General features: G+C 35.0%; 48 protein-coding genes. 25 read left to right on the plus strand and 23 right to left on the minus strand.

All coding sequences use genetic code 11. From position 1 onward, the window contains the following. The 7 genes from J7604_RS06995 to J7604_RS07025 form a co-directional block, all read right to left on the minus strand. The coding region (locus J7604_RS06995; RefSeq protein ID WP_293893187.1) for a hypothetical protein at positions 1 to 769 on the minus strand (769 nt) is incomplete at its 3' end. A 35-nt stretch (positions 770 to 804) separates the two neighbouring features. After that, complete coding sequence (locus J7604_RS07000; RefSeq protein WP_293893190.1) at positions 805 to 1,605, minus strand: Abi-alpha family protein; 801 nt, start codon at positions 1,603 to 1,605, stop codon at positions 805 to 807. Positions 1,606 to 1,682: 77 nt separating this feature from the next. Beyond that, entirely contained in the window at positions 1,683 to 1,994 is a 312-nt protein-coding gene (locus J7604_RS07005; RefSeq protein WP_293893193.1) for a hypothetical protein, read from the minus strand. 2 nt (positions 1,995 to 1,996) lie between these two features. Continuing rightward, positions 1,997 to 2,533 (minus strand): hypothetical protein, encoded by a 537-nt coding sequence (locus J7604_RS07010; RefSeq protein WP_293893196.1) that lies wholly within the window; start codon positions 2,531 to 2,533, stop codon positions 1,997 to 1,999. A 56-nt stretch (positions 2,534 to 2,589) separates the two neighbouring features. Further along, the gene (locus J7604_RS07015) at positions 2,590 to 3,141 is read right to left on the minus strand and encodes a hypothetical protein (RefSeq protein WP_293893199.1); all 552 of its coding nucleotides are present in this window, start codon (positions 3,139 to 3,141) and stop codon (positions 2,590 to 2,592) included. Then, the gene (locus J7604_RS07020) at positions 3,123 to 3,509 is read right to left on the minus strand and encodes a hypothetical protein (protein WP_293893202.1); all 387 of its coding nucleotides are present in this window, start codon (positions 3,507 to 3,509) and stop codon (positions 3,123 to 3,125) included. The genes J7604_RS07015 and J7604_RS07020 overlap by 19 nt, the downstream gene beginning before the upstream one ends. Before the next feature lie 46 nt (positions 3,510 to 3,555). Then, positions 3,556 to 3,906: a helix-turn-helix transcriptional regulator gene (locus J7604_RS07025; protein ID WP_293893205.1), complete on the minus strand. Its 351-nt coding sequence runs from the start codon at positions 3,904 to 3,906 to the stop codon at positions 3,556 to 3,558. Positions 3,907 to 4,041: 135 nt separating this feature from the next. Here J7604_RS07025 and J7604_RS07030 point away from each other — a divergent pair, with 135 nt between their 5' ends. The 15 genes from J7604_RS07030 (at position 4,042) to J7604_RS07100 (ending at position 16,204) form a co-directional block, all read left to right on the plus strand. Then, positions 4,042 to 4,626 (plus strand): T9SS type A sorting domain-containing protein, encoded by a 585-nt coding sequence (locus tag J7604_RS07030; protein ID WP_293893208.1) that lies wholly within the window; start codon positions 4,042 to 4,044, stop codon positions 4,624 to 4,626. 4 nt (positions 4,627 to 4,630) lie between these two features. Next, on the plus strand, positions 4,631 to 5,212 hold the full coding sequence (locus tag J7604_RS07035; RefSeq protein ID WP_293893211.1) for a hypothetical protein: 582 nt from the start codon (positions 4,631 to 4,633) through the stop codon (positions 5,210 to 5,212). A 231-nt stretch (positions 5,213 to 5,443) separates the two neighbouring features. Then, positions 5,444 to 7,294, plus strand: coding sequence for a DUF4209 domain-containing protein (locus J7604_RS07040; protein WP_293893216.1), 1,851 nt, complete (start codon positions 5,444 to 5,446; stop codon positions 7,292 to 7,294). 207 nt (positions 7,295 to 7,501) lie between these two features. After that, positions 7,502 to 8,359 (plus strand): hypothetical protein, encoded by an 858-nt coding sequence (locus J7604_RS07045; protein WP_293893219.1) that lies wholly within the window; start codon positions 7,502 to 7,504, stop codon positions 8,357 to 8,359. A gap of 324 nt (positions 8,360 to 8,683) precedes the next feature. After that, positions 8,684 to 8,914, plus strand: coding sequence for a hypothetical protein (locus J7604_RS07050; RefSeq protein ID WP_293893222.1), 231 nt, complete (start codon positions 8,684 to 8,686; stop codon positions 8,912 to 8,914). A 209-nt stretch (positions 8,915 to 9,123) separates the two neighbouring features. Continuing rightward, complete coding sequence (locus J7604_RS07055; RefSeq protein WP_293893225.1) at positions 9,124 to 9,498, plus strand: hypothetical protein; 375 nt, start codon at positions 9,124 to 9,126, stop codon at positions 9,496 to 9,498. Positions 9,499 to 10,196: 698 nt separating this feature from the next. After that, positions 10,197 to 10,814: a M23 family metallopeptidase gene (locus J7604_RS07060; RefSeq protein WP_293893228.1), complete on the plus strand. Its 618-nt coding sequence runs from the start codon at positions 10,197 to 10,199 to the stop codon at positions 10,812 to 10,814. A gap of 32 nt (positions 10,815 to 10,846) precedes the next feature. Continuing rightward, complete coding sequence (locus J7604_RS07065) at positions 10,847 to 11,389, plus strand: hypothetical protein (protein WP_293893231.1); 543 nt, start codon at positions 10,847 to 10,849, stop codon at positions 11,387 to 11,389. Positions 11,390 to 11,485: 96 nt separating this feature from the next. Next, positions 11,486 to 11,917, plus strand: a complete 432-nt coding sequence (locus J7604_RS07070) for a hypothetical protein (protein ID WP_293893234.1) — start codon at positions 11,486 to 11,488, stop codon at positions 11,915 to 11,917. Positions 11,918 to 11,982: 65 nt separating this feature from the next. Then, on the plus strand, positions 11,983 to 12,537 hold the full coding sequence (locus J7604_RS07075; protein ID WP_293893237.1) for a GNAT family N-acetyltransferase: 555 nt from the start codon (positions 11,983 to 11,985) through the stop codon (positions 12,535 to 12,537). A gap of 5 nt (positions 12,538 to 12,542) precedes the next feature. Next, on the plus strand, positions 12,543 to 13,067 hold the full coding sequence (locus J7604_RS07080; RefSeq protein WP_293893240.1) for a hypothetical protein: 525 nt from the start codon (positions 12,543 to 12,545) through the stop codon (positions 13,065 to 13,067). Positions 13,068 to 13,168: 101 nt separating this feature from the next. After that, a complete protein-coding gene (locus J7604_RS07085; protein WP_293893243.1) occupies positions 13,169 to 13,612 on the plus strand; it encodes a DinB family protein in 444 nt (147 codons plus the stop codon). Positions 13,613 to 13,810: 198 nt separating this feature from the next. Beyond that, positions 13,811 to 14,209, plus strand: coding sequence for a hypothetical protein (locus J7604_RS07090; protein WP_293893246.1), 399 nt, complete (start codon positions 13,811 to 13,813; stop codon positions 14,207 to 14,209). Between the two features lie 181 nt (positions 14,210 to 14,390). Further along, positions 14,391 to 15,515 (plus strand): hypothetical protein, encoded by a 1,125-nt coding sequence (locus tag J7604_RS07095; RefSeq protein ID WP_293893249.1) that lies wholly within the window; start codon positions 14,391 to 14,393, stop codon positions 15,513 to 15,515. A 29-nt stretch (positions 15,516 to 15,544) separates the two neighbouring features. After that, positions 15,545 to 16,204 (plus strand): S41 family peptidase, encoded by a 660-nt coding sequence (locus J7604_RS07100; RefSeq protein ID WP_293893251.1) that lies wholly within the window; start codon positions 15,545 to 15,547, stop codon positions 16,202 to 16,204. Between the two features lie 107 nt (positions 16,205 to 16,311). Here J7604_RS07100 and J7604_RS07105 read toward each other — a convergent pair whose 3' ends face one another. Continuing rightward, positions 16,312 to 28,491, minus strand: coding sequence for a Ser-Thr-rich GPI-anchored membrane family protein (locus J7604_RS07105; protein ID WP_293893254.1), 12,180 nt, complete (start codon positions 28,489 to 28,491; stop codon positions 16,312 to 16,314). Positions 28,492 to 28,964: 473 nt separating this feature from the next. On the opposite strand from J7604_RS07105, the gene J7604_RS07110 reads away from it, so the two are divergent. Beyond that, on the plus strand, positions 28,965 to 29,834 hold the full coding sequence (locus J7604_RS07110; RefSeq protein WP_293893257.1) for a hypothetical protein: 870 nt from the start codon (positions 28,965 to 28,967) through the stop codon (positions 29,832 to 29,834). Between the two features lie 236 nt (positions 29,835 to 30,070). Here the strand turns inward: J7604_RS07110 and J7604_RS07115 are convergent, their stop codons facing one another. The 6 genes from J7604_RS07115 to J7604_RS07140 form a co-directional block, all read right to left on the minus strand. Beyond that, positions 30,071 to 31,216 carry a M12 family metallopeptidase gene (locus J7604_RS07115; protein ID WP_293893260.1) on the minus strand — a complete coding sequence of 382 codons (1,146 nt, stop codon included), beginning with the start codon at positions 31,214 to 31,216 and terminating at the stop codon, positions 30,071 to 30,073. Between the two features lie 239 nt (positions 31,217 to 31,455). After that, positions 31,456 to 33,135 carry a CotH kinase family protein gene (locus tag J7604_RS07120; RefSeq protein ID WP_293893263.1) on the minus strand — a complete coding sequence of 560 codons (1,680 nt, stop codon included), beginning with the start codon at positions 33,133 to 33,135 and terminating at the stop codon, positions 31,456 to 31,458. 130 nt (positions 33,136 to 33,265) lie between these two features. Then, on the minus strand, positions 33,266 to 34,201 hold the full coding sequence (locus J7604_RS07125) for an SdiA-regulated domain-containing protein (RefSeq protein ID WP_293893266.1): 936 nt from the start codon (positions 34,199 to 34,201) through the stop codon (positions 33,266 to 33,268). A 70-nt stretch (positions 34,202 to 34,271) separates the two neighbouring features. Next, the gene (locus tag J7604_RS07130; protein WP_028979851.1) at positions 34,272 to 34,493 is read right to left on the minus strand and encodes a YwbE family protein; all 222 of its coding nucleotides are present in this window, start codon (positions 34,491 to 34,493) and stop codon (positions 34,272 to 34,274) included. 248 nt (positions 34,494 to 34,741) lie between these two features. Then, positions 34,742 to 37,405 (minus strand): Ig-like domain-containing protein, encoded by a 2,664-nt coding sequence (locus J7604_RS07135; protein WP_293893273.1) that lies wholly within the window; start codon positions 37,403 to 37,405, stop codon positions 34,742 to 34,744. 267 nt (positions 37,406 to 37,672) lie between these two features. After that, positions 37,673 to 38,350 carry a DKNYY domain-containing protein gene (locus tag J7604_RS07140; protein ID WP_293893276.1) on the minus strand — a complete coding sequence of 226 codons (678 nt, stop codon included), beginning with the start codon at positions 38,348 to 38,350 and terminating at the stop codon, positions 37,673 to 37,675. Positions 38,351 to 38,706: 356 nt separating this feature from the next. Between J7604_RS07140 and J7604_RS07145 the strand changes: the two genes are divergently transcribed. Then, positions 38,707 to 40,767 carry a glycosyl hydrolase gene (locus J7604_RS07145; protein WP_293893279.1) on the plus strand — a complete coding sequence of 687 codons (2,061 nt, stop codon included), beginning with the start codon at positions 38,707 to 38,709 and terminating at the stop codon, positions 40,765 to 40,767. Positions 40,768 to 40,966: 199 nt separating this feature from the next. Next, complete coding sequence (locus J7604_RS07150; protein ID WP_293893283.1) at positions 40,967 to 41,356, plus strand: hypothetical protein; 390 nt, start codon at positions 40,967 to 40,969, stop codon at positions 41,354 to 41,356. 333 nt (positions 41,357 to 41,689) lie between these two features. On the opposite strand, the gene J7604_RS07155 is transcribed toward J7604_RS07150, so the two are convergent. The 3 genes from J7604_RS07155 to J7604_RS07165 all read right to left on the minus strand — a co-directional run bounded on the left by J7604_RS07155 (position 41,690) and on the right by J7604_RS07165 (position 43,811). Then, positions 41,690 to 42,199 carry a hypothetical protein gene (locus J7604_RS07155; RefSeq protein ID WP_293893286.1) on the minus strand — a complete coding sequence of 170 codons (510 nt, stop codon included), beginning with the start codon at positions 42,197 to 42,199 and terminating at the stop codon, positions 41,690 to 41,692. 390 nt (positions 42,200 to 42,589) lie between these two features. After that, a complete protein-coding gene (locus J7604_RS07160) occupies positions 42,590 to 43,141 on the minus strand; it encodes a DUF1287 domain-containing protein (protein ID WP_293893289.1) in 552 nt (183 codons plus the stop codon). 160 nt (positions 43,142 to 43,301) lie between these two features. Beyond that, positions 43,302 to 43,811: a hypothetical protein gene (locus tag J7604_RS07165; protein WP_293893292.1), complete on the minus strand. Its 510-nt coding sequence runs from the start codon at positions 43,809 to 43,811 to the stop codon at positions 43,302 to 43,304. A 143-nt stretch (positions 43,812 to 43,954) separates the two neighbouring features. On the opposite strand from J7604_RS07165, the gene J7604_RS07170 reads away from it, so the two are divergent. After that, positions 43,955 to 44,200: a hypothetical protein gene (locus J7604_RS07170; protein ID WP_293893295.1), complete on the plus strand. Its 246-nt coding sequence runs from the start codon at positions 43,955 to 43,957 to the stop codon at positions 44,198 to 44,200. Between the two features lie 114 nt (positions 44,201 to 44,314). Here the strand turns inward: J7604_RS07170 and J7604_RS07175 are convergent, their stop codons facing one another. Continuing rightward, positions 44,315 to 45,724, minus strand: a complete 1,410-nt coding sequence (locus J7604_RS07175; RefSeq protein WP_293893298.1) for a S41 family peptidase — start codon at positions 45,722 to 45,724, stop codon at positions 44,315 to 44,317. A gap of 136 nt (positions 45,725 to 45,860) precedes the next feature. Continuing rightward, positions 45,861 to 46,862 (minus strand): DUF4105 domain-containing protein, encoded by a 1,002-nt coding sequence (locus tag J7604_RS07180; RefSeq protein ID WP_293893301.1) that lies wholly within the window; start codon positions 46,860 to 46,862, stop codon positions 45,861 to 45,863. 336 nt (positions 46,863 to 47,198) lie between these two features. Between J7604_RS07180 and J7604_RS07185 the strand changes: the two genes are divergently transcribed. Genes J7604_RS07185 through J7604_RS07195 form a run of 3 tightly spaced genes read left to right on the plus strand, consistent with a single transcriptional unit; the run spans position 47,199 to position 49,228 of the window. Next, complete coding sequence (locus tag J7604_RS07185; protein ID WP_293893304.1) at positions 47,199 to 47,606, plus strand: Rrf2 family transcriptional regulator; 408 nt, start codon at positions 47,199 to 47,201, stop codon at positions 47,604 to 47,606. A gap of 60 nt (positions 47,607 to 47,666) precedes the next feature. Then, positions 47,667 to 48,320: an NAD(P)-dependent oxidoreductase gene (locus tag J7604_RS07190; protein WP_293893307.1), complete on the plus strand. Its 654-nt coding sequence runs from the start codon at positions 47,667 to 47,669 to the stop codon at positions 48,318 to 48,320. A gap of 47 nt (positions 48,321 to 48,367) precedes the next feature. Next, complete coding sequence (locus J7604_RS07195; protein ID WP_293893310.1) at positions 48,368 to 49,228, plus strand: alpha/beta hydrolase; 861 nt, start codon at positions 48,368 to 48,370, stop codon at positions 49,226 to 49,228. A gap of 46 nt (positions 49,229 to 49,274) precedes the next feature. Here J7604_RS07195 and J7604_RS07200 read toward each other — a convergent pair whose 3' ends face one another. Further along, positions 49,275 to 49,943, minus strand: a complete 669-nt coding sequence (locus J7604_RS07200; protein WP_293893313.1) for a hypothetical protein — start codon at positions 49,941 to 49,943, stop codon at positions 49,275 to 49,277. Positions 49,944 to 50,158: 215 nt separating this feature from the next. Between J7604_RS07200 and J7604_RS07205 the strand changes: the two genes are divergently transcribed. Further along, positions 50,159 to 51,565, plus strand: a complete 1,407-nt coding sequence (locus tag J7604_RS07205) for a T9SS type A sorting domain-containing protein (RefSeq protein ID WP_293893317.1) — start codon at positions 50,159 to 50,161, stop codon at positions 51,563 to 51,565. A 341-nt stretch (positions 51,566 to 51,906) separates the two neighbouring features. Beyond that, entirely contained in the window at positions 51,907 to 53,340 is a 1,434-nt protein-coding gene (locus J7604_RS07210; RefSeq protein ID WP_293893320.1) for a T9SS type A sorting domain-containing protein, read from the plus strand. 277 nt (positions 53,341 to 53,617) lie between these two features. Here the strand turns inward: J7604_RS07210 and J7604_RS07215 are convergent, their stop codons facing one another. From J7604_RS07215 to J7604_RS07225, 3 genes are all read right to left on the minus strand, one after another. Continuing rightward, on the minus strand, positions 53,618 to 54,565 hold the full coding sequence (locus J7604_RS07215; RefSeq protein ID WP_293893323.1) for an alpha/beta hydrolase: 948 nt from the start codon (positions 54,563 to 54,565) through the stop codon (positions 53,618 to 53,620). A 67-nt stretch (positions 54,566 to 54,632) separates the two neighbouring features. Next, positions 54,633 to 55,199 carry a Crp/Fnr family transcriptional regulator gene (locus tag J7604_RS07220; protein WP_293893326.1) on the minus strand — a complete coding sequence of 189 codons (567 nt, stop codon included), beginning with the start codon at positions 55,197 to 55,199 and terminating at the stop codon, positions 54,633 to 54,635. Positions 55,200 to 55,259: 60 nt separating this feature from the next. Beyond that, positions 55,260 to 56,708 (minus strand): hypothetical protein, encoded by a 1,449-nt coding sequence (locus J7604_RS07225; protein WP_293893329.1) that lies wholly within the window; start codon positions 56,706 to 56,708, stop codon positions 55,260 to 55,262. Positions 56,709 to 56,998: 290 nt separating this feature from the next. Here J7604_RS07225 and J7604_RS07230 point away from each other — a divergent pair, with 290 nt between their 5' ends. Next, positions 56,999 to 57,592 (plus strand): Crp/Fnr family transcriptional regulator, encoded by a 594-nt coding sequence (locus J7604_RS07230; RefSeq protein WP_293893332.1) that lies wholly within the window; start codon positions 56,999 to 57,001, stop codon positions 57,590 to 57,592. Positions 57,593 to 57,671 lie beyond the last annotated feature (79 nt).

Here is a 57,671-nt window from a genome sequence, read left to right on the forward strand (position 1 = left end):
ACTTTATATATTGATCATAAATAATCATTGTATCATGAAATTTATCTATCCACTCATCAAAAGACAATGATATTAATTGAGAAGCTGGATCCTTTTTAATATAATTATTCAATTGTATATAGCGAGATGATATTGAGTAATTAGAGTGAGCAATTGAATTTCTTACTTGTGTCAAATAAGCATTTTTAAAAGCCAAATAGATTGATGGTAGATCTTTTTCAATCCTATCTCGAATCTGCAACCTTATTATATCCTGTCTTGTACCTGTTGCACTTGAATCTCTATTACTTTCTGATAACTTAAAATACCAATCATAAGATTCAGATTTTACAAGCCTCACTAATTGATAAAATCTTTTAATAAATGAATCTGCTTCCCATATTTTTAAATATATTAACATTTCAAGTTGAATGGTTGTACCTTCCATTTTTTGAAATTCAAATATTTGCTGCCTCTTTTCAGGAGAAAAATTTAACATTTCTAAGTATTCAGAATGATTAAATTGTGCCAAATGGGTGGTTCTATATTGATGTATGAACTCATAATGGCAGGATTCAGAATGTCCTTCTTTATGCGGTCCTATAGTATAGGGACTTAGTTTTACTCCTAATGTAGTTGAATTCGCTATTTCTTCGTCATAGCAGCCATTTACCAATACTAAAAGTAAATCCCCAGAATGATGCTGTTTTTGAATTATCAAATTAAACAACTTGTCAAATTCCGGCTCTAATTGTTTGGCTTTTTTCTCTAAAATGTCTTTAAAAAGCATTGTTACAAAAAATATAAGTTACCTAATAAGCAATATTAAAGATAGTCGTCAGAATCATCTGTTGAAGTCGGATCATAGGCTAATGAAAAAAAGTCTCTGGCCAATCCATTATATCCTTGACATTTTACGTACAAAATAATTGCTAATGGCGATAATTTTAGTCCAACTTTTAAGCCTTGACTTTTATCTCCATCTTTGAAGAATCCAGATGCCAGTCCGAATCCAGTTTCTATAAGTTGGAGTGATTTCAAATGGTTAATTCCTACATTCAATTTCTCAAAGTTATCCGTTCCCACGATTTTAGAGAATTCTTCCGCAGATATAATTAAGCCTTCCTTAGTTTTAACTATACCTTCTGCTGTGGCTAACTTGGCTGAATTTACTGTAAAATAATTGAGTATTTTGACTTCAGTACTTGTTAGCTGATTTAGTATAGTGGTATAGATAATATTATCATCGTTCTCACTTTCTTTTTGACATGAAGAAGCAAGTAGTCCAGCCCACATATCCTGCAATTCAGTATTCTCCTGCCAAGAACCTTTATCTATGATATCCATTACAACTCGTGGGTGAGCTTTTAGCTGTAACTTATTATCTACAAATTCTAATTTACCTTTAGATTTTTCTATAATCTTAATGATATTATTCAATCTCCAAACTCTTATGTTGTCTGCAAAGTATAGTCCGAATTCCTCAGCAGCTGGTGAGCAAATTTTGGAGATAAATGAAAATGTACCTTTAATTGATTCTTCTGTGACTATTTTGAGTGCTTCTCCATAAGCAGCTGCACCAAAAATGTCACTTATTAAAGGTTTAGAATTATCGTTGTTTGACATATAATCATTAATAGTTTAAAAGGCATGTAATAAAAAAAATCAATAAGTAGCTTTAATGAATTAATGATATTATTACATTAAACTAATTCATTAGCGAATCCAGAAATTGCAGAAATGGAATCTCTGATGACATTTCTGATTTCAGCAGAGTCAATTTTATTCTTTCTTTTGTCGATTGCTTCCAAAGTTGTATATGCTTTTAAAAAGTTTTCCCTACTGGTATTAAGGAACATGCTATTTCTATCTTCATACGTATCCATAACCTTTTTACATGTATCAAAATGAAAAAGTAAATCGCTAAAGGTTTTATCCTTTTCTATCTTTTCTGTTAAGTTAAGTAGAAAATGTTTCTGATAAAAACCTATCTGTGTAAAAAGTGATGCTTGCATAATTATACGGATTTGACTGATTTTTTATGGTCGTTATATTTCTTAAGATATTTAGCGTTCAATTCTACCTTTTCATTATCCGAAAGAATTCCATTTGAAGCTTCACGTTTCGCACCTTCCCATTCCTGCATTAATAGGTATTGAGTTATGGTAATTAGTTCATCAATTTTATCCTTGGGATTTTTATCAAGTGATATACGAATTTCATCAATCAATTGAATGATTTTCGTATCCCAATTACTGTTCTCCGGAGTAAGATGTAGAATGATTAAATATTTTAGCTTATCAGCACTGGCAAGGATTTCAAACTTCTCTGTAGATAACTCTTTACTATTATCTTCCAGTTTTTTATATCGGTCAAACAGACCACAAAATTCGGCAATATTATTTCGCAAGCTTTGAATATATTGAATACGAGTAGCTGTTACGGAATTAACGTAAGTTGATTTCTTGTAATTTCTTCGATTGTCCCATATACTGAATAAACTTGCAGCTGCTGTAAGAATAACACTTATTAAAGTTATGCTTTCAATTGTCATAACGCTTATTATCAAATCGAAAAGTTATTTTAATATTCGTAAACTCTTTGGTTTTGTTACTCTTTGATATTCAAAACATGATTGATAAAATCTTCAATTCTAAATTCAACCTTTTCATCTTTTTCAAAAACTGTATAACTACCTTCAGGATATTCAGATACCCCTGCTATGACTTTTTCTTCTCCTTTATCAAAAATAACAATTTCATAAATCCTCTCAATTCCCATTTGTCTATGAGGATCTATGCTTGATAAATTTATATTAGCTTTTTTGTTCCGATGATTATATTTTACAGAAAATGGAGTTTCTTTCTTCTCTGCTAAGATTTTTTTTAAATAATTAATTGCTGCTTGTGAATTTGCAAAAACTTTATCTTCGGATAACCCTGGAAAATAAAGCCAATCGGAATCAGCTACAATAGAGATTTTACCAGTTATATTTATCTCTATTGTAATTTCAACATTCTTTCTTGTGACGATATCAATAAATGTAGCTTTGGATGAACTATTATTGATTGAATAGTTTTTCCAACTCCTCTTTTGTTCAAGTATAAAATTTGAAACTTCTCTTAAAGAAGTATTATAATCACTCATTTTTTTTCTAACCATATTTCTCCGGATTTACGGTCTTTTATTCTAAAACTGCCATTCTCTTCGATCTCTATTACATTACCTTTTGTTATTATTATATATCCACCAGATTTTCTCTTTTCGATATTATCATCGAAAGCTTTATACATACGATGACTTTTTATTTGTGCAGGATTAATTTCTTTTGGTATACCCGAATAATAATCTTCTACAATTTCAATAGTTTCTTGAATGAATTCCAAAGCTTCATCCCCGTTGGCGAAATTTTCAGCAGATTTTAATAATTCAAGATATATTTTAAGCCTTATTATTTTGTCATAATGAACAGAACAATCTCTTGGAGGAATTGGTGGAATTTTTATTTTGTTTAAATCTTCTAATTTCATTTAATCAATCATGGAAGGGGCTGAGACGCAAATTTTCAATATTCTATTATTTTTGGTTTAATTGTTCAGTGAGGTATTGAATTTTATCTTCCAAAAGTTTTATAGTCTTTTCATAAAGCTCACGTTCTTTTTCCGAGACGAATTGATAATTAACAGAGAAGCTTTTATCATGTGCATTTCCATAATTATTAAAAACATGTTTCTCATCAAAAGACACGACATCTTCGACTTTTAGCCCAAAAACATCAGCAATCTGCTCTAATCTTGAGAATGGTAAATCGACCTCATCACGCTCTATTTTACCATACCCCTGAACTGACATATTCAACTGACCCGCCAAAAACTCTTGAGTGAGATTTTTCAACTCTCTGATTTTCTTGATTTTAAACCCAATCATTGCTAAATATTTTGGGTAATTTATACAGAAAAATCCACATAAAAAAGAGCAAAAAACAACTGTCAGTATAGTATGCTTCTACTCGGCTTTAAGATTTAGTACTCAATATTGCAAATAACTAAACTTTTAAATCTTATGAAAAAATTACTTACTACATTCTCCTTAGTTTTTATCGCATTGGTCACATATGGACAAACATTAAACCCTGAGAAATTATCTTTTGGTTATAAGGCAGGTGAATCTAAAACATTCAGTGTGAACACTTGTTCCACTTGTCCATGGGTGGTTGTTTCAATACCAGAATGGGTGATCGTGGACAACGATGAACCAGTCATTGGGCCTGGCACAATAACAGTAACAACAATACAGGATAATCCTTCCATATTTGAAGCAAGACCGTCTTTCGTTATTATTCAATTAACAGCATTTGATGCATACTTGCCTATCGAACAAGCCCCGGCCCCAGAAGATGTATCCAGTATTTCAGATCAACAATTGACTAAGAATATTTCGATATTTCCAAATCCATCAAATGGTGTAGTAAACATCCAATCTGATACCGATGAAATATCAGTAAAAGTATTCAATCATTTGGGACAAATAATCAGAACTTACAAAAGCTCTTTAAACCATTCTTTTGATTTGCCTAAAGGATTCTACTTGATTGAGTCTACAAATAATTTAGGTTACATGTCAATCAGCAAAATAATTGTAGAATAAAATCATGCATGATAGTGGTAAGGATCTAATACAAGAGATATTGTTGAATGAAGAGTTTGATTGGGGCTTTGCTTTCATCAATTCTAATACTAAAAGGCCTTCTGGAGAAGTTTTATTTATGGTGTCACAGGATCTAAGGAAGCATACAAGTTCCCGGGCTTTTATATTAAAGTCCCGGGAAGCCTTCCATATTCTTGGACAAGTCCAGATTGACCGAAATGATGGTAATTATCTCATAGATTTCGAAAATCTCATTGAATACCAACAAACATGTAATCGAAATGGCATTTTGCGATCAATAGACATAGATAATCCATTCTATAACGTTGAATGGCACTTTACCATTCAACGTTCTTTGTGGTTCTCCATCATGAATGAACTGAAAACTATGACCATCCCGGTACTGCCTACTGGATTAGTTTATTCTGGTGAAGTTTCAAGAACAATGTGGGTAAAAAAAGAGCTTGATTACTTAACGTTCAAATGGACCGGAGATGACGAAAAGTTTGAAAAGGTAACGGACATCATGAACAACATTTTAAATATTGCCTTAAAAAATATTAATACTGCTTACTGGATCAATTAAATAGGGCCATAGTGTCATTTGGAGGGTCTTTAGCTGTTTTAAAAAGTTATTATCAATAATAAATTTCTGAATAATTTGCCTTAAAATTCCTTCCCTAAGTTAATTTTTAGCTTCCTTAAGTTTATTTTTTTATCACTAATTCCTCAAGTCTTTATGTTCAAGATTTTTTTTTATATTAGATATTATCAAGAATTATAGATCTCCTGAACTTAAAGGAAAAAGGGACAAGTTATGGAAGAGGAAGAAAATATTAATATAGAGCAATTCAAATCAATTGATGAATTATACTCATTTATCGAATCAAATATTACTAATGATGATTGCATTGATTTATGGGTAAAATACAGAGATAAAACGACTATAGAAGATGAGAAGTTAAAAGCCCAATGGGAAATTAATTGCTTATGTTTTGATGTAACAAGCGACAATTTGTTTCCAATGACTTATTCATTAGATAATGGCACTGAAAGAGCAAAAAAGTCTTCCGATCTGAATGATTTACAAATACAGATTATAGAATATGTAAAAGAGAGAGCGAGTGCTTGTAAACATACATTGCTTAAAGCGAAATTTAACCATATTTTATGGAAGTGTCCTCCAGGTGTAAAGAATAATAATTATGGCTTGATCGCCATTTCTAATTACATCGACTCAATTAAACTATATTGTGAATTATATAAAACCCATAAGGATAAAGAAACACCGTTTAAAATCTTAAAACAATATGAATTTTTAGTTAAGCTCAGTGAAGAAATAAGATCGGACAGAACTCCTTTAATGAACCTCACCAATTTCCTCCTATTTCAATACGATGAGTTTGAATTTTATGCTCGACATAATATTTTAAATACAATGATTGGCTCAAAACTATTTAAGCCAAAAGACTTTGAAAACACTTTGACCTTTTTTGATGAATTCCTTTTAACAAAGAAGGGGCCAAGTGATGACTTCCTTCTTACTAATCATTATTTACCCACCGCTCTTAACATTGCAATTAGAATTCAAGCAGATGTAAAAAAATGGCACAATGAAAAGGGCCTTGCTTATTTGAGACTGGCAGAAAACGAAATTAAAGAAGATAGATATTGGATCAAACAAAAGTTTCATCAGAATGCCATAGATTCTTTTAGCCGATCTGGAAATGAAGAATTGAAAAGCAAAGCAGAACAGCTATATGCCGATTTGAAACCTAAAGTAAAACTTAATAAGGTTAGAGTTCCGCTTAGTAACACGGATCAAAATTATTTAAAGGAATATCATGACCAGATAAGAAAAATGACGCAAGAAATTCTTAAAAAACAACCCAATGAAATATATAACATAATTTCATCGGGATATTTTTTTCCTAAAAAGAAAGACATCTTAAAGACCAAAGAAAATAAAGAAACATCATTTGGGGATTTTGCAACAATAATTAGTTTTGATAAGAATAAAAATATATCTAATAACTTAGGTGAAAAAGATGATATAGAAACTTATAGAATCTTTAGTTCATATGTTAACATTAGTTTATTACCCTACCTGCATAGTATCATAATTACAGGCATTAAATCTGGCATATTAACTCTTGAGAATTTCCTTCTTTATATTACTAAGCATTCTTGGATGGGTAAACCCTATAGCAAATATGATTTGGGTGGAAACGAAGAATGTATTAATTGGGTAGAACTGATAGCCCCTTCAATAGCAGATTTTTTCCGTCAAATTCAGAACTCAGATAATAATAATTATGAGCCGAATTTTATATTATGTATGGATAGCCTATCGCTTAAAATGGAAGGCCTATTTAGGGATTTTTGTGATCGAATCAATACACCAACAAGTGTTAGCAGACCCAAAGGAATGCAAGAGGCTTACATTCATGATATTTTGGAGTATGAAATACTAAAACAGTATTTCAATGAAGACGATCTTTTGTTCTTTAAATATCTATTTTCAAATACGGGAGGGTTAAATTTAAGAAATAATGTGGCTCATTGTTTTTACAAAAGCAAAGACTATGATATATCTAAAATGCTTTTACTACTTTCTGTTTTGCTCAGGTTAGCTAAATTTGATTATAAGACAGAGATGAAGAAATAACATTTAAATGTTTAGGCATCTACAATAAATATATTTCATTTAGATGCCTAAAGTGGAGAATTGACTAATATATTATTGTACTTTAATATCCTTAAGCCAAGGGTGATTTTTGATATATTGTATAAAAGAAACTATCAGGGTTTATAATAAATTACGTTAAATCGCTTTGATGTCTTAAGCTTCATTCCTGGATTAAGGCATAATTTTATGATGAAAATAATATTAACAATCTTATTGTTTATTTTTACTCTTCTAGGAGTAAGTGGACAAACACCAGTAACGGACCTATATGGATTCAGCCTTGGCCAATACAGAGAAACTGCAACTAATGAATTTGGAAAGCCCATAGAACAAGGAAAATTTAAAGATGGTTATGAATACGAAGTTTTTCTTTTAAATCCTGATTCAAGTTTGTATCTGGTTATTGAATATGCAGCAAACCATACAGATGTCATTTGGTCTATTCAAATCTCTGGAAGTAACGCGACAAAAGATATTGGATTTAAGGGATTAAGGCTTGGAGCTGATAAGAAGGAAGTTGAACGGGTAATAGGTAAGCCCGAAGCAAAGGAAAATATTGGAGAGTATGGAGAAAATTGGAATTATGAAAAAGCTAATTATTCTATAGAGATTTCTAAAAGCGGAAAACTTTCAAGTGCAAAAATTAAGAACAACTTTTTAGATAATAAACCTGACGTAAAGAAATTGCCCAAATTTGAAAATATTATATCTATAATGTCTTCATCAAATAATGCTGAAATCGCAAGTATTTTAGCTCCAGGTGTTGAGATCTATTATAAGGATAAAACGTGGTTTTTGGGCAAATCAATAAAAAATGAAATTAATACTGATTACTCAAAAGTATTTCAAACCATTCGAGAGATTAGTGATGGGTTAAATCAAATCAATACATCTGATATTAATTCTTATGAAGAGAATATGCGTCTGGCAATGGGACAAAATCCTAAACATGTTGTCAAAATTAAAACAGGGCATAAGATAAAGGAAATAGTATTTGATTATATAAATGGACAATATCTGATTTGGGAAATCAATGCAAAATAAAAGAATGGTCATAGTGGTGTCCTTTAATGACATATTTCTATATACTTTTACCTTTTCACTGATTTTTCTTACAAACGTGGTAAGTTTAATTTCGGAGGCTGAATTGATAATGTAACTATAGTTTTGGAAGGGGGTAAAACCAACTAAATTTCTTATTCGAGCAAGGAGCAGGCATGTGAATCCATACATAACGCTACTTTGACAATAAATATATTCTCTGGTGCCTATTTTATGAGCCCACTAAGAATTAAGTCTATGGGTGAACAAGATAAGATTTTATTTTCTCGCACGTTTAGTGATAAAATGTCATTAGACTGTTTCTATATGAAAAGTAGGAAAATATTATTTAGCCTTATTGGAATGTTGTTTTTGTTAAATTCATGCACCACAACTACTGTTGTTTTGACAAAGCCAAATGGCAAAGTGCCACCTGGACAAATGAAAAAGTATACAGGCGCAAAATCAGCTAAAGCATATGCCCCAGGTCAACAGAATAAAGCCGGAGGTCCTCCTACCAATAATTCACATGCTCCCGGGCAGAAGAAGAAAAAGTAAGTTCAGTTGATTGCTAATTTAAGCGAAGGTACAGATACACGTTAATTTTTAGGTGTGGCGCTTATTCGCCACACTTTTTTATTTATTTTTTTTAGTTCATGCATAATAACTATTTTGGAATGTCATTCATCAAACCCATAACGATTATCCTTCATTCTTTATAGAGGTTTTGAGATAGATAATATTTATTGAATAATTTTTTTTAACCTATGATTTACAGACAAATTGTTGACGATCTCCTGAATTCTTATAATGAAATCAGATATGTAGCTATCTATGATGATAATGAATTGACTTCAAAACAACGCAATTCCATTTTTAACAATTCATCAGCTGATACAGATAGATACGAGGAACTATTAGTAAATCCAGTAATTTTAACTGCTGCAAGGCAGCGCGGCAATATTGATTGTGGTGGACTTAATTTTATAGTAATAGCATATGGAAATTTCTTCCAGCTGATTAAAGAAACTTCATTCGGACATATATCGATCTGTTTGGAAAAACAGACAAACTTAGCTCAGTTGCCCGAAGAAATTTTTGACTTCTTAAAGTCTAAGTATGCTGAATTATTTAAAAATTAAACACTTTCTCTCTGTATTCATCACATTTTTAATTTCAAGAGCAATGATTCAAAAGTTAGTACAAGTGGATAGTCAGGTTACACCATACGGATGACATTTTAAATATAAATGGTTTGAACTATTACTGATTGGTATAATTATGGTAATCTTGACTGAATTGATTTTTAGTATTAGAAGGAGAATAATTTTTAAGAGACGAAGTGAATATAAGTGAGAAACATCGGATTATGATTATGATTATGGATGCATTTTATTACTACTCTCTTTACGTTGCGGCTAAGTTTCTTGGTGATTAATTTGAGTAACCTCGCGATACTCATCCCCATTCTGTTTTTTGCTATCTTTGAATGGTTAATCAATGCTGTAATTAATGAGTAAAATTATGAATGAGAGAATTCTGCTGGGAATTAAATTGATAGCGTCTCATATTCTGTTAGTAATTGGTTTGATTTTAATGTCAAATAACAACAAAGGAGTACTCTTTATATCTTTTATCTATTAGTCAAATTGTTTTAATTATCCTTTTCCTGTCAGGTTATTGGGAATTTTTTGGAAATAAATTCAAAATAGCATTTGCTGCTTGTTTAGAATTGATAATAATACTTTCATTGGTTAGGAGTGAAGACATTTCTCTTGTGGGAACAAACAAGATTGTCTTAATCTTGTTTTTGGTAATACTTTTTTATTTGATTTATCAATTGGCAAAAATACTTGTCGTAATTTTTGAACAGGCAAGCCATTCAGTTGAAATAGAATTTCCCTTAAAAAATGGATTGTATTTAATCACAGATGGAGGAAATTCAAAGACTAGCCGTTTAATGAATTATCACTATTTTTCGCCCACACATAAGAGAAACAAGACAAACAGATCAATGCTATATGCGACTGATGTGGTAAAACTTTCAAAAAATCAGAAGCATTTTCTGCCAAGTCAAAATTCTGATTATCCAATATTCGGTGAAAGTGTATATAGTCCAATGGGCGGTACTGTTTTTAAAGTAGTAGATGGAGTTTTCGATAATGAACCATATTCAGGTAATTATCCATACAATACTGGCAATACGATTGTTGTACGTCAAAACAATTACTACTTTTTGTTAGGACACTTAAAGTTTAACAGTATTAAAGTCAAAGAGGGTGATAAGGTTCATAAAGGTCAGGTAATTGCTGAAATCGGGAATTCAGGTTGGACAGAACGACCTCATTTGCATATGCAACTTATGGAATCAGATAATGAAAATTATTGGTACGGATTGGGCATTCCAATAAAATTTAACAAAAAGAATTTATATAAGAATCGGTTGGTAAAGGTTTAATGTATTAGCAAACCTTTAAGAATTGATTGATTATGTTAATTAGTTTGTCAGCTAGAATAAAGGATAAGAGAGTCGACAAGATTGCAATAAAGCAAGGGTATAAGGACTATGAAGTATTTTATAGTCCATTATCAATCTGGCTGTTTTTTACTTTTTATATATTGATGTTAAGTCTTTCCCTTGCACTTGCATTTCTTGAATATTGGTGCTATTGGCCAGGTTACTTGGTGCCAGGGTATTTAATTTCCGCGTATCGTAACAATAGCTTTATACTCACCGAAGATGAATTGGTAGTGATTAATCCTAATTTTCCATTTAGGAATTTAAGGTGTTATAAAATTGAATGCATACAAAAGGTAAAAATTGACAAGAATAAATGGTTTTATTTTTTAATAATGTTCATTGAATTTGAGAATAATTATGTTCAAATAAATTCAGAGGGGAAAAGAAAAACCTATTATTGTAATGGATTAAATATTGATGCCTATGATGAGAATTTTACAGGGAAAACTCTTGATGATTTTTCACATAGCTTGACAAAGAAGAATATTCAAGTTGATTTTAATTTTGATTAAAAAATATTTATAAACAAGTACTGGCCGACGTACAATTGCAGGATAAATTGGTACAATAGCAATGTGTTTATTCAGTAGCATTAAAAAACTAACCCAATGACCTACTACCATAAAGATTGGAATTTATATGTTGCAAATCTACTGATGAAAGAAACTATAGAAGATTCAAACGGAAGTATTCTAAATGAATCTTTTTTCATCTTAATTGAATTGTTTCAGTTTGAAAATCCGGAAGTGGCTTATTTGGAAATAGTCAGGTTGATAGAAAGCAATGTATATTCAGATAGATACCGTGATAAGGGTAATATAGTTGAACTTAAATGTATTGGACTAAATGAATTAGATTTACTTCAAACAAATATTGATGATATTAAATCCAAGTTACGGGATAAGGACTCTAATGGAATTACTATTACTGGTATAGGTATTGATAAATTTAATAGGATGACGAGTCCTTCAATCAAAAGGAAGGAAGAATTGAAGTTGTTTGATAAGTATTACAATTATAGAAGTGATGGCGAATACTAGTCTACTTTTATCAAAGGCTGAGCTAATTTTACATCTAAGGTGCTTCACTAAAAAGAAATACGGTAATGAAAATAATTTTAGAAACGGAAAGATTTATTATAAGAGAAATACTTCTAACAGATGTAGATGGGATGTATGATCTTCACTCGGATCCTGAAGTGCATAAATATTTGGGGAATAGTACGATAACAGATAAAAAGAAGATAGTGGATGTGATCAACTATGTCAGGAGACAATACGTTGACACAGGAGTGGGGCGCTGGGCAATCATTGATAAAAACACTAATGAATTTGTAGGTTGGACTGGACTTGAATTAGTAACTGAAGAAATGAACAAGCATATCAACTACTACGACCTCGGTTATAGATTAATAAAACGATATTGGGGACAAGGCATCGCGACAGAAACTGCTTTTGCTTCATTGGAGTATGCTTTTAATAAACTTAATGCAGACGATGTTTATGCCAGAGTTGATTGCGATAATGTTGGTTCAAATAAGGTATTGACAAAGGTGGGGCTTAGGTTTATTGAAGAGTTTGACCTCCATGGAGTTAAGCATAATTGGTATAAAATTGACAAAGGGGAGTTTAAAAAGACTAGCTCTAATACTTTTATTTAAAATTCATGAAGACTTTTATTCTAATATTTTTTATAAAATTCTCAGTTACCGCTTTTGGACAAGGAAATAAGGATTCAACTTCTACTAGAGCTGTGGGAGTGCGATTAAGTTATACTTATTCGAAGTTGCAATTTATTGATGGAGGCATTTGCATAGGTAAAATAATTCCCGTCAGAGAAATGATAGGAATTATAGGATATCGTGATGCTTTTGCTAACATTGGATATGGATGGACAAAGAATAATACAGTTATGACTGCAAAAGTGGGGTACGAATTTATGACTCTTTTGCCAGGTGCTAGAATTAGCTTACTTAATGTAACAGACTTTAAGCGTAATCAGATTGGAGTACTACCAGAAATAGGATTGTCATATAATAGTATTTTTTATGTTATGTATGGTTATAACTTTAATTTGAGCGGGCATAATATCTTTAATGCTAAAGGACATCAGATTAACCTAGGATTGAATTTTCCACTATTCGTTGAAAATGGGTTTATATGGAATAATAAGGGAAAAGGTAAACAATAAATAATCTGTGGTTTCTGCCTAGAATATATATAGTCTCAAGTATAAAGAAACCTACTATTATATATATTAGTCACAATTTGTTCCATTTGAGGTAAAATGTTATGATACAAGAAATGTTAAACCGGCTTCAATATTTAATTGGTGTGATTCCGTCAAAGTTGAATGCAGCGAATGATGAAGTATTTAAAACAAAATTAAATCCTGACAAATGGAGCAAGCAAGAAATATTAGGTCACTTAATTGACAGCGCAACGAATAACCATCAACGGTTTGTTCGAAGTCAATTTGAGAATATTCCTTTAATTTCTTATGATCAGGATGGATGGAACAGACATAGCTATTATAATAAATTTAACAAAGCACAATTAGTCGAATTTTGGAAGGTTTATAATCGCCATATACTGGAACTAATTAAAGTGATCCCAAAAGAAAATTTAACCCAAAAGTGTAACACTGGAGGCCCTGAAAACTATACCATAGAATTTTTATTCAATGACTATGTAGAGCATTTGGAATATCATTTAAAACAGATTGTGGAATATTAAAATAATTATTTGAGGTGAGAAATGAATAGAACAATACCACAATACCATAATACCACATATTAACGTTACTCTAGAATCAGGACACTTATGTTTCCATTTGTCCTGGCCATTGTTTCTGAGATAAACTTATATTTTAAGTCAGCCGAATGAATCTAAACTAAACTTTATCGATTTGATTCTAAAGAATATACTTTTAGTATGTCTCGAGAACAATTTGAAGATGCTTTAATTCATGCATTTAATTTTAATCCCAAAAGAGGTTTGAAAACTATTCTTAATAAAAAGAAAAGCCTTTATTCAGGTGATTTGGAGGGTGATAAATTTAAAATAACAAGTAATGATGTATTTAGATTATCTAATGATGCCACTTATTTCTTTTTCACACGAGTAACAGGAAAGATAATTGATAACAAGGGTTCTGTAAAAGTTATAGTTAATGTAGACCTGAGCAAAAATATTCTATTTGTCATAGTTCCATCACTAATTATTTATATAGTAATTAGCATAATTGGAAATATCTATATTGGATTAACATCATTATTGGGAACGGTTGCGATGTATTTATATGGGAAGGTTCAATTATTAAAAACAGTTTGAACTTGATTTTCGAAGGATGATTATTAACTGTGCTTCAATATTGGATAACAAAGAATAAAGCTTTACAATACGCAAAGATGTTGAAATGATACATTAATGTTAAGGGTTTCTACTGCGGGGCACTTTAACTTTTTAGAAAGATAAATTAATAACTAAGCGATATTAAAAAGAGATATTTATCATGTATAAAAGCATATTTTTATTCCTGTCAATGATCTCTCTTTCTATAAACTCGTTCGCTCAATCTAAAAATGTATTGAAAGATCCAGACTTTGAAAATAATAACAATGAATGGACGATTTTAAATGTAGGAGATTATCAGACTGAAGTAGTAAAAAGTGGGTCTGTTGCAATAAAAGTTTCTCAAGTTACACCGAGATTCAGTGGAATTACTCAGACAATTGCTTTTCCTGAAAGGATAAACAGAGTGGAAGTATCCGGATGGATGAAAACTGAAAATGTAGTTCGGGGATTTTCACCATATTGGATGGCTTGTATAGCTGTAGAAATTCAAGATGAATACGGACAATTAGCTAAAGAAGAGGTAAGCCTTGTCGGTCAACAAAAGGGGAGTACAGGATGGACTTTCTATAAAAATAGCTATGAGATCTCAAAAGGCGCGAGTCAGATCAAAGTTTTTGGCTTCTTAAGCAACTGCACCGGAACTGTGTGGTTTGATGATTTAAAAGTATTCTTTTTTAATGAAGCAGGAGATACACTAGCAGCAGGCTTGAAGTCTATTGAAGGAAATAAGCTTCCTCAGTACTCAAAAAATCAATTGCAAAGTGATTATTTGGAAATGATTTCCTATTTAAAAAGTCATCCTGCCTTATATGAATTTACTTCAGAAAAGGAGTTTGAGAAATTGATCAGCCTTCAGTATAATAAAATTAAGGATTCTTTGAACCTTACTGAATTCTATTCGATTTGTAGCCCTGTTGTGTCAAAGGCAGGATGCAGTCATACTTTATTAATCGACAGAAGGCTTTCGATTTTGCCTGCCTCCTCTTTCTTTCCATTACATGTTTATTTTGAAAATGAAAGGATGTACGTGGTTAAGTCAAATGAAATCATTTCAGAGTTAACACCTGGGTCAGAAATTATTGAAATGAATGGTAAACCAGTATCTGAAATTTATTCAATGATATATAATAGCATACCTGCGGATGGCTATAATAATAGCGGTAAACTATGGTATCTGAATAATTCATTCAGTTATTTTTATGCCTTGTATTATGGAGCGCAAGAAAGATATACTCTGAAGTATAAACCTTATAATAAAGAAGAAGTAAAACATGTTCCTTAAGTACTGGTGATTATAAGCTGGAAAGTCAGTTGTTCGATAGCGTAAAATGCTATGATGCCAACCTATGTTTTAAAGTATTGGAAGATGGAAATACAGCAGTAATAACTATCAAGTCTTTTGTTTATTATGATAGGCTTGAGTATTTCAAAGCCTTTGTTGATGAATGTTTTCAGAAGATTAATGAAAAGTGTATAACTAATCTGATCTTTGACCACAGAGGAATTGGAGGAGGTGATCCTTATTGTTCTTCCTACTTACTTTCTTATCTCATTAATAAACCTGTTAAATATTTTGATAAAGCACATCCATACTACGATAAGCTCAAAGTTCTTATGAATCCAGCTGAAAATGCTTTCAAGGGTAAATTATTTATACTCATCGATAATGGAGGAGGATCAACATCTGGACACCTTAATGCATTGATTAAGTATCATAAGTTGGGCTTGTTTATAGGCCAGGAGACATGTGCCACTTATACTTGTAATGCAGCTTCGAAGAATTTTTTGTTAGGATATACAAAATTGGAGCTAAGCGTTGCTCAAATAACCAATGTTGTTGATGTAAAGCCATTGCCTAAAAATAGAGGCATTATTCCTGATTTTGAAATAAAACCATCTCTTGAGGATGTTGTTTTTGGAAGGGATGCTGTTATGGATTATGCATTGAGACTGATTAATGGCAAGAAATAATTTTTGTACGAGTTAAGAAACAAATCAGAAAGCACATTAATGGTTGGCATAAAACAAAAGAGGCTGCCCATTGAGCAGCCTCTAAATAAATTGTATAAAAGATCCTTCTATTGAAGAATCAACTTTTTAATCGTTGTTCCGCTTTCATGATCAATCTTCACAAAATACGCTCCGCCCGGTAAGCCTTGCAGACTTAAGTGAAGATTATTCTCCTCAGAAGTTTTTCTGAAAACAGCCTCTCCAAGGGTATTGGTAATTGTAATGTCAACCTTTCCTTCAAGTGCTGTTTTTATATAAACGTCACCACTTGTCGGATTAGGATACACTTCAGCCTGAAGCGTAGTGTTAGTACTTTGAGCTGATGTGGTAATCATCACTACGCTCTCTGACTTCGGAGACAGGATAATCGGAGTGCCATTGGAATTTATTGCCTTGTTAGATGTAAAGCCTATTGATAAATATTGTGCGTTAGGCTTTAATCTCATTTTAAGGTCTGCGATTTTTCCATAACCGGTCTTTGATGTCTTGTCAAATCTTACAAGTGATCCGTCAATTCGTCCGATAGATTCAAATGCTTTGTATACACCCATTGTTTGCGATCCAATGGTACCTAGCCAGTTCCCTTTGAATGATAAGGACGCTGAATTAGGCTCCACAGCATCTGCATTAAATTCTAGATTGAAAGCAATTCCATAAAGGCTATTTACCGGTGCGGAACTCTTACCTGCCCAAATCTCCGCTTCTATGATTTCTCCAGGTACAGGTGGTTGTGTGAAGATAAGGAATAGGTCTGCTTCTGCAGCTATTCTTAAGTTACTTGACTTAGGATGAGTTAGCCCGTAGTTTTTGATAATCGCTAAGGTATCCTGGAAGTAAACGCTACCATTACCATCGCAATCGCTGAACTTCATGTCAAGGCCATTGCTTTGTAATTTATTCCAGTTCAATGCATCGAAAGCTTGCCACTCAGTTGATATGGAGGTTCTAGGTATACCTGTTTCTCCAAAATTCAAACCAATAGGAAGCATGTCATAAACGTCCGCAACTCCATTATTGTCAACATCACCAGGCCATACATTAGTTGCTGGTGAAATTTTGAAAATTTCACTGATGTAATAGACTTTTGGGTCTAGTGGATCACTGGCTTTCAGCAAGACATTCGTCGATGTTATTTGTGGTACTTTCCAATAATAGTAGAATGTGTTATAGTACCTTGTCGCATTCTCTGTGATAAACACCCAAGAGGTTCCATTATTTGTCGAATATTCTAGCTTTACGTAATCTGAGCTGAGATTCGCTGCTCTTCCTCCAACATAAACTTCAGCAGACTGAGTGAGATCGTCTCCGAGCTTCGGAGCTTCGATTTTAATAGATGGTACAGTTTTGATGTCGAACTGATTATCACTGACATCGCTTACGCAGCTCTCCGCATCCATGATCTTTAAGACTCCTGATAAGGTTGGGGTGTTGGGAACCTGCCAACTATATGAACCTGAGTTTGCTATGGATGTGATAAATTCCCAGTCAAGCCCTCCATAGGTCGAGTACATTAAATTGACATTTTTGACTGTACCTGTAGTAGTCCATTTAATTTCATGTTCACTATAAGTATCCCAAACTTCTCCTCCATTAGGTGTAGTAAGCTTCAGAGCTGATGTAGTATTTATATTCTGAATCTCAAATACAGCATCACTTACATCATATATCAAAGGATCTTTTGAGTCGGCAACCTTAATTAGAACCTTTGTAGAACTTAGTTCCGGCAATGCCCAGTTTTCATATCCGTCTTTATAGGTTGGAGTTGAATATATTCTTGTCCATGTTAAACCATTATCAGTTGAATAATATAGGTATACAGAGCTTACTCCTTTATTCTCCCAACGAATAACATTATTGACGCATGCTGTCAACTTCTCTCTTCCGTTAGGGAACTTAACTGTAATCTCTGGTTTTGAAATAGTAAATGGACTTTCATTCATGCCATAAACCGCCGCATTGGAAGCAGAGCTTACTTTGATAAACACTTTTGAAGATGAAATGTATGGTACGGTCCAGGCAAAATAGCTTTCACTTGTAGATCCGAATTTGGTCCAGGTTTTTGTTGAGTCTGCAGAGTAATACAGATTTACAGCCTGACTTGCAAGGTTTCCAGTTGACCAATATAGATACTGAGTGGTTCCTGCATCCCAGTTCTCATTGCCTTCAGGTTTTATTGTATAAATATAAGGCACTGCCTCAATTTTAAATGGATTGCTTTGAGCGAGAGCACAGCTTGCTTTGTCTGATATGCGGAAGAGTGCATTAACAGAAGGATCATTTGGTACTCTCCATTTATATGGGCCATATGAAAATATATCTTCAATAAGTTTCCAGCTTGTACCTCCATCTGTTGAATATTCAAGTAAAGCATTGTAAACATTACCTGTATTTTCCCAACTGATTGTCTTAAGACTACCCGTCTGAGTGTCAGTGAATGTTGTTGTTAACTTTAACGTACGTACGGGATTATTAATGCTGAACATTACATCACCAATGCCAAAAGCAGTTTCATCTCCTGCATCTGCAATTTTTACAAAACATTTAGTTGAATTTTCCTGAGGTACTGTCCATTCATATTGATTTGAGCTTACATTTTTAACGATATTTTTCCATGTAGAACCGCTGTCAGTTGAATAATATATGTTTACTGCACTGCTTTGGGAGCTCCAGTAAATGTTGGTTCTCATACAAGCACTTAATTCTTTTCCATTACTGAAACTTATATAAGAGAAAGTTGGCTTAACAATCTTGAATATATACTGTGATGTCGCGAAGATCGAAGGATTTCCAGCATCAGCGACCCTAATTACACAGTTATCAGTATAAGTATAAGGAACTTTCCAGTAAATTGTGGAACCCGTATAGTTTGATTCTATAAGGATCCATGATCTTCCTCCGTCGGTTGAGTAATGAACATTTACTTTTCCATTGGTCAGGTTGCCGCTATTCCACTCTATTTCATGGTAAGTTCCTGCAGTCCATTGATGTACATCATCAGGAGTTTTCACTGAAATGAATGGAGTTGCTTTAATTGTGAATGCCGCATCACTTTCATCTATTGCACAGCTTCCTTTATCACTGATTCTTACTTTTGCTGTTCCAGGGTTATTATAAACTGTCCATGTTTTTGATCCTGTATTGGCCACTTGCTCACTGTAAAAGAGATCTCCGTAAGAACTATTGTTTATAGAAACTTCCAGCTTAACAAACTTAACTTCTTCAGGTGCAATCCAGGTAATGTTATGGTTTTCGCCGGTTCCCCACGTTTCTCCACCGTTAGGCGAAGTAAGTTTGATAGTTGGCCTTGTATTATTGATTGTAAATGGCGCGTCGCTTATATCAAATTGTGTCGCATCATTAGGGTCAACGATTTTTACCAGGCATTTTGAAGAACTGATATCCGGTACCATCCAGCTTGAACTGTAATTTCCTATTAGTCCACCACGGAAGCTTGTCCAGCTTGTTCCTCCGTCTGTTGAATAATAGAGATTACCTGTACTATTCCCGGCCCAGGTGACAGTAGTAAATGTACATGACTTTAATGTCTCTCCTCCATTTGGAGAAAGTATGGTAAATGCCGGTCTTATCATGGTGAAGACGGTATCGTTCATGTCATAAATAGCAGGGTTGTTGTAATCGCTGACCTTTACATAACAATTTACTGATCCTGAATTTGGTAACGTCCATGAATATGCACCATCATTGGCTTCCTTCTCAGCTATAACTTTCCATGTTCTTGCAGAGTCTATTGAGTATTCAATCTTTACAAAAGAAGTACCCATATTCGTCGAACCCCAGAAAATCGACTTGACTGTATTGCCGTACCAGCTCTCTCCTCCATTTGGTCTTGATACTCTTATTTTTGAATATTCAAGGGTAAAAGCAGCGTTGCTTACATCAGAAACCGAAGCATTAGCGGCATCACTGATTCTTATAAGTCCGGATAAAGATTCGGTTGAAGGAGTTTGCCAGTTGTAGCTTTCTGTGTTTTTTATTGTATCAGAAATAAGTGTCCATGAAGTTCCGGAGTTTAAAGAATATTCAAGTTTTATTTTCCCGGTTAAAAATGCGGCATCCCAGTTGATTGTAGTCATACTGCCAGCAATTATTTTCTCTCCTCCATTAGGAGAAATTAGACTAACTGAAGCTGTACCTGTGATATTAAATGAAGCATTACTTATGTCTGAGTTACAGATATTATCTACATCTGATATTTGTACCAAAGTTTTTGAGGAAGGAACCTTGGATGGTAATGTCCAGTTATAGGATCCGGAATTGTTAACTAATCTAGCAATGTATGTCCAGGTAGTTCCATTATCTGATGAATATTTTATGTTAACTGATTTTACTGAAGCATCGCTTGTCCATGTGATTGTTTTCTGGCTTCCGTTAGCCCAGCTTTCTCCGCCATCAGGACTTGTAATCTTAATTGTCGGTACATAATTGTTTGTGATAGTAAAGGCGCTGTTGCTGATATCAAACATTGTAGTATCAGACTCGGCGGAAATTTTAAAGAGACATTTGTCTGAATTAATTGGAGGGACCGTCCAAGGATATGAAATAATACCGCTAAGTCTGTCAAGTGTAGTAACCCTTGACCAGGATTTTCCATTGTCGCTTGAGAAATATAAAACAACAGCATTAAACAATGTATTTGTCCAGGAGATAGTTGATGTAGCACAGGACGAAAGTATTTCTCCTCCGTTATGAGAAAGTAATCTTAATTCTGCTGGTGCTATGGTAAACGTATTGCTACTCATTACTGTCAATGATGGATCGGAGGCTGAAGTAACCCTTATCCTGCATTGGCTGGAAGGGGTATTAGGTATCAACCAGAGATATTCCATCATAGAAGGCTGCTGAGTTGCAATACTTTTCCATGTTAGTCCGTTGTCAGTTGTATAGTCAATATTAACAGACTGCATTGGAGCATTAATCAGATTCCAAACAATATAAGTTGTAGTTCCGATTCCTAGTATTTGCCCTCCATTTGGACTTGTCAGTGTAATAAGCGGAATGGCTTCAATGGAGAATGCTGCATTGCTTTGATCGGTAGCACAACCTGCATTATCACTTACCTGAATCAAAGCTTGTGTAGAAGAGATATTATTGGGTACGGTCCAGTTATAGGAGCCATTGTTAGGCGCACTGTTTGTAATAGAAATCCAGGAAGTCCCATTGTTGATGGAATAACTGATTCTTACAGTGCTTACAGTGCCTGTGTTTGTCCAGGTAATATTCTTCTGGCTATTGCCTTTAAGGGTTTCGCCTCCGTTAGGACTTGTAAGTGTAATAGTTGCGGAATTATTGCTAATTGAGAATGCTTGTTCAGATATATCACTAAGTGATGAATTAGAATAATCCTGTACTCTGATCTTATTTTGTGCTGACGCGGTTGACGGCACTTTCCAAGTATAAGTATTATAAGTGTAATTTGTGACTCCACTTGCTATTGTGCTCCAGCTGACCCCATTATCTGTGGAATGGCTTATAGTTACCTTATTGGATGTCTGTTCGCTTGTCCATTCTATTTTCTGCTCAGAACATGCAGCCCAGTTTTCTCCTCCATTTGGGGATGTTAAAGTGATATTTGGATTAGATATAGAAAACGCTGCATTGTTGATGTCAAATGTAGCAGGATCACCAGTGTCGTAAATTCTGATAAAGCATTTGTCAGATTTTTCATTTGGTACATACCAGTCGAAGGTGCCGCCGAAATTGTATCCTCCTGTAATATTTTTCCAAGTCTTCATGCTGTCAACAGAGTATTCAAGAGTCAGATTGATAGTCTTAAGATTTCCGCTTGACCAGTATAAAGATTTATAATTTTTAGAATAGATTTTTTCGTATGTATTCAATGAATTGATCGTGATAAACGGCATCGGTATTACATTGAATAATGCATCACTCTGATCAGTTACACAACTGTTAGCATTATCTGAAACTCTTACAAGATATTTTGATGTCACATCTCCCGGGAGCCTCCAGTCATAGGATCCTGTATTGGTAATTCCACTTGCAAGATTATACCAGGTGTTTCCTGCATCAGATGAATAACTTATGTTAACTTTATCACTAACATTTACTCCCGTCCAGGTAATGAGTTTTTGTTTCCCTGTTCCCCAACTTTCTCCACCATTAGGGCTGGTAATTGTAATTGAGGAAGATCCGGAGCTTTCTATTGTGAACTTAGCATTGCTAGCATCTGAAATAGCTTTATTATAATAATCAACAACTTTCAACAGACAATTGGAAGAAGCATTTCCTACAACTTTCCATGAATAGGTATTATTGCCATTGGTTGTAGGGACAGCGCTAGCTATCAAATTCCATGATGTGCCTCCGTCAATAGAATAGTAAAGATTAGAATAGCTCGAAATGCCAAGACTGGACCAGGTTATTGTAGCGTTATTGCACCCGCTTAGTTTTTCTCCTCCATTTGGGTAAATTAATGTAAGAGCCGAGTTGATGTTAAACGCAAAATTGCTTTGGTCGAATACGCATGAATTACTATTGTCATTTATTCTCACAAGTGCATTGTTGCTTGTCGTTGCTGGAAGTGTCCAGTTGTAGGAGCCGGAGTTCTTAATATTATACGCAATGTTGTTCCAGCTGGTTCCTCCGTCTATTGAATATTTCAGATCCACATTTGAGATGCTGCCAGTGCTTTCCCACAGAATTGTTTTGGCAGATCCAGTTGGCCAGGTTTCTCCTCCAATAGGACTTAGTACTTCAAATGATTTCAAACCATTATTGACTGTAAACGGGGTTGTGTTTTCTGAAGAAATATTTGATACAGTGCTTACAACTTTTATGCGGCAAGACTTAGAAATAGTCGCAGGAATTGTCCATTGATAAGTGTTCTTGCCGTTTACAGTTGATAAGTCAGAAGCAATTGACTTCCAGGTGGAGCCATTGTCTGTCGAATAAAGTAAATTGACATATCCTGTATTGCCTTTACTAAACCAGCTGATCGTCTGATAGGTGCATCCCAGCCAACTTTCTCCGCCTGCAGGTGCTGTTAAAGTGAGCACTGGCTTAACAATGCTGAATTTCGAACTGATACCATAAGCGCTTCCATAACTCGCTCTGATAAAGCAGTTGTGAGAAATAATATCAGGTACTTTATAATTCTCAGAAGGATCAAAATAGGCAGATGAAATTCTCTTCCAGGTTCTTAACGAGTCTGTAGAGAGCTCTACAATATAGTTTGGAATATCTGTTGATCTGCTTATAGTTGCTCTGAAAGTGGAATAACTATATAATGTATCTCCAGTTTTCGGTGCTGATACAATTAACGTCGGAATGCTTTGTATCGCAAATGATGCCTCACTGATATCTGAAATACATGCATTGGAAGCATCTGCAACAGAAACTTTGTAAGACGAAGAGGTTAAAGTAGGGAGATACCATGTGTATTTCCCTGTATTTGAGGTACTGTTGGCAATCGCCGTCCAGGTTGTTCCTCCATCAGACGAATATTTGATGTTGACATAACTTACTGTTCCAGCTGTTGTCCAGAAAATGGTTTTGTCAGTTCCTCCCTTGTAAATTTCGCCACCATTAGGAGTAACTAATGTTAACCCTGGAGAAGTTGGATTGGTGATTGTAAATTGAGCATCTGAAATGTCAAATAAGTTTGGATCTGATCCACTTGTTACTTTAATAAGACATTTGGATGAACTTGTTGCAGGTAGTGTCCAGTTATAGGAATTGGCATATACAGAAGAGGCAATGGTATTCCATGTAGCTCCTGCGTCTAATGAATAAAACAGATTATAATAATAAGGCCCTACATTTGTCCACTTAATCTGATTTACAGTGCATCCACTAAGTGTTTCTCCTCCGTTAGGGGATGTTATCGTTATAGTTTGTCTGATGATGGTAAATACACTGTCAGATATTGCCAATTTTGAAGGATTTGAAAAATCTTTAACTCTAACTTTTACTTTAGCAGATCCTACATCAGGTATTTTCCAATAATAACTTTCGTTGTTAGGTTCCTTTGCTGAGATGGCTGTCCAGGTTGACCCAGAGTCTAATGAATAATCTAATGTTACAAACTCTGAGAGTCCAAAAGAACTCCAGTTGATATAACCATTATCGCGTGAATAATATGAATCTCCTGCTCTTGGTGATGTAATACTTATATTGGCAGTTTCGCTCACACGGAATTTGGCATCACTGACATCGGATACACATCCGGAATTATCGGAAAGCTTTATGAGATAATCAGAGGAGGCTTTGTTTGGTATAGTCCACTTGAATTTACCGGTATTAGTTATAGAAAAGGAGGTAGCATTGTACCAATTTAGTCCTGCATCGTAAGAGTATGATACATAAACAGAAGGCACACTACCTGTTGTTGCCCACTTGACTTCCGACTGGCCTGAAGTGCCAAAGTTTTCTCCTCCGTTTGGAGTCAGAACTTTTAAGGTACCTCCGGTATACTGAATTGAGAAAGGTGTTGCAGATGTTTCGGAAATTGTTGGGTTGGCTTTACTTACAAGTCTGATCAGACACTGTGTAGAGTTTATTCCTTCGGGGTTCCAATATCTGGTATTATTTCCTCCATAACTTTTAACACCATCTGCAATTGTTTTCCACGTTGTTCCATTGTCAGAAGAGAAAAGGATATTAAAGTCATTAAGTCCTTTGCTTGACCAGGCGATTGACCTGGATACACATCCGGGAACAACTTCCCCACCTGCAGGAAAGGTTAAAGTTGTGTGCTTGCTTATGGAGAGAGGAGTGAAGTTTATTCCAGAGAAAGTTGGATTTCCTGCTTCACTAACTCTGAAGAAGCAGTTTGTTAAATTAACATTGGGAGAAGTGAAACCATATGCACCGTCATTTGCTTCATTAGTAGCAGCTGTGGTCCAGGTTTTCATCGAGTCTGATGAAAATTCAATATTTACAAGTGCTTTACTGTCAAGTTTGTTGCTATACCATTTTACATTTCTGTTGGATTCATCCCAAGTGACGTTGATAAAAGGATTTTCTTTTATAGTGAAATTTTTGTCACTGTAGTCAACAACACAAGGTTGAGAATAGTCATTAATTGCGATCCTGTAATTATCTGCAGCAGTCGTTGGCAATGTCCAAAGGTATGAACCAGTATTAGGAATTCCTTGTGCAAGACTTGTCCAGTAAATGGCGTTTGTAGTATAGACCTGCAATGTGACGTTGCTGACAGCTCCTTTAGTCGTCCATGTGATTTTTTTTGCGCCTCCGGTATTAAGAACTTCGTTGTCGGTTGGACTTGTTATTGTTAATGCATTGCCTGTATAGTTGACTGAAAAGTTAGCGCTGCTATCTTTTAGAAAACCGTTTGTGTCTGTGAGTTTTATTCTGAATTGATTTGACTGAATTCCAGGAACAGTCCATTGAAATGAATTTTCCGAAGCCGATGAAGACGCGCTGGTGTTCCCAGGTACCCAGGAGATGCCACCATCTATTGAATATTCAATTTTTACATATCCACTGGATGATGGGCCATTCCATTTTATTGTCTGATTAGTACATCCGGTTAACGTTTCTCCACCAACAGGATATGTTAGTTTAAGGTTAGATTTTAAAATTGTAAATGCAGCATCATTAATATCGAAAATATCCGGGTTAGACACCATGCTTACCTTTATAAATGCTTTGGTCGATGACTCTGCCGGGATATTCCAGGAATAATAAGAGCTTTTACCTTTAATAATGTCTATCAACTTCCATGTACGCGCAGAGTCAAGGGAATACTCAACTTTTACCAGAGCAGAATCAATATTGTTTGCAGCCCAGTTTATATTGACTTTGTTTCCTGACTTGTATGTTTGTCCGTCCATATAGGAATAGACAGAAAGGGATGGTACAGTGACTACAGAAAATGGCTTGTCTGTGATGTCAGTAGTGCAGGTATTTGAATAGTCTGTAATGCTTATGAGATAGCCTGTCGATGGAGTATTGGGTATTTGCCATTTGTAGCTTCCAGTATTCTGATTATAGGATGTTAATGTTGTCCAAGTGTTACCTGCATCACTAGAATATTTGATATTCACTCCTGCAATTTTTCCTGAGGTTGTCCAGGTAATATTTGCATTGCTGTTTGTACCTATAACTTCTCCGTTATTGGGATATGTTATTTTTATAAAGGCAGTATCTTTTTTGATTATTGAAAATGCCTTATCACATATATCTTCATTAGTAGGATTGGCTGCATCTTTAATTTTTATCAGGCAGTTTTCTATTGCTAAGCCTGGAGCTGTCCATTGTGCAGTATTGTTTCCTTCTTTATTCGAGAAAGAGCTTGTTCCGATCTGATTCCAGCTTGTTCCCATATCGGGAGAATAGAAGAGGTTTACATATGATGAGCTTCCTTTACTTGTCCATGTGATATTGCTCGCAGTGCAACCACTAAAAGATTCGCCTCCTGCTGGAGAGGTGATCGTAAGGGAAGGTTTTCCTATTGTGAAAAATTCGTCGGAAATGTCTTCGGTATAACCATCACCGCTGCCAGGAGTACTTATTTTTATAAGGCATTTTGTAGAATATATATTAGGAGGGCTCCAATTATACATACCATAATTGAATTCAAATGAGCTTATTGAAGTCCAGGTAGAGCCGCCATCGATGGAATAGCTGATGCTAACATAACTCGAAGATATGTTGCCATTAGTCCATTGTATATACTTGAAATTTGAAGGGAATACCGTGTCTTTGGAGGTATTGGGAAAATCAATCTTGAAGAAAGGAGCAGGGACAACATTGAAATAGTTGTCGCTCATGTCTACGATGCACTCATTTTGTGCATCTGTAACTTTAACTAATCCTTTTGATGTGGCAGTTGAAGGAACAGTCCAAAGGTATTTTCCTGTATTTGGAACAGTGGTGGCAGAAGTCCAGCTTTTACCTTCATCTCCGGAGTAATATATGTTTACCTTGTCAGAAAGTCCTGAGCTGGTCCAGGTAAGATTAATTCTTTGTCCTGTTTTAAGGCTGTCCCCTCCGTTGGGAGAAGTTAGTTTTATATTAGAAGATGAATTTTTAGTTATAGTGAAGTTATTGCTTGTAGCAGTAATGGTTGGTGTGTAGACGTCCGATATTTTAACAAGATATTTATTAGAGCTTACTTCAGGAGTTGTCCATTCAAAGGTGTTGTTTCCTATAAAATTCAAAACAGAATTTCCTGCTTGATTCCATGTGTTGCCATTGTCTGAAGAGAAATATATATTGACATAAGGAGAAGTTCCCTGACTAATCCATTTGATTGATTTTTTACTGCATCCAGAAAGTGTTTCTCCACTAGCCGGCTGGGAAATAGTGATGGAAGGATTGGCAATTGAAAATACAGCATTGCTTATATCAATAGGAGTGCCGTCCGGGTAACCGGAGACCTTTACAAGACATTTATCAGACACCGTATTCGGAATGATCCAGTCAAAAACTCCATAATTGGATTCAGCTGTAGTAATTTTCTTCCATGTGGCCCCTGCATCGGTGGAATAATGCAGTGATACAAAAGCAGGACTGCTGAAGCTGCGTTCCCAGAATATCTTTGCTGTGGAGTTAGTATAAAAGGTTTCTCCTCCATTGGGTCTTGTTATTGAGTAATTAGCCTGCTCCTGAATAGTAAATGCAGAGTCGCATTCTGAAAATATACAGTTATTGGTATAATCGCTTATTCTTACAAGGCAATTAGAGCTTATATTATTATATGGTAATAGCCAACGATAGGTACCTGTGTTTTCGGCAGCTGTGTCAATATTTACCCAGTTTGCACCTCTGTCAGGTGAATATCTTATTCTGACTTTTGAAATAGAACCTACTTTATTCCATTTAATCAATTGTTCACTTGTTGTACCCCATTTCTCGCCACCTATCGGACTTAAGAGTTGAAGTGATGAACTGGTTGTACTTGTAATTGAAAAGGGAACGTCACTGATATCAAAATCAGTTGGTGTGAAATAGTCTTCAATTTTAATAAGACATTTGGTCGAATTCACCTGCGGCAGGTTCCATGAATAGGTTTGAGGATAGTAGTTAACCGACCTTGCGACAGGTTTCCATATTTTACCTCCATCAAGAGAGTAGTAAATGTTTATTCTGCTTACTGAGAAGGAGACTGTCCAGGTAATCTCCTGAACGGTACAGCCGAGATACGAACCACCTGAGTTAGGCGAGGTGACAGTGATTGCCGCTTTTGTATCGATGCTCAAAGACAATAATAAGACACACAACAATGCGTAAAAAACTTTCTTCATAAAGCTCTTATAAGTTTTAATAAAAATTAGTCTTGAAAATTATACCGAATAGATCGGGTCAATAAAATGCTTAATTCCTTGAAAAAGAGTTCCAATTTACCCATAAATACGTGATAACAGGAAAATATTTTCTTGGTTTTTGAGAAAAAAGAAGAATTTGTATACCTATTTGTAGTGAATATGGAATACCAATTTTCGGCATTTTGCTATTTTAAGGCTATTAATTTTGTTGAAGGAAGGATGAATTAAGTGTTAACGCTATAAGAGTAAAAGGCTTGATAAAATAATTTTTTCATGAAAAAGTGAAAGTTATTGAGGGATTTGTACCGCCTGGCTTGCCTATGGAATGAATCGGGTTTAAAGGATTGTAGGAATAACAGGGTTAAAGGCTCCAATCTGAGTCAAAACACAAATGGAGTAAGGTAAAGTGTGATTCCAAAAAATTGGTTATAATTTTAAAAGTATTTAGTAAAATGAACCACAGTAAAATATATATCAAAGTTTTCCTTCTTGTTTTTTGTTTTCAATTATCAAACAATCTGACCGCATATTCTCCTGATAGAAACGAGCACCATTCACATTCTATTCATAGCAGCAAAAGCGATAGTACAAAATCTAAACTGCCATTATTAACATTTCACCTTGGATGTGCATTAGCATTGCCAGCTACCAGCATTCGATTTGCTGATAATCCTAATAAAGATCATTCAATGCATTTACAAAATGATTTTCTACATCCTGGTAGTTTTATTGTGCCTAAATTCAATGTGATGATAGCGTTAAAAAACTCTTATCGTTTCACGTCTGATGTTTACTTTATATTGAGCAGGGAATCTTCCATTTTAGGAAAAGACATTCATCACGGAAGGCATTTATTTGAGAGTGGTACAGAAATACATTCAAAATTCAATTTCTTTGCGGGTAACCTATCATACATTCAGCCGCTGAGTAAAAATAAAAAATATAATTTAGGAGCATTATTTGGTTTGGCAGGAGCATATGCATTTTTTCATCTTAATGATGAGGTAAAAAACACTTCTGTAGAAAGGTCATTATGGCTTGTAAATCCAATCGTAGGATTGGATGTATATGGCTATCTGACAAAGAAAATATTTTATCGAGCAGCGATAAAGTTTTCAGCATCTCCTTTTAATAAATATACTTATACCTATTTTATTTTTAAACCTTATATAGAATATCATCTTACGAAAAATGTTGGCTTAGGGCTTAGGATGGATTATATGAACATGTCTGTTAAAGATATTCATCAAAAAAAATTCAAAGGGCAAATGAATATGAATCTTCCGGTGATTTCTGTCGTGGGGGTGATTAGATTGTTTTAATATACGGTGAGTAGATGTTTCTCCAAAGGTGTCTTAAAACTTCTTATACAGTATTTGTTACTATCATAGTTTGGTACGATGAACATCGATCTCTCTGATTTCAAATTGATCATTTTTGTATTGTAAAAGATGGCCGGAAAGGCATTTATAAAAAAGCCAGCTTTATTGCCCATACATAGTGAGAGAGCAAAAAAGCTGGGCTTTTTAATAATTCCGTTTAAATATTAATTGATTATTTATTGTGCAGTATTGGTCGCCCATTTAGCACTTCCATTCTGATAAATTACAGCATTTCCATCATTTTGCAGTAGGAGGAATGCTCCAGGATTGTTCGCTGTATTACTTGCCCAGTAAGAAATATTAGAATTATCATCAAGAACAAGATTGCCATTATTTTTCATTAAGCAACGGTTTACAGGCTTGCCCCAGGTGTTTGAGCTCCATAAGGGGCCAAAATTAATTTTATTCAATACCAGGTTCCCGTCTTTCTGCATACGAAGAGTAAACCTCGTATCTTTTGAAGTCAGATATTGACCGGGAGATAAATGTTGCCCTTTAAAAAGAACTTGTTTATTCGTCTCCGAAAACGGATACATTTGTCCAATAAAATAAATATCAAGATCAGATAAAGTATAATTGATGCCTGTACTGAAACCATTAGTTGTGAGTGTTGATGATATTGGATACAACATTATTGACTTCATGTCAAATTCGGTGTAATTCGTTTGGGTTGCAGAATATTTATCAAAAATATTCTGATCCACCATTGCTTTTGACCAGCCTTGAGTTGAAGTATAGTAATCGTAAACCTTTTGGACATCCCATGGAATGCTTGCGGAAGGGCTTTGATGTTCGTGAATGAGACCCAATGCATGGCCGACTTCGTGTAAAGTTGTTCTGCTAAATTCGTTATCGGTTGTTGCGCTGTTAAACCATCCGAAATTTATAGTGGGATCGTTAACTGGAATGTATTTACAGTCCGTACCAATATAGGACCATGATCCACCATCACCGTTCCATGCAAATGCAATTCGTATATCTGCACTATCATTTGATTCAACCCACTGAAATTTTAAATTTGCAAAGTTAAGCCAACGATTTGCATAGTACTTAACCTTACTCTGCACAAAATTATCGCCATTCATAAACTTAATTCTAATAGTTTGCCCTGTACTCCACATTTTATTTTTTTCAATAGCGGCCTCTGTGCGTGCATTTCCGGCATCATTGATAGATAGTTCGGTGCAGATATGCTGAGAACTGTTTTCGTGAACATGCGTAGCTTCATCTACTGTTTTAGGATCTAATACTTTTTCCTTTTTACAAGACGAAAGCGAAAATGCTCCAAAACAAATTGTTAGAACTAAGATTTTTTTAATCATGATAGTTTGAGTTTTTAAAAGTTTGATAATTAAAAAATTTGGCATTCTTGCCCTCCTAATAGATTCAAAAGTATTTTATATGGTCGCAATTCATTTGCGTTCGGAAAAATTAAAAAAAATATTTCTATGAAAAGGCTAAAGATTAGAATCTAAAATAAAAGAAAAAGGCTGCCTTTGGGGCAACCTCTTTAGTGTTTTATATAATTTTTATTCAGTGCAGAATCAACTTTAGATCATTGTTATTTAATCAGGATTAGTTTTTTCCCAATCTTCCCATCATTACCATAAATAATCAGACTATAGATTCCAGGTGAACAGCCTTCAATTTCTGATAATGTTAAACGTCTTTCATTTCCTGTTATAGGTTTATCAATTATCAATTGACCGATTGATGAATACAACTGTACTGAGTTAATCTTTTCTTCTGCTTCAATCACTAACACGTCATCAGCAGGGTTGGGTAAAACCTGAAAATTATTAAACTGAGATTTCTGTGCGGTTGAAGTAATGACGCAGGTTCCTGGTAAATTGTTATCCAGAAATTTTAATCTTGCAGTAAACCACTTCTTCAAAGTATCAATTTCTGCTGCATATGAAGATACGCGATATGCGCTGAACCATAGATCACCACCAGGAAATCCGGGAAATCCACCACCGCCAGAGCCAGAGCCAGTTTGTAAGAGTTTAGTCCATTTGCTGAAATGTCGGGCCTGTGCTTCATTAAGCGTGTCAGCATAGGCATTGATAAAGGAATGTATATATGCATCGCTCAAAATTCCCTGGCGAAGCTCCATGTAACGACATTTTAATTCATTGGCAAACTTCGGATCCTGTAGGAGGCGACCCCACATGGCAGGAACAGGAAGGGTTTCACACCCTTTGTGCACCCAGGCTGTTACCTGATTCCCCTTGCAGAAATTACAGTTCCCGTATGCAAGATTCAAATCCCAGACTGGTCCTGCTTTTAGTTTTCCTTTAGACCCATCTTTATCCATTTTCTCTTTGTAGAAGAATGCACTTCTCTTCAGACCATCAGAATTAAGACTCACTTCTGTATGAATAAGGTAGTCCAAAAAGGATTGCAAGCTGATATACTTTTCATACCCATTTACAGGGTCATTAAAATTAGGAGACTGAATAAGTGTTTCTACTGTGTCAATATACTTTCTGATATATTCTTCCTGAGCAGGTTGAATATTTTTAGGCTCGGGATAATGGTAAAGCCAGGTTACTGTAGTGGAAGGTGTGCCTCCAAATCCGCCGCTGCCGGAAACAACTCCTGGTACAGTAGAATTAAACGTTTTATCTTCATCACTGTTTTTTGCATCAATCTTCATGATGTATCCCCCGGTAAGGTCAATCCCTGAAATGTCTTTGGCTTTTAAAGATGCAGTTTGTACTCTGTTATCTCCACGTTTTATGCTTTCTGTTAATACATATACTCCCTGGTAATTACCGTTTAATACAACTTCGACCATGCGTGTTCTTGGCCCCCAATGATCCATTTTGTTCCACAGGTGATAGCCCAGAACGTTGCGAATCATAGAAATATCGTTCCATGGTGCGTATAGAACCCAGTCTTTTTCCTTCGGCATTCCTAATAATGAAGTGTCTAAGTTATTGCCAACGGCATCACGGGTTTCAAACCCATATTGTTTTTGATCAAAACTTTGAGAGCTGTTTCCCCTCAATTCTATTCCAATGGATCCCTTATAGTGAAGTTGAGTATCACTAATTTGATTGCGCTTCCCGGGACCATTGTATATGATCTTCATGGTAGCAGTAATCTTCGGGTCATCCGCAATAGCCTGCCCATTTGTCTCTAGCGTAATGATTGGAAGATTTGAAGATGTAAAATTTACCTGTGCAAAACTGAAAGCACTGGATAGTAATAGAAGATGAAGGAAAAAATACTTCATATGTTTTTTGTTAAGATTAAGGTATAATTATGCATGTGACTGAAGACTTTATAAATGTCCTTTCACGTTGCCTAATTCTTTAAAATTCCTTAACAATTATTTAGCATATGATTAAATTGAGGGGCAAATATTAATTTTTAATCGGACAAAATTTGAATGTCAGAATAGTAGGAACATTACCACTTGCTTCATTAGAGATTAGCATTGTTCCGTTAGGTGAAAAAGCAATTCCTTCAGCTTTGGGAAATAAATCAGAATTTAATTTTGAAATGTATTTGATGTTCCCATTTCTGTCAATCACTATCAATAAATTGTCGGCAGCTGATAATATATAGATATCACTTGTAATAGGATGGACTGCAAGGTCAGAAGGGCGAAAATTAAATGGTTTTAATTTCCCTTTTTTGGTATATTCTTTTTGCTCAATATTGAAACTTAGGGCGACTTTTTCTAATTCGTTTATATTAATCCTGAAGGCCGGTTTCGATTTAAACTCTTTTTTAGTTAGACTATATTCATAAATAAAACGCTCTGATTTATTATTAGCTGGTTTGCTTTTTCCAGCGATAAGCAGCCGGTTTTGCAGACTGTCGAAGCATAGTCCTTCATTGTTTGCTGTTTCGATTGACGGGCTGGTATGTTGAATTTCCTTACCTCCTGTTTGTACATTGAAATTGCCCCACTCTGTTAATCGGCCATCGCTACGCAATATGTACAGCGATTTTCTTGTGTAAGTAACGCCTTCAAAATCTCCATCCTGGTCAAACTTATGCTCGTAGACTATTGAATTATTATTTAAATTATAAATGAATGCTGATCCTAATTCATCTTGAATGCAAGCTACATGAGCAGAGTCAATGAATGTTAATCCAGATACCTCATTAAGAATTTCCGGCAAAGTATAAGTAGCTGTAGGCTTGTTTAAGTCATAGGGGAGGTTGGTAGAAGTTTTCTCTATACCACTGCTTGTTTTGTCTGAATCTTCACGGATGTCAGTTTTTATATTTTTTGAATTGCAACCGGAGATTAGAATAACAATAAAAAGGGCGTTAAGTATGACTTTCATTATATGTGTAACGAATTAAATTATTGCTTATTCTTTTATTCAAGAGTATAAGCTGCTACAAATTTGTTTATTAGTCTTCCAAAGGATTTCCAATCTCATCTGTAAGAATTTTTTGTACTCTTCCTACTTGTCCGTCATCCAGTTTAACCTTTATACCTCTTGAATGGTGCAGTGAACTGGTGAGTATGGCCTTAACAATTCCATTAGTGAGCTTTCCGGTGGCTTGATCTTTTTTTAGAACTATCTCTACTTCCATTCCGGGTTTGATGTTCTTACGGTATTGGTTTTGCATAAAGTATCTGAAAATCTTGCTGTATGAGTTAAGATTTGTGGAATGAAAGATATAAAGACTTTGATATTGTTAATATCTCTAATATCCCACAAATCGCAATTTTGACAATTATTTCAAAAATGGCAAAAAAAATAGAATGTTACTGAATTGGAGGGTATAAAAAGAAACAGGCTGCCCAGAAGCAGCCTGTTTCTTTTACGAAAGCTCTTGTGATTATCTTGTAAACGAAGCAACAAGAAGTGGACAGCTTATTTTTTGATGATTTTTGTTGATATAACTTCGGTTTCGGTTTGTACAATTACAGAATAGAAGCCTGGAGCAAGGTTTTCGCCTATTAAAATTTCATTTGAACGTATCCCTGTAACTCTTTCCGCAATTCCTCCAGATGCCGATATGATGGTCACGGATACTATTGATCCTTTGTTCTCTAAGCTTATGGTGGTAGTGTTGTCAAATGGCAAAGGAGATACATTGATACCAGACTTGATAGAACCTAATGTTGAGGTTACACACTCTGTTTCTGATTTATTACAGCCACAATTTCCTGGAGTTATTTTGTTTGGATCATTTGGACATTCATCGCCAGCAGAAGCTACATAACCCGCAGGTTGGGTACATGCATCAATGGTGATTCTAATATCTCCTTGACCGTCACCGTCGGCATCCTGATACCATGCAGATGCTGATATTTCTTCAATTTGAGTAACTCCTGATGTCGCTTTGCATCCATTTGCATCAGTTATTTCCACACTATATGCACCCGCAGATTTCGCTTCATATAGAGGATTCTCTCCAACCTTGCTGCTGCCTTTATACCAATTGTAGGTAGATCCTCCTAGACTTGCTGTCAAGGTCACGGATCCACCTGAGCAGAATGAATTAGAAGGTGTAGTGATGCGTGCTATCGGTAAAGAATTTACAGAGATTTGTTTTACTTCGGAAGTAGCTTTACATCCATTGGTATTAGTCACTTCAACGGTATACGCACCGGCAACTTTAGCGGTATAGGTAGAGGCTGTTCCAACTTGTGTTGTTCCATTGAACCATTTGTAAGAAGATCCTGAACTAGCTGTAAGTATTGCAGACTCACCTTCGCAGAAACTGCTTGCAGGTGCTGTGATTGTGGCAGAAGGTAATGCATTTACTCCTATTTGTTTTATAGCAGATGTTGCTTTACAGCCATTAGAGTTTGTAATTTCAACGGTATATGCACCGGCAACTTTTGCGGTATAGGTAGAGGCTGTTCCAACTTGTGTTGTTCCATTGAACCATTTGTAAGAAGATCCTGAACTAGCTGTAAGTATTGCAGACTCACCTTCGCAGAAACTGCTTGCAGGTGCTGCGATTGTGGCCGAAGGTAAAGGATTTACGGTTATTTGTTTTGCGGCAGAGGTAGCTTTACAACCGCTTGAGTTGGTAACCTCAACGGTATAAGAGCCAGCAGTTTTAGCTGTATAAGTTGAAGCTGTGCCTACTTGAGAAGTTCCATTCATCCATACATATGAAGATCCTGAACTGGATGTCAATACAACAGATTCGCCTTCACATAAACTGGTTGAAGCTGAAGAAATTGTCGCAGTTGGCAATGCAGATACTGTTACACTGATTACAGATGACTCACCTGTTGCATTTGCGTTGTCTGTCGCTACTGCTTTAAGAGATAACGTTCCTGCTGCAGTTGGAGTGAAGTCATATGAATAGGGAGATGAATTGTCTGAGCCTAATAAGGTTGATCCATTATAAAAATCAACTTTGGAGATATTACCGTCAGTGTCTGTGGCAGTGGCGCTAAGTGTTATTTTGGTTCCTACGCATGCAGATGATGGAGATGAACTCAATACTGCAGTTGGAGCTTGGTTTACAGGAGTACCACAGCCACACTGTGTTGGTCCGTCAAGAGTGGCGCCTGCTCCACATGAAGTATTGGTGACAAGGCCTTGAACGTTACTTGCAGCAGCTATTGTCAGAGAATATGGAGGTGTAAAAGAAGTGTTTTTACCTGCAGTATTACCGGAAGTGTTTGTGAAGATATTATTTCTGGCAGTAACTGCTGTAAAATCATTTTCATAAAGGTCAATTGGTTTGTTTACCCCAATGAAAACATTGCTTTCGATTAACAGATCGGCCTTGTATCCTGCTCTTATGCAGCTGTTTGAAACTGTGCTGTTAAAGAGGTTATTTGCAAGATGTATTTTCCCAAAGCGTACTCTGGGCATTCTTTCTACACATCCTTGTCCCCACCAGCAGTATTGAAATGTAATTCTAAGCTTTCCATCATCCCCAGTTGCTCCATCAGAACTTCCTATAAGGTTGGTATATCTATGGTCGTCAGATCCGCCGGGACCTCCAGCTTTTGGTGCTTTAAGATAACTGAATTTACACCATGTAGCTGTTATATAATCTGAAGCTGTTTTTATATCAAAATTTCCATCCATACCATCTCTGAAATCACAATGGTCTACCCAGAAATTTTGACAGTTTTCAAGTGTAAGGTTGTCATTTCCATCTGTATCATAGGCACCAGGACCTTCAAATGTCAGGTTACGCATGATAAAGTTTGTACATCTTTTGATGTAAAAAATTCCTGAGCCGTCTGCAGTCATGTCCACAGAGACCAATTTTGAACCTGGTAAACCAATGATGGTTTTGCCGCTTTGGTCCTGGATATTGATCCTGCCTGCTGTAGGAAAAGTAATAGTACCTTGTACATGTACTACTTTTACTGAAGCAGTTGTAAGTGCAGATTTTAAATCTGAATAAGTACTTACAACTTTCGGTGTTGCAGTGCCTCCTCCGGTAACGCCTCCGTTCTGAGTGGCCCAGCCTACTACTTTACACTGATCCTGTGAATAGGCTATAGTTGTAGTGAATAAAACAATTGAGGCTAAGAGTAATCGTATACTTCTTCTCATGTTATATTGAATTAGTTGTTTTCGTTTAAAGATGTGTTCAATTGTATTGCTAATACCTGAGAATATACCGGAGGTAACGATTTTTGAATTTTTATTTAAAAAAATAGTAAGATATCCTGTTTGAGCTATATAGGGTTTTGAATTTCAGGTTTTTAATTCTTACTAGGATGCTTGAATTGCAAGGCTGTATGGTAAATCATTTCACAGACAAAAAAATATTTATAGTCCGTTTAAAAAGTAGTAGAATTATATGAATAATCTTTATAATTACTTTATTACTATAATTTGAGTAGGAGGATTAAATTTCCAAACATGGTTTTTATCTTTTAAAATAAAGTTTCTAATCGTATCATTCAGTGGATTTGAATGATCATACTGAAAGGTTTCCGGGTCAGCTCCTTCAAAAATTTCATCACCAAAGTATACCTTATTTTTGTCAACAGCGAATCGAAGAGATTCTGATCCATTAATGATTCTAAATGATTGGCCATCACTATTTTTTATGACATTTCCGAAATAGAATGCAGAATTTTTATCTGAGGCATATTCATTTCCAAGATACTTAAATGTTTGTGGGTCTGCATTCTTGATTATGTAATCAGTGCAATAACAAACTCCCCAATTCTTTCCGTCTACACAAGCAATCTGCAAAGGGTAATAGACTCTATTTTTATCTCGGGCATATTCGGAGCCAAGATATACTTCAAATGATGCAGTGTCAACATTTTTCATTGGATGATCATTGAATTGAACTTCCCCACAGTAGACTTGGTCGCCGTTCCTAAAATATCTTTTTATTTTTTTATTGTTGCTTAACTTAAACCAGCCTTTAGAAGCAGGTCTGATGGTCTCAATATTTGCATAGTCTTCTTCTGTTTTCTTTTGTGAGCAAGCGGAAATCAGAATAGTCAAAAGGGTAATTTGGGTCTGCAACTTTAGTCTCATAGTTAAAAATACCACTTCTATTTATATAAAATTCTCAACAGCAATTTCTTAAATAATTTAGAAGTAACTGCAGTAGTCTCAATATTTTTTGCTTTAAGTGAATTAAAGCATCTATTGTAATCAATGGATTTTTATGGTTTTCAGGAAAAATTTCATTTTTCTCCTGATTTGAGTGTTTACCAAATAACCATTTGTTCATACCATCCATAAGTAGAAGTATCTATTCCTGGATTTTGATTTAAATATTGGATTATAAGGGTCTGATTAGTATTGTATTGTTTTCTTAGGAGGACTTCACTTATTATTAAATACCTAATAGAATATCGAGATCTTCAATTAAAAACAACAGATAAAATATGATTTTAAAATTTACCAAATCTTTAATTGTGTTTTCAATCCTGTTTTTTGCAGGACAGGCTTACAGTCAGAAGTTTGAGGCCGAAAATGCTACACTCGCTCCGGCAACTAGTAATCCTGCAATTGTTCAGGCCTGCGACAGCTGTTCTAACAAAGCCATTGTCTCTACGCGTGAGTCAGGGTTTACCTTACCTCTTACAGTTGCTAAAGAGGCAAAGTACAATGTTTATATCAAAGTAAGTGCTGCGTATGGTCCAAAGATCAATACAATAAAATTGGATGATCTTTCTACTTCACTTGATCTGGTTGAAAATACAGCCTTTTTAAGAGTAAAAGTAATGAGCAATCTCAAACTCACAGCTGGCGCTCATACCTTTGTTTTTGAGAAAAGCTGGGGTTGGGTAAACGTTGATTACATTGAGCTTGAAGAAGTACAACCTCAATTTTCAGCTAAGCTTGAAGCTGAGGATGGTACACTTACTCCTTTAGCTAACGGAGCTGAAGTGATCACATGCGCTAGCTGTTCAGGGGGAAAGGTCGTTTCTACAAAAGACAGTGGCTTTAAAATTGATGCTTTAATAAGCAAAGCTTCCAATTACAATATTTATTTAATGGTAGCCTCTCCCAATGGTAATAAGACTAACACTTTAACTTTAGATCCAGGTACTACAAATGCACTTTCAGTTGATTTCAGCACCACAGACGCTGGGTATGTGAAAATTAAAGTAGTCTCGAATCAAAAGCTTACAGCTGGGGCTCATGTAATTGAGGTTAGCAAGAATTGGGGATGGATCAATGTAGATTATATTGAATTTGAGGAAGTTGTTGGTCCAAGATTTAATCTTACGCAATCTTTGTCAACTCCAAATCCTATTGATGAAGCCTCTTGCCTTTATAATTATCTGCTTCTGAACTACGGAAAGAAAATCGTTTCTGGTGTTATGACGCTTGAAAGTTTTGATGAAACCAATAAGCTAAAAACACAGACAGGTAAAGAGCCAGGACTTATGGGGCTCGATTTTATGCATAACAACAGGGGGTATGGCTGGTATGATGAGCAGCTAAACCTTAAAGATGCTAAAACGTGGACTGCTAAAAATGGTATTGTGGAAATGACGTGGCACTGGAGAGATCCGCTTAGAAAGACTGAAGGGTTTTATAAACCTGATGGAGAGAAGCCAGCGAACGAAGTGACGGACTTTGATATTTCAAAAATAAATGATCCTTCTTCTGCTGAATACAAAGCAATGGTGAGCGATATTGATGCAATATCTATAAGGCTTAAAGAATTTGAGGAAAATAAAATTCCTGTATTATGGAGACCATTACATGAGGCTGCAGGAGGATGGTTCTGGTGGGGAGCTAAATCTGGCGCAGATCTTCAGAAACTATGGAAGCTTATATATGACAGAATGGTGAATGTTCACGGCTTGAGAAATCTTATCTGGGTATGGACAAACAATGGTAATGATGAGCAATGGTATCCCGGAGATGCTTATGTAGATATTGTAGGTATTGATATCTATAGTGAAAATGGAGATCATGGTTCTCAGATATTAACATTTAATTCATTGAATGAAAGATATCAAGGGAAGAAAATGTTGGCATTGACTGAAGTTGGAACAAGTCCTGACGCTGATCTGCTGGTAAGAGATGAAGCTGCCTGGTCCTGGTATATGCCTTGGTATGGAAAATGGGCCAGTGATAATATTGAAAAATATACAAACTGGGATTTGTGGAAGAAAAACTTAGGACATGATTATGTTCTGTCATTGAATGAGATGCCCGCACTCAAGGAAATATGTGCCATTACAAGTGTTGATGAAAAGAGAACTGCAGAAAAGGCATTTGAAGTTTATCCAACCTTGATTGAAGATCAACTAACTATAAAGGCTGTAGAAGGTGTTAGATCAGTTGCAATATACAATGCAATGGGAGATTTGATAGGAAAGTTTGAGGGTAACAGAGATAACTTGGTAATGCCTTTTTCTGAGCACAGACCAGGCTTGTATTTCGTAGTTATAAATGAAACTAAAACCTTCAAGGTTATTAAAAAATAAGTTTTAACAGTTAAAATGGTAATAGGGCTGTTGCATTTTTTGCAACAGCCTTTTGCTTTTAATTGGTTTGGTCGTTTTACAAAAAGAACTTGTATGATATGTTAATTGGACTTTTGGTTTAGTAAATGGCTGAAAATCTAGGGAGTTACTTTTTTCTTTAAATTTCACTAAATTGTATGGCTAAATCAGAATGAATTTAATGAAACAACTACTTTTTATAACCGCATTCTTCTTATTTTCCTTAAGCCTATTCGGGCAATCTTCAGATTTGAGAAAATTCAGAAATGGTAGATTTAAAGTTCATTCAGATAGTGAAGGAGATTATATTATCATTCGTAAAGGTTCACGCCAGATTGAGTTTATGGAAAAAATAGGAGTAGAGGCTGAATTCATTGTAAAATGGAAGAGTGATAGTGTTTATACATTAAGACCAGCAAGAGGCTCTGTCAGACTATTTCCGAAATTTCCTAAAAATGCTGTTTTAACAGTAAGGATACTCAAGGCAAAAGAACACTCTTATATACAGTTGACAAGCTCTAATTTTGACGATTATAAATATACTTCTGAAATTTTTAAAGTTGAAGACTAGAATTTTGAGAGCTACTAAAATACATTTCATTAAGTCGGATTAAAAAGAAGTATTAATGAGCAGAATATGTTCATAAAGTTAAAAGTTATATTGTTGATGGGATAAGATATAGTGATCAAATGATTACGATAACAAAATGAAATTCAACGGATGTATTGGAATAAAGCGGCCCACTAAATGTGGGCCGCTTTATTTTGGTATGGCTTTCATATAACTTTTTCAAAGTTAAAATATTAGAAATATAGAATAGAGCAATTCCTATAGCAGAAGTTTCTTGCTGTTCAATCTGCCGTTGAATTTCTATGTACAATAAGATTATTACTGGAACAATCCCTAGAACAGCCAATGTCCATGTTGCGATAAGTTCATGTTAAGTATGCTCAGTATACAATCTCTTAGGTTATTGAAATGGTATATTAATGCTGCCAAAAGAGCTGCCTGACCAATAAGTGTTGCTGAAATAATAGCTATAGATGCTTTGCCAACCCTTTGGCTCCATCTTACAGCGATACTTGCAATACAGAAAACAGATTGGGCTATAAGAATTGTTGTTATTGTGTTCATATTAAACCTTAAAGACTTATAAGTACTGACGCAAACTGCTGTTGAAGGATTAGAGATAAGGATACAACTAAGGAATTTGTCAAGTTCTGTTACTGCCGAAAGTATTAATGTTGCTGCAATTGTTGAATTTACTGCTGCCAATATCATTATAACAATAGATCTTCCGGCAGTGAAGAATCCTGAGTTTGTTATAATAGCTATACCAATGAGTCCTGCTGCTAATGCAATTGCTACTCCTCCGAAAGTAAGCAATGCTAGTACTGAGTTGAAATCGCACATATGTTTTTGTTAAGAGTGAAAAATGTTTACTGGAACAAGTTTTAATTGAAAGTGAAAATTCGTTTCGAGCATAAAGACAATTAAGCATTAACAAAAGATGCATCTTGATCAGTACCTTTGATCAAATGTATTTTTGTTGATCCACAGCTTTGCTAGAAATAGATTTTTTAAGACAATTATTAATTTCTACTGATTGATTATGACGAGAGAACGTCAATTTTTTAGTAGTGTAAACTTAGTAGGCCAGGTCGCAAATCATTTGCGTTTGGAAAAAAAGTAATTATCCCTTTGCTAAGAGGGAAATTAAAAAGTTTGGGTTTAAGCCTGACTTCAGGCTTTTTGTTAATAATAAGAATGTATGATGCAACAATAAAGTCTCAATTGTGATTCTTACTTTTTATATCTGTAATGTCCTATGATTTTGTAGCTGAATAAGCAATCTTCCACAACCTGTCCTGCACCGATATTATGTACTAAAAGATATCTCTGACCATCTGCCGATTTATTTTTAACCACAATTCCGATATGCGTTACTGCATCGTATAAGTTCCAGCAAACGATATCTCCAGGTTGATAATCTTTTGGATTTTGAGAAATGATTTTAGCGCTGTTGTGTCTTGAGAAAAACATCATGAGATTGGGCACTCGTCTGTGGTCTATGTTTTTGTCGGGTTTAGTGAGTCCCCATTTGGAGGGGTACTTGTTGAAGTTGACTTTCATGTCTTCATGCACTTCTTTCTGAAGGTCAATGCCAAGCTTTCTATACGCACGGATTACAACATCTGTGCAAACTCCTTTACCATTGGGAGTATCTCCATTCGGATAATTAATTACAAAGTATGTCGGATCATATACGACTTTCTGTTTGGTTAAAACAAGGGCAGAGTCTGCTAATCTTTCATAAAAATTTGTTTGAGCAAATGCTGAACTCAAAGTTATCATGAAAAAAAAGATGATTAAAAAACGGATCTTCATAGTTTGAACGTTTGAAAAAAAAATGATATTACATTCGACAAAAAGATCAAACAAATGAAGTGCCAGGTTTGAGGAGTCTCGAATATATGGAGATTAGAATAGGTATGGTGATGAAAAATTATGGGTGCTAACCCAACAAGCCAAGATTTTGACGGGACCATTTCGCGATAAAATTAATCCTTTGGGAATTAAATATAATCTCATTGTCAATTAAATATCTTCTCAAAGTATTTACAGACTCTTCATTCTGACAATCGAACAATGAAATCTCCTTGTTCTTTATCATTATAAAAAATGATATGTATTTTTCTTCATCTCCTTTCTCTTTAGAATAAATTTCAAGTGGTCCTTTTAGTTTGTAGATGTAATCATATTTAAATTCAATGAATAGAATGATTGAATACTTCCTGATGATTGAATTTTGAACATTGATTTCTATAATGTCTTTTTTTGTGAAGCAGACGACTCCAATCACAAACACCAGGCACAGAAAGATTATTGCAAGTGTTGATAGATCGGATAAAAGTATTCCAGTTGAGGATAGTAGAAATACAAAGGCGAATTTTGCAATAAGGTCTTTTGTTGTTTTTTTTAATACTAATGTTTTTCCATCAAAGCTGATTTTAATTTCACTCATAAATTTATAATAATTAGTTTGAACGTTATATTCCTAATTGTCGCATCCATCCTCTAAGGCTCTTATTTAAATCAGTATCATCGCTTTTAAATAGAACCCTTAACGTATACTGTTTGCTCACTGTACATCCTTGTCTATATTCAATGATGTCATTTGATTCTTTGGCTTGCTCAATGTTTATTATATCTTCATTATTCAGGATCATCTTCTTTCTTTTACTCAATTGCTCAGCAACTCTGGTAGATAAATATTTTAAAGAAGGTTGGGTAGAGGTAAAGAGTGACTTTAATGAATCATACTTTTCCTGGTGGATTAATTCAGAAATTAATTTTACTGGCGCAGATACAACCGCTGCTTTACCAAATGCAAACCCAATTATGGTATATTGAGTGGTATCAGAATTGCCTTGACTAAATCCTGGTATACAAGTGGAGAAAAGTGTGCTAAAGATTAATTAGTATTTCATAGTATGTATATTGAATAAAAGGTTCTTGAATCAGAATCTACTGTTTTCGATATGTCTCTGTGTATTTTTCGTTGGTTCCTATTCTGATTGAAGACACTTGGTTGTTGTTGTTTCTTATAAAGGTTATGTATTTAAATCGATTGCAGGCGAAGTTGTCATTACCTTTTGGTAAGAGAACTTCTTTTGGAAAATTATCATAAATCAAAATGAGTTGATTGCCCTTCTCAAGGATTTTCACTCTTCTGTAGTTACCAATATAGTCTCTTGAATTAGAAATAATTTCATAAACTGGAATTTGTGTCTCGGTTCTTCCTTTGTAATATTTTGTTTTATTCTGTTGAGAGTTTTTCCCAGTCCTTTTTAAAGCAGAATGATAAGCTTCGTCAAATGCATTATCTGCATCAACTAACACATCCGGCGTTATTCCTTTTGCCTCCCAGGTATAATTATTATTGTCCTTGTCGAATACCTTGTCGATAGGGATAGTGCAAGAATAATATTTTGTTATTTGGTATCCACCATGTCCATTTGCTCCACCTCCTGTTTGTTCTCCTATAATCCTAACATTAGAGTTTAATTTTTTTAATGCATAGCAGGTAAGTTCGGCTGCTGAAAAGGTAGCATTACTTGTAAGTATGTAGATGCTTTTGCCTTTTGCAAACTTAAAGTTGTTTTGTTTAGGAGTGTAAAGATCATTTACAGTAGGCTTCCAATCACTAGGAATCGTATCATACCGTAAATTCCTTTCACTGGTAATGATGTATGCTTTCGTTTGGGAGGTGAAAAAGGAAGAAAAATAACTAGCAAGATATTCCATTCCTCCCGTGTTTTTACGCAAATCTATTATTATAGAATTAGTGTTTTTAAGGAAGGACATTACTGATCTTAAGCTTATTCTATCTTTATTTAACTTTTTATCATATGATTCTGAGGTAAAATCATTTATTTCAAGATAACCGATATTTCCTGGAAGGATTTTAATTGGGCCGTAGGTAAATTTATCAGTTTTGCATCTTTTTAAATATCTTTTGTAATCTCTTTTGTATTTAACTCTTTTTAATTTTGTAATAACATATGAGCCTGCTTTGACTTTCCCATTCTTGTTACGAACATATTCAGGATATTTATGGATGCTTTCTCTAACAGAATCTGTTTCTTTATGAAAAGCAATGATATTGATATGACCATCATGACTAATTTTCCTAAGATCCATAGTCACTTCATAAGTAAACTCATCAATGTTTAATGTTGTATCATATCCTCCTGATTGATGTTTTTGATTAATGAAATCAACCATTTCTTTGGCTTTGTCATAAGAGACATAAGAATATAGAAAGTCGTATTTGAGTCCTTCTATAATTTTATGTTTGGTAGAGTCTGTTTGGGCTTTGGCCTGATAACAATAGTAAAAAGTGAGTGCTAAAGTCAAAATTCTGAATAAATTCATTTTTAAAAATCAATTCCATTAAGTCATGGAAGGCTGAGTGCTCATCCACATGTTTCTTTAATTTAATAAATTTTTCTGTGTAAAAGAATATTTTAGGTTGGAATTAATTTTGTGGTAAATGATTTATTTACGAAAATTACTCTTCTACTTTAGGAAGATTTGCTCTGATATGCTTTGAGAAATCAGGTGAATGTTCTGCATCACCCGCTTGAGCAACGCCATTGATTTTCGATAACTTACGAAGTTCTCCAAAAGGCATTTTTGTGTTTATAAATCCTCTTCCATAAAGATACTGATCGATAAAACCGTTGAGGAAATGATATAAATTAAATCCACCAGTTCTACCTGCTTTGTTTGCATAACGTATAATATTAATCGTACAGCTGTTGCTCAGAAGGTGATAAAATTCAGGTTTATCTGCCAGTTCATTTATTCTGGATAAATAAATCAACAGCAGTGTACGTGCGTTTTCCGCTGAGATTCTTATTGGATAAAGGTATACTTCCTCATGCCTGTGGTTGGTGCGAACACCTACAATGTCTCTTTCATCTCCGACCACATAGATCAACTCAAATTGTTTAAAAAGTGAGGCTATAGGAGAGAAGCCTTCTCCAACTTCCGGACGAGTCTCTATGGATATACAGAGAGGCAAAGCATTGTCGAAATTAAAACTGACAAATGTATGTCCCACAGGACCTACCTGCCAGTATGAGATGAAAAAGTCTACCGAGGTAAGATGGGAAAGCAAATAGTCCCTATCTTCAAAGTGCGCTGTAAAGTCAGTGTAGGACCTATAGTCGAAGTGCCTGTATCCTTTGATATGAATTGAGTCACCATTGATCGTTACCCTTGGCATTACGGAAACTTCCGGTCGCCAATTTCTTTTATGCGTAGGTTTAATTGTCATCCACCAAGCAAGCAGAAATGCATAGGTAATAGCGAAAAGATAGATCCATCTGGGGTTTTTGTTAATCCAGAAAGCCCAGATACCAAATGCCAGGAATATAATTGCAAGAACGATGCGCAAAGCTAGTGCTGGAAGGTTTGAAAAATAGATTGCCAGAGTTCCCCATAACAAAAGAAAAAATATCAGAACTGATGTTAATATAGATCCCAAGATTCCTAACAAGTTTTTCATATGCTGCGATCTACAATGTTCTTAATTAAGTATTTCCTCTTGAACTAGTCCTTATGTTCCAAGTGATAACTTGTATAATGAATGGAAGTTATTTTTATTAATATGGCTCATTCCGGTAAGGAAAATTTTGAAAAAGGCTCCTACTCATATTTGATTATTCAAGCCTCCATTATTAATTATCCTTATTTTACTCTAAAGGCGTTTAACGTTGTTGTTTGTGTATAATGCTGAAATTCAGATTAAGTCCTTGTCGGAGCTATAAAAAAAAGATTTTTCTTTGGAAGTTTTAAACTTTTATAGTTTCTTTACTGTAATAATATTGGTTACAGTAAAGAAATGAACGGACGTTTTGCCATATCGATGCATATCCTGACCCTTTTGGAGCAATTTAAGGGAGAGGTCCTTTCGTCTGATTTCATTGCTGGTAGTATAAACATTAATCCTGTGCTGGTTAGGAAGGAAATATCTAATTTGAAGAAACATCATTTGGTGGAAAGCAAAGAAGGGAAGGCGGGAGGATTTACCCTGGCGAAACCAGCTTCACAGATTATGGTTTCCGATATTTATAAAGCCGTAGGGACAAATTCGGTTTTAGGAAAAAGTGTAAATGATCCCAATCCAGATTGTAAGATCGGAAAGCAAATTAACAAACAGCTAAATGCATTATATGAAGATGTGGAGAACGCTGTTATAAAGAAGCTGGGAAATATATCCCTGGCCGAATTCCATAAAAACTTTAGTTGATTTTTTTTAATCATAACTGTAATTATAATGGTTACAATTTAAACCTAAATACATAAACTTATGAAAATTGCATTAATTGGTGCTTCCGGATTTGTAGGAACAGCTGTTCTTAATGAAGCGGTTTCACGTGGTCACAGCGTAACAGCTATTGCTCGTAATCCTGGAAATATTAAAGTAGCAAGCAATCTTGTTACTGTAAAAAAAGCGGATGTATTTGATATTGAAGGGCTGGCCTCCGTATTGAAAGGTCATGATGTAGTGATTAGTGCTTACAATGCAGGATGGGGGAATCCGAATTTGTACCAGGATTTTGTCAATGGCTCAGAAGCTATTCAAAGCGCAGCAAAAAAGGCTGGTGTGAAACGCTTGCTTGTTGTGGGTGGTGCTGGTAGCCTTGAAATCGCTCCAGGTGTTCAGCTTGTAGATACTCCACAATTCCCCGCAGAGTATAAAACAGGAGCGACAGCAGCCCGTGATTATTTGAATATCATCAAAAAAGAAACGGAGCTTGATTGGACTTTCTTAAGTCCTGCAATACTTATGCACCCAGGAATTACAGATGGCCGCACAGGTAAATACAGAACTTCCCTTGATACACCCGTCTTCGATGCAAATAATGAGAGCCGCTTGTCTGTAGAAGATCTGAGTGTAGTTATACTTGACGAAGTGGAACAAGGCCGGTTTATCAAAAAACGCTTTACTGCGGCTTATTAATTCAGAATCGATTTTTAATTATTCAATAATCATTAATCAGACAAGTCATGAATACGATTAATTACAAAACCATCAATATTGAAGGTGTTAATATTTTTTATCGAGAAGCCGGTAATCCAAATCATCCAACGATTTTATTGCTCCATGGATTTCCATCTTCATCACACATGTATCGTGATTTGATCCGTGATCTTGCCGACCGCTACTATCTTATTGCTCCGGATTATCCAGGTTTCGGAAACAGCGATATGCCAGCTTCAACAGAATATCAATATACGTTTGATAACATTTCTGTTACAATTGAGAAATTTATTGACACTATTGGCTTGAGAAAATTCAGCCTCTTTATGCAAGACTATGGTGCTCCTGTCGGATATAGAATTATCCTTCGCAGACCAGAGCTGTTGCAGGCCTTACTAATTCAAAATGGCAATGCCTATCTCGAAGGACTAGGGCCTGCTACAGAAGATGGTAAACGTTTCTGGGCAAATAGAAATCCGGAAACTGAAGGTGCTATGAGAAACATGCTTTCGCTGGCTGGCACAAAAATGCAATACGTTGAAGGAGCTGAAGATGTAACGAGAATTAGTCCTGATACGTGGCACTATGATCAGCACTTTCTTGATCGTCCTGGCAACAAGGAAATACAACTCGATTTGTTGTATGATTATCAAAATAATTTAAAGCAATATCCCGCGTGGCAAAAGTTCTTACGCGATCATCAACCTCCAGCTTTGATTACCTGGGGGAAGAATGACTCTTTATTTACTGGTAATGGTGCTGTAGCGTACAAACAAGATCTCCCTAATGCCCAACTTCATTTATTGAATAGCGGACATTTTGCATTGGAGGAATTTCATAGTGAAGTCGCGGTATTGATTGATGATTTTTTGAAAAATTTGAAATAAACAGTAATAGTGTTATATCTAAAAGTCCAGTATAGTTAACGGGCTTTTAGATATCTTTATTGAGAAAGAAATAATAAAGATTAAATGAAATGATACTGTATTTTATATTGAGAGAATCTGAAGCATTTTGCTTAGATCTTGGGAAGTTATGATACCCTCCAATAGAGCATTGATATTGCAATCCATATTCAAATCTTCCATACCTTTTGCCTTCATTGCCCATTCTAAACTCTACAAGGTATTTTGAAAGAATCAGATGGTTGTATTGTTGATATAAAAACTCAACTTCTAGCATGTCAAGGGAAATACCTGAAGTAATTTTGAAATATTTATATGGATTAGTTGGGTGGCTGAATTTATAAAACAATTGAATTGGAATTTGATAGTTAATAACCCCAATGGAAGAGTCTATGCTCATCAAGCTCTTAAAGGAATTTTTTAAATCCTTTCTGGAAAATTGCTGATAACTTATGGCTGTTCCACTTTCGATTCCCAGTCTGTCACCCAGAATATATTGCCCTAAAAATCCAAGAGAATAAGATGCATTGCCTCTTAATTCATAGTTTATCCCATTTGCACTTTGTCTGATTGCCAACGTGGGGATGCTATATCCCAAGCCTACTTTGGGTCCTGCACTTATGCTATTCTGTGCGTCGACAGATTTCACCAGAAATGGGAACAGCGATAAATAAAAAAGAGTAAATAAATACTTCATAAAAATGTATTTATTCAGTTAACAGTTATGACTTACTTTTTATTGTATACTTTTTAAATGGATTCAAGATCTTTGAGGATGTTTTGTCCTGTTGGTATCATTACTACAATAATACAGTGAAATTGTTCCTTTATTAACTCAAAAGATGCATATATAAATCCTTCAACAAGCTCTGGAGTGCATGGCATAAATTCGCCGGAAACAAAATAAATCTTATGAGATTACTAAAATTTACTCTAATGAATTTGATGGTTGGAGCAATGTCCCTTTCAGCCATTTCCCAAATCCACATGATTAACTCTTCTAATGTGCCTTATGCGCATATGGGAGAAAGTGTAGCACAGTATGGAGGTTACTCTGCATTTGGTGCATACGAAGATGGTATTATAACTCCATCGGGATCCAAAACTTATCATGGAGCTGTTTATCTTTACAACAATGGCGTCCTTGAAAGAAGTTTCAAACTTACTGCAGATTCTATGCAGGTTGCTAATGTAGGTCGTTCTGTATCCTTGAATAGTAATTTCGTTGCTGCATCTTTTACTGGTTTTGTAATGTCTTCATCTCCGAGACCTTGTGTAGTTATAGCTGGTAAAACCAATGGTGTTTGGAATAATAACTTTAGCTATAGCATAATTGATTCTGATGTTACTATATCTACAACTCTACAGGTTGCATTGGATGGTTATGGAACGCTTGCTATCGGTTCTCCTGATGCGACGGTAAATGGTGTTAAGACCGGAGCTGTTTTTATTTATGAGTTTAATGGTTCTACATGGATTAAAAAACAAGTACTTACTCCATCAAATGTGGTTGCTGATGGGCTTTTCGGAAGATCTATAGCCTTTCATAATAATTACTTAATGGTTGGTGCTCCCGGAAGTCAAGGAGGTAGAGTATATACCTATTCTAAAAACGGAACCTGGTCTCAACTGAATGTATTTCCTTCTTCTGGAACTACTTATGCAGGTGCATTAGGACAGAATGTTGATGTTTCTGATAATACAGCAGTTGTAAGTGCTCCAACCCACAATGGAACAGGAAGTGTCTTCTTTTTAGACCTTCAAAATAATCAGTGGACAGTTGCTTCTCAGATCTCAAATGTTAGAGCGTCTTCTGTTGCTATTGAAAACGTAAAGGCTGTGGTTGGAGTAGACGGAGTATCTGCTCAGTTCTATCTTAAAGATTGGAATGGCTGGGTTCTGAAGAAAACAAGAACAAGCACTGAAGTTGGAGATAGCTTTGGGTATGATGTTGATATTGAAGGTAGCAAAGTATTAGTTTCAAGAAAATATGCTGATAAAAACGGCATTCCAAATGTTGGAGCAGGTGTTTCTTATGACTATTGGAGTACTATCTATAGCAGCTCAAGAGAAGCTGGTGATTTCGAAGAAGCTGTTGAAGTAAATAATTTATATCCAAATCCAACAACTCTTTCAGAAGTTACATTTAATAGTAGTGAAGAAATTCTTCAAGTAGAAGCTTATGGTCAGAATGGAAGTTCATCAAAATTAACTTTCTCCGGAAATAAGATCGATGTAAGATCTTTGACTCCTGGTTTATATACACTACAGATCAGAACTGCTAATGGCATAGAAAGCAGAAAGCTGTCAGTTCTTTAGTTTGGTTTATTTTTTAAAATGATAGGAGTGCATTCTACAGCACTCCTTTTTTATTTATGCTGTGAAAAGTTTTGAACCTGTTTAATCTCTGCTAAAATCCGAACAAATACTTTTATATATTTTAGTAATTCCACTTTTTAGATAGCTCAATTTTTTGGTTACCATTTTATCAATCTTGTCTAAGATACAAGCCTCAATAAGAATATACGGTGATTCTGTAATAAACAATTATGCATTAGTATATCAGGAATAAGCTATTATAAATCCAAAAGAGGCTTATATGAATCAGGTAAAAAAGACAAGAATCCAGCCTATAAATTGACAATAAAAATTTAATACTTATGAAATTATTAAAATTTACTCTTATGAATTTGATGGTGGGAGCTATGTCGCTTTCAGCCATTTCACAGACTCACATGCTGAATCCATCTAACACTCCTTATGCGCATATGGGAGAAAGTGTGGCACAATTTGGAGGCTACTCTTTGTTCGGTGCTTATGAAGATGGAATATTGCTGGACCAATATGGAAATAAAACTCTTCCGGGAGCTGTTTATCTTTTTAATAGCAATGGTGTACTTGAAAGAAGTTATATGCTTACAGCAGACTCACTTCGCTATGCAAACGTAGGTCGTTCTGTTTCCTTGAATAGTAACTTCATTGCAGCAACTGTTACCGGTACTATTATTACTCAAGGGCCAAGACCATGTGTATATATTGCCGGTAAAACGAATGGCGTATGGAATAACAACTATAGCTATAGCATAACAGACCCGGATGTGGTAATCAACACTGAATTGCAGGTAGCTTTGGATGGGTATGGAACGCTTGCTATCGGTTCTCCTCTTTCAACTGTTAATGGTGTTCAGACCGGAGCAGTATTTATTTATGAATTCGTCGGTAATCAGTGGGTTAAAAAACAAGTGCTTGTACCTTCCAATGCTATTGCTAATTCCAGATTTGGAAAATCTATCGCATTCCATAACAATTATTTAATAGTTGGTGCTCCACAAAGTGAAGGAGGTAGAGTATATACCTTCAGTAAAAATGGAACATGGTCACAGCTAAATGTATTCCCTTCAGGAACTACTTATGCAGATGCCAGACTTGGTGAGAGAGTTGACGTATCAGATAATACTGCAGTTGTAAGTGCTCCAAATCATAATGGTACAGGAAGTGTTTTCTTCCTAGATCTTCAGAATAATCAGTGGACTGTTTCTTCTCAAATCTCAAATCTAAAGGCAACTTCTGTTGCTATTGAAAACGTGAAGGCTGTGGTTGGAGTAGACAATGGGCAATATTCTGTAAATGGAATTGCTGCTCAGTTCTATCTTAAAGACTGGAATGGCTGGGTTCTGAAGAAAACCAGAACAAGCACAGAATCTGGTGATAATTTCGCATTTGATGTAGATATCGAAGGGAGCAAAGTGTTGGTTTCAAGAAAGTATGCTGATAAAAATGGAATAGTAAATGTTGGCGCAGGGGTATCTTACGATTATTGGAGCACTATCTACAGCAGCACAAGAGAAGCTGGTGATTTTGAAGAAGCAGTTGAAGTAAATAATTTATATCCAAATCCAACTACTCTTTCTGAAGTTACATTTAACAGCACTGAAGAAATTGTAGAGGTTGATGCTTATAGCCAAAACGGTAGCTCATCTAAATTATCTTTCTCTGGAAATAAGATCGATGTGAGATCTTTGCCTCCTGGCTTGTATACTTTACAGATCAGAACTGCTAATGGCGTTGAAAGCAGAAAGCTGTCAGTTCTTTAATATAGTTTTTTAAAATAATGAAAAGGAGTGCTCATATCCGGGCATTCCTTTTTTGTTTTAGGATAAATGAAATGGAAAAGGGAGCTTGTAGAGACGCCATGCATGGCGTCTCAAAACGTTCAATCACAGAAACCCTTTCAGTTTTTTATTAACCTTTTTTATGATTTTTTTTCTAAGTTTTTTGTGCTATGAATAAAGATGTTTAGAAAGTGAATACTTCTGATATATTGCCTGAAGGAGACGCCATGCATGGCGTCTCTACAATATCGATTAATTGTTACAATAAACTTTTCTCTTTGATCAAACGATAAAATTTCTCAGGTTCTTCTAAATGTGGCATGTGAGCTGAATTTTCAAAAGTCTCAAAAGTCTTAGGCGTAGCCTGAAGAAATTCAAAGTATTTTACTGAGATCTCAAACGGAGCAACTCCATCATGCAATCCTTGGATGAAATGAACTGGAACATTGATATTAAATTGTTTTTTGAAAAGATTGAGTGAATCCATTTCCGGTAGCAATGCTTTTTGGCAAAACTCCATTCCCTGCTGTGTTCTGAATATATCTGTTAATTTATAGTGCTTGCAGAAAAGTATATTTGTCAGTGTTTCCAATAGTATGTGAACATATCTTTTTTTTATCATGATACCACCCATATTAGAAATAATCTTAGCCCGCTCTTGAAATACATCCGACGTTTTAACTGAAGTGTAGTCTGTTTGATTTAAATGCTTCACTAGATTTGTCTTGCCTTTTTCCCTTGCTTTCTTTTTTGCAAAATCAATTGCGTGTCTATTCGCATAAGGTATATCGATATCTATTCCAACCAAAAAAATATTGCTATATAGCTCTCCAGCTTTTGACACAGCCATAAGAGAAATTGTTGCGCCAATTGAATAGCCAATCAGGATAGCCTTTTTCTTGTTATATTTTTTTAAAAGGTATTGAGTGCAATCAATTAAGTCTTCCGTAAGTTGTTCCAGTGATATGCTTTTAGGATTTGTTTGCTTGTCGAATGATTTTCCGCAACCCCTTTGGTCCCAGTATGCAACTAAAAAGTCATCTTCCCATTTCAGAAGTTTATTCATTGAATCTGCTTCCGATATCATAGGGAAGCCTGGGCCAGCCTGAACCTGAATAATAAGAGGAGCTTCAACGTTCTTTCCCCTTATGAGTACCCATTGTTCGGAGTTATTGATTTTAATTTTTTCGAGAAATTCTGTCTTCATGTTTTCCTTCTTTTGTACTCAAAGAAAAAACATGAAACTTTAAATCCCGTTCGCATTTGCGAAGAAATTATTTTTCTGATTTTAATCTGCTCAAATGCTGATAACTAATGCCCAGATAAGATGCTATGTGGTACTGTGTTGCTCTTTGTAAAACAAGAGGTTGATTTTTTATAAGGTCATCATATCGCTGCTTTGGAGTTTGCAAAATAAATGAGGTTGTCCTTTTGTAAAACTGTAAAAAAGTCTGCTCGAGTAATATCCTGTAAATTTTTTCGAAGGAGTGTGATTTATCGCAAAGTTTCAGAAAATCAGAATAGTCAAAAACGAGCAGCGTTGTAGGAGTCATAGCTATTGTGCTTGAAGTAAGAGGATGTCTCCCTATAACTGAAGGTAGGTCAGCGCAGAAACTGTTTTCAAAGTAAAATGAATCAGTTACCTCATTGCCATCTTTGTTATAGAATTTTCTCAGATAACCATTGATTATAAATGCAATTTTATTGCATAAAGTATTTTCCTGTATCCAGCAATCTCCTTTATCCAAATTTACTTCGTGGATGATTCCTAAGAAAGCAGCTTTTTCAGTTTTGGAAAGTGGCTTAATAGAATTCAATGCCTCTATAATATTTTCTTTCATTATTGTGTTTCTAAAATGCCTTTTTAATAACGATCAGACAAGAAACTTATGGTAATGGAATTAATCCTCAGTTTCATAATGTCTTTCCCAATCTGTAAAGACAATAGATTGATTGTCGCCTTTTACTAAAACTTCGAAATTTTCTTTGTCTATGCCTTTAATAGAAATAAAAATTTCAACAGGCATATCTTTATTCTCCTTAGTCAAGCTTTCGATGGTTTTATATAGTTTTTCTTTATCAAAGAATATTGTTGTGCTTTTAAGATTTATATTTCCTGTGTTAGTAAAATTTAAAGTAATATTATAAGGAAGAGGTTTGAGGCTTGAAGTATTTAACGTACTGAAGGTGCTGTTATATCCCCAATATCGACGGTCATCAAAATGGATGCTGTTTAAATCTCCTGGTGCTGAAATATTATAAGACAATTTAAATAGACTTTCCTCTATATCAATCCTCGTTTGCAGTCTTTTAAGATTTTCAATGTTGTGAGTATCTGTGAAAGTGTTTTGATTTTTGCTGTCTGTGTAAAGATCAAACAATTCAATAAATCTTGTCTTTTCTTTTTCGTTTATCGCCTTTGATTTTACTTGATAAGTATGACGTTTCCCCTCCTTTGTGGTGTAGAGATATACCTTGCCTTTTGGAAATATTTCCAATTGAATATTTAATATCATCTGACCATCTGCTTCCGTGCTTGGCTCAAAATTATTAATTGGAAATTTCAGGACATCGCTGTAATAGGTGCCTTCAACAGGGGAGTACCACGATAAGTATAATTCATTTGAGTTTAGAGGGATAAAGGTTGTATTAGGTTCTTCGGCCGGATTGCTGCAACGGGTTTTGTCCCATATATTAAGCTGATTAAGAAATTCATCAGAACGATACCGGCTTTGATTTAGAATCTGAATTTCAGCCTCCTTGTCGTTGGTTGTATTTTTAATCTTTAATGTTTCAATAAATATGGGAAGTTCATTATAGTGAAAGATCTGGAATTGAGCTCTTATATAATTTTTGCTATGATCTGATCCTGTCAAGTGGGTTCTTAATGTTTTGATACTAAAAAATAAAACAGGTGCCCCAATACAAATAATTAACCAGGAGAAAAATACAGGTTTGTTAAGAACTCCTGTTTTATGGTAAGCAATGTAGACGTGCATACCAAAACTATAAACAGCGAAGAGGGCAAGACTAATCAATAAAGGTGAAGAAAACAATTCAAACTCATGGGAAGGGCCTGTGCCTTTGCTATCACCCATTCCTCTTGCATATGAAAGCAATAGTTGTCTACCAAAGGAAAATAAAAATGAAAATACTATGGCAAAGATAATCCCTCCCTTCAATCCGAATTTGTATAGGATTCCAAACTGAATTGCAGCGATAATCATAATGCCAATGAAAGCAAATGTATTGATGTAAAGTCTTTCTAATTGATAACCGTCCATTTTGTAATATGTAAATCTGTTGAAGTTGATGAGAATGCAATATCGACAAATTAAGTTTATAGCCATAGCTTCTGTCTTTTATAAATGGAGATACAATTGTGAGATGTCTTTATTTTTGCTTTCTGAGATGTAGCTATGCGTTTTTAAATCAGAAATTACTTTTCGTTAATTGAAACGATGTGTTTGTCGATTTTCATTCTAATATAGACAGATAAGTTTGTAGATAAGATGAGTAATAATATTATTATTACAATTAATAGGAGCTATTTCTAATTGATAGAGATGTGTAAAGGAAATAATTTTTAATATAAATTAGCATTCAAATTTTATTTAATAAGATATTGCTTAGTGTAATTATGAATAAGCTAAAAGATTTTCTGATGGAATTAGGGAGTTTGTCCTTTGAAGAATGGGAAATGCTGGCAAGCATGGGAGAAAGGCTTCAAATGAAAAAAGCTCAGACATTTTTATTTTCAATGCAATATACTCTTCATGAAGTTTTTTTGCTAAAGGGAACTGTCAGAGCTTATTTGATTGATGAGACCGGAAATGATAAGACTACCGCTTTTTATCAGGAGGGGGCATTCGTGAGTACACATACTTTTAGAACTTTAAATGGAAATTCCATTGCCAATTATGAGACGCTTGAAGATTGTGAATTGGTATTTTTCAAATCAACAGATCTTAAATCTTTTTTTGCTCAGTCACCTCTGCTTCAACAATTAGGATATACTTTAAAGGAACTGGAAAAGAAACGCTTGGCCAGGAGGGACGAGACGCTTTTACCACAAGGCAATATGGAAAAATATAAAAAGTTTCAGGAATATTATCCTAACCTTGAGCATAAGATCTCGCATAAGTATATCTCCTCCTATCTTGGTATGACTCCGGTCTCTTTAAGCAGGCTTCGGAGAAGTATCAGAATCGCAGATAAAAGTGTTAACAATTGATAATACTTTCTCTATTCTGTACGAGTAGCTTTGTCTGAATAAACTTAAATAAACAGACAATGATTTTTAAATTAATTTT

It is taken from the genome of Sporocytophaga sp. (genome assembly GCF_017745095.1).
GTDB lineage: Bacteria > Bacteroidota > Bacteroidia > Cytophagales > Cytophagaceae > Sporocytophaga.

Excerpts from the sequence above, each read along its gene's own strand:
- J7604_RS07000 (WP_293893190.1), bottom strand. The coding sequence starts at position 1,605 with ATGTCAAACAACGATAATTCTAAACCTTTAATAAGTGACATTTTTGGT.
- J7604_RS07005 (WP_293893193.1), bottom strand. The coding sequence starts at position 1,994 with ATGCAAGCATCACTTTTTACACAGATAGGTTTTTATCAGAAACATTTT.
- J7604_RS07010 (WP_293893196.1), bottom strand. The coding sequence starts at position 2,533 with ATGACAATTGAAAGCATAACTTTAATAAGTGTTATTCTTACAGCAGCT.
- J7604_RS07015 (WP_293893199.1), bottom strand. The coding sequence starts at position 3,141 with ATGGTTAGAAAAAAAATGAGTGATTATAATACTTCTTTAAGAGAAGTT.
- J7604_RS07020 (WP_293893202.1), bottom strand. The coding sequence starts at position 3,509 with ATGAAATTAGAAGATTTAAACAAAATAAAAATTCCACCAATTCCTCCA.
- J7604_RS07025 (WP_293893205.1), bottom strand. The coding sequence starts at position 3,906 with ATGATTGGGTTTAAAATCAAGAAAATCAGAGAGTTGAAAAATCTCACT.
- J7604_RS07030 (WP_293893208.1), top strand. The coding sequence starts at position 4,042 with ATGAAAAAATTACTTACTACATTCTCCTTAGTTTTTATCGCATTGGTC.
- J7604_RS07035 (WP_293893211.1), top strand. The coding sequence starts at position 4,631 with ATGCATGATAGTGGTAAGGATCTAATACAAGAGATATTGTTGAATGAA.
- J7604_RS07040 (WP_293893216.1), top strand. The coding sequence starts at position 5,444 with ATGGAAGAGGAAGAAAATATTAATATAGAGCAATTCAAATCAATTGAT.
- J7604_RS07045 (WP_293893219.1), top strand. The coding sequence starts at position 7,502 with ATGATGAAAATAATATTAACAATCTTATTGTTTATTTTTACTCTTCTA.
- J7604_RS07050 (WP_293893222.1), top strand. The coding sequence starts at position 8,684 with ATGAAAAGTAGGAAAATATTATTTAGCCTTATTGGAATGTTGTTTTTG.
- J7604_RS07055 (WP_293893225.1), top strand. The coding sequence starts at position 9,124 with ATGATTTACAGACAAATTGTTGACGATCTCCTGAATTCTTATAATGAA.
- J7604_RS07065 (WP_293893231.1), top strand. The coding sequence starts at position 10,847 with ATGTTAATTAGTTTGTCAGCTAGAATAAAGGATAAGAGAGTCGACAAG.
- J7604_RS07070 (WP_293893234.1), top strand. The coding sequence starts at position 11,486 with ATGACCTACTACCATAAAGATTGGAATTTATATGTTGCAAATCTACTG.
- J7604_RS07075 (WP_293893237.1), top strand. The coding sequence starts at position 11,983 with ATGAAAATAATTTTAGAAACGGAAAGATTTATTATAAGAGAAATACTT.
- J7604_RS07080 (WP_293893240.1), top strand. The coding sequence starts at position 12,543 with ATGAAGACTTTTATTCTAATATTTTTTATAAAATTCTCAGTTACCGCT.
- J7604_RS07085 (WP_293893243.1), top strand. The coding sequence starts at position 13,169 with ATGATACAAGAAATGTTAAACCGGCTTCAATATTTAATTGGTGTGATT.
- J7604_RS07090 (WP_293893246.1), top strand. The coding sequence starts at position 13,811 with ATGTCTCGAGAACAATTTGAAGATGCTTTAATTCATGCATTTAATTTT.
- J7604_RS07095 (WP_293893249.1), top strand. The coding sequence starts at position 14,391 with ATGTATAAAAGCATATTTTTATTCCTGTCAATGATCTCTCTTTCTATA.
- J7604_RS07105 (WP_293893254.1), bottom strand. The coding sequence starts at position 28,491 with ATGAAGAAAGTTTTTTACGCATTGTTGTGTGTCTTATTATTGTCTTTG.
- J7604_RS07110 (WP_293893257.1), top strand. The coding sequence starts at position 28,965 with ATGAACCACAGTAAAATATATATCAAAGTTTTCCTTCTTGTTTTTTGT.
- J7604_RS07115 (WP_293893260.1), bottom strand. The coding sequence starts at position 31,216 with ATGATTAAAAAAATCTTAGTTCTAACAATTTGTTTTGGAGCATTTTCG.
- J7604_RS07120 (WP_293893263.1), bottom strand. The coding sequence starts at position 33,135 with ATGAAGTATTTTTTCCTTCATCTTCTATTACTATCCAGTGCTTTCAGT.
- J7604_RS07125 (WP_293893266.1), bottom strand. The coding sequence starts at position 34,201 with ATGAAAGTCATACTTAACGCCCTTTTTATTGTTATTCTAATCTCCGGT.
- J7604_RS07130 (WP_028979851.1), bottom strand. The coding sequence starts at position 34,493 with ATGCAAAACCAATACCGTAAGAACATCAAACCCGGAATGGAAGTAGAG.
- J7604_RS07135 (WP_293893273.1), bottom strand. The coding sequence starts at position 37,405 with ATGAGAAGAAGTATACGATTACTCTTAGCCTCAATTGTTTTATTCACT.
- J7604_RS07140 (WP_293893276.1), bottom strand. The coding sequence starts at position 38,350 with ATGAGACTAAAGTTGCAGACCCAAATTACCCTTTTGACTATTCTGATT.
- J7604_RS07145 (WP_293893279.1), top strand. The coding sequence starts at position 38,707 with ATGATTTTAAAATTTACCAAATCTTTAATTGTGTTTTCAATCCTGTTT.
- J7604_RS07150 (WP_293893283.1), top strand. The coding sequence starts at position 40,967 with ATGAAACAACTACTTTTTATAACCGCATTCTTCTTATTTTCCTTAAGC.
- J7604_RS07155 (WP_293893286.1), bottom strand. The coding sequence starts at position 42,199 with ATGTGCGATTTCAACTCAGTACTAGCATTGCTTACTTTCGGAGGAGTA.
- J7604_RS07160 (WP_293893289.1), bottom strand. The coding sequence starts at position 43,141 with ATGATAACTTTGAGTTCAGCATTTGCTCAAACAAATTTTTATGAAAGA.
- J7604_RS07165 (WP_293893292.1), bottom strand. The coding sequence starts at position 43,811 with ATGAGTGAAATTAAAATCAGCTTTGATGGAAAAACATTAGTATTAAAA.
- J7604_RS07170 (WP_293893295.1), top strand. The coding sequence starts at position 43,955 with ATGATGTCATTTGATTCTTTGGCTTGCTCAATGTTTATTATATCTTCA.
- J7604_RS07175 (WP_293893298.1), bottom strand. The coding sequence starts at position 45,724 with ATGAATTTATTCAGAATTTTGACTTTAGCACTCACTTTTTACTATTGT.
- J7604_RS07180 (WP_293893301.1), bottom strand. The coding sequence starts at position 46,862 with ATGAAAAACTTGTTAGGAATCTTGGGATCTATATTAACATCAGTTCTG.
- J7604_RS07185 (WP_293893304.1), top strand. The coding sequence starts at position 47,199 with ATGAACGGACGTTTTGCCATATCGATGCATATCCTGACCCTTTTGGAG.
- J7604_RS07190 (WP_293893307.1), top strand. The coding sequence starts at position 47,667 with ATGAAAATTGCATTAATTGGTGCTTCCGGATTTGTAGGAACAGCTGTT.
- J7604_RS07195 (WP_293893310.1), top strand. The coding sequence starts at position 48,368 with ATGAATACGATTAATTACAAAACCATCAATATTGAAGGTGTTAATATT.
- J7604_RS07200 (WP_293893313.1), bottom strand. The coding sequence starts at position 49,943 with ATGAAGTATTTATTTACTCTTTTTTATTTATCGCTGTTCCCATTTCTG.
- J7604_RS07205 (WP_293893317.1), top strand. The coding sequence starts at position 50,159 with ATGAGATTACTAAAATTTACTCTAATGAATTTGATGGTTGGAGCAATG.
- J7604_RS07210 (WP_293893320.1), top strand. The coding sequence starts at position 51,907 with ATGAAATTATTAAAATTTACTCTTATGAATTTGATGGTGGGAGCTATG.
- J7604_RS07215 (WP_293893323.1), bottom strand. The coding sequence starts at position 54,565 with ATGAAGACAGAATTTCTCGAAAAAATTAAAATCAATAACTCCGAACAA.
- J7604_RS07220 (WP_293893326.1), bottom strand. The coding sequence starts at position 55,199 with ATGAAAGAAAATATTATAGAGGCATTGAATTCTATTAAGCCACTTTCC.
- J7604_RS07225 (WP_293893329.1), bottom strand. The coding sequence starts at position 56,708 with ATGGCTATAAACTTAATTTGTCGATATTGCATTCTCATCAACTTCAAC.
- J7604_RS07230 (WP_293893332.1), top strand. The coding sequence starts at position 56,999 with ATGAATAAGCTAAAAGATTTTCTGATGGAATTAGGGAGTTTGTCCTTT.